This is a genomic window from Aeromonas fluvialis, assembly GCF_000819885.1.
In the GTDB taxonomy this organism is placed as follows: domain Bacteria; phylum Pseudomonadota; class Gammaproteobacteria; order Enterobacterales; family Aeromonadaceae; genus Aeromonas; species Aeromonas fluvialis.
Genome location: NZ_CDBO01000074.1, coordinates 57,333 through 114,533, shown reverse-complemented (window position 1 = coordinate 114,533; position 57,201 = coordinate 57,333). Strand labels below are relative to the sequence as shown.

Here is a 57,201-nt window from a genome sequence, read left to right as displayed (position 1 = left end):
CCGCACATGCTGCACATCCTGCGTATTCCACACATACCGCAGGTGGTTACGCAGCGCTTCTTGCCTGCTGTTGGCATCTGTTTCACCGCCTCTTCTTCACCGCGCTCGCCGTTGGCGTACACAAAGCGCTGTGCCTCCCTTGCTCCCACGACCACAGGGCGCAGCCTTTCTTTGTTTCACCGTGCCAACAGGGAGCCAGGACCGAGTTTGTGGCGGGGCGAGCGGGTGAGCGTGGGGGCCCGGTTTGCGGTGGCGAAGGGTGGGGGACCACCTCTGCGGCAGGTGCGGGGGGAGGGGTGGCACCATGGGATCCCCGCACCCCGGGTTTATCCCCGGAAAAATATCAAGACAGGGGGATAAGGGGGTTATCAAGGGACAAAAAACGGCTCTCCAGATATCAAGGTTTTATCAAGACGGTGTCGAAGTAAAACCTCATCCATCTGTTTTTAAAGAAATTTATATCAAAACAGCCAAGCGCTGAAAAAAGTTGGCTCATATTTTTATCCGTTAGCTGCTCCTTATGTTTTTCGGGGATGAGAGGCCTAGTCTGTGCCCATTCCTTGGCGGGACGTTCCGCCAAATGTGTATGTGACGACCCGACCTTTTATAGAACCGGAGATCTTATGTCCCTCGATACGAGCAAGAAGATTGGCCTTATCGCCTGTACAGGTGTGGTGGCCGGCAACATGATGGGGAGCGGTATTGCGCTGCTGCCTTCGGCACTGGCCACCATCGGCTCCATCTCTGTCTTTAGCTGGGCTATCTGTCTGGTAGGCGCCATGGGCCTCGCCTTCGTTTTCGCCCGCCTTGCGACCAAGAACCCGCAAGAGGGTGGCCCCATTGCTTACGCTGGCGAGATCTCTCCGGTGTTCGGTTTCCAGACCGGTGTGCTGTATTACCACGCCAACTGGATCGGTAACCTGGCCATCGCCATTACCGGCGTCTCCTACCTCTCGGTGTTCTTCCCCATTCTCAACAACCCGATCCCAGCCGCCGCAGCCACCATCGTAGCCGTCTGGATCTTCACCTTCGTCAACCTGCTTGGCGGTAGCTGGGTGAGCCGACTCTGTACTCTGGGTCTGGTGCTGATCCTGCTGCCGGTTGTCGGTACTGCGGTGATGGGCTGGGGTCATTTTGATGCCACCGTCTACAGCCAGAACTGGAACACCACCAGCGGCAGCGACCTGCATGCGGTCATCAGCGCCGTGCTGATCTGCCTCTGGTCCTTCGTCGGTGTTGAATCTGCCGCCGTCTCTTCCGGCATGGTGAAGAACCCCAAGCGCACCGTACCGCTCGCTACCATGCTGGGTACCGGTATCGCGGGGGTTATCTACATCCTCTCTACCCAGGTGATCAGCGGCATGTTCCCGGCCGGTGAAGTGGCCGCCTCCGGCGCCCCGTTTGCCATGGCCTCTTCCGCCATCTTCGGTAGCTGGTCTGCACCGTTCGTCTCTGCCTTCACCGCCCTGGCCTGCTTCACCTCGCTCGGTTCCTGGATGATGCTGGTGGGCGAGGCGGGCAAGCGTGCCGCCAACGACGGCAACTTCCCGAAAATCTACGGTGAAGTGGACAAGAACGGCGTAGCCAAGAAGGGCCTGATCCTCGGCTCCCTCAAGATGACTGCCCTGATGGTTGGCCTGACCGCCTTCACTTCCCAGTCCGCTCACGCAGCCGATCTCTTCAACGTGCTGACCACAGATGCGGTGCTGCTGACCATGCTGCCCTACTTCTACTCCAGCATTAACCTGATCCGCTTCGAGGGCATGACCTCCCGCAGCATCGGCGTCATGATTTTCTCCGGTGTCGCCTGTGTCTTCTGTCTGGTGGCCTTGATGGGGGCACAGGGCTCCAACCTCACCGCCACCTTCGTGGTGTCGCTCATCATCCTGATGTTCTACGCCAAAAAACAGGGTCTGCGTCAGCACGACGCCCTGCTGAGCGAACAGCCCAGCAACTGATTCCCCCTTTTATCTTCCGAGCGCTCTTCACTCACCATCCCTGATGGAGAGCGCCCCTTCATGTGTGGAGCATTACGATGAATATCATTGCCATCCTCAACCACCTGGGCGTTTTCTTTAAAGAAGAACCCATTCGCCAGCTGCAAGCCTCCCTCGAGCGCAAGGGTTTCGAGGTTGTTTATCCGGTCGACGTTGCCGACCTGCTGAAACTGATTGAGAAGAACCCCCGCGTCTGCGGCGCCATCTTCGACTGGGACAAATACTCCCTGGGCCTGTGCAAGGAGATCCACGATCGCAACGAGAAGCTGCCGATCTTCGCCTTTGCCAACGACCAGTCCACTCTGGACATTCACCTGACCGACCTGCGTCTGAACGTGCACTTCTTCGAGTACCGTCTCGGCATGGCCGACGACATCGCCCTCAAGATGGGCCAGGCCACCCGGGAGTATCAGGACGCCATCCTGCCGCCGTTTACCAAGGCGCTGTTCAAGTACGTGGAAGAGGGTAAATACACCTTCTGTACTCCGGGTCACATGGGCGGTACCGCCTTCCAGATGAGCCCGGCCGGCAGCATCTTCTATGACTTCTACGGCCCGAACGCGTTCAAGGCGGATGTCTCCATCTCCATGCCGGAGCTGGGCTCCCTGCTGGATCACTCAGGTCCGCACAAGGAGGCCGAAGAGTACATCGCCCGTACCTTCAACGCCGATCGCTCCTATATCGTTACCAACGGCACCTCCACTGCCAACAAGATCGTCGGCATGTTCTCCGCGCCGGCGGGCAGCACTGTGCTGGTTGACCGCAACTGCCACAAGTCGCTCACTCACCTGATGATGATGAACGACGTGACGCCGATCTACTTCCGTCCGACCCGCAACGCCTACGGCATTCTGGGCGGTATCCCGCAGAGCGAATTCAGCCGCGACACCATCGCTGCCAAGGTTACCGCAACACCGGGTGCCCAGGCACCCCGTTACGCCGTCGTCACCAACTCCACCTATGATGGCCTGCTCTACAACACCGGCTTCATCAAGGAGAGTCTGGATACCCCGTACATCCACTTCGACAGTGCCTGGGTGCCCTACACCAACTTCAGCCCGATCTACGAAGGCAAGTGCGGCATGAGTGGCGACGCCATGCCGGGCAAGGTGTTCTACGAAACCCAGTCCACCCACAAGCTGCTGGCGGCCTTCTCCCAGGCCTCGATGATCCACATCAAGGGTGACGTGGAGGAAGAGACCTTCAACGAAGCCTTCATGATGCACACATCCACCTCGCCGCAGTACGGCATCGTGGCCTCCACCGAGATCTCCGCCGCCATGATGCGGGGCAACACCGGCAAGCGTCTGATCAAGGACTCTATCGATCGCGCCATCTCCTTCCGCAAAGAGATCAAGCGTCTGCGTGATCAGAGCGAAGGCTGGTTCTTCGACGTCTGGCAGCCGGACAACATCGACACCGTCGAGTGCTGGAAGCTGGATCCGCAAGATGACTGGCACGGTTTCAACGGCATCGACGATGACCACATGTACCTCGACCCCATCAAGGTCACCCTGCTGACCCCGGGGATGGGACGTGACGGCCAGCTGCTGGAGAAGGGCATTCCGGCCTCACTGGTCTCCAAGTTCCTCGACGAGCGCGGCATCGTGGTGGAGAAGACCGGCCCTTACAACATGCTGTTCCTCTTCTCCATCGGGATCGATCAGTCCAAGGCGATGCAGTTGCTGCGGGCTCTGACCGAGTTCAAGCGCGGTTATGATTTGAACCTGACCATCAAGAGCATACTGCCGAGCCTCTATCGCGAAGACCCGGCCTTCTACGCAGGCATGCGCATTCAGGCGCTGGCCCAGAGCATCCATGAGCTGACCTGCAAATACCGTCTGCCGGAGCTGATGTTCAAGGCGTTCGACGTGCTGCCGGAGATGAAGATGACCCCGCACGCTGCATGGCAGCAAGAGCTGGCGGGCAATCTGGAAGAGGTGCCGTTGCGTGACATGGTTGACCGCATCAGCGCCAACATGATCCTGCCGTACCCGCCGGGAGTACCGCTGGTGTTGCCGGGCGAGATGGTGACCAAGGATTCTCTGCCGGTGCTCGAGTTCCTCGAGATGCTGTGCGAGATCGGTGCCCACTACCCGGGCTTCGAGACCGATATCCACGGCCTCTATCGTCAGGCGGATGGCAGCTACACCGTCAAGGTGCTGCGTTAATCGAAAATGATAACAACGGGCCGCAAGGCCCGTTCAAACTATTGCCCCCCTGATTTCAGAAAAACAGGGTTTTCTCATCAAACAAAATCAATGCGTTACTATGACAATTTTGGCTTTTTCAGCAATCTGAACGCCCTGATAATCAGGGCTTTTTATATTTCAGATTCCGGGTGTGGGCTTAGTCCTGCGGACTCCTGAGCGCCTTGATCACATCCTTTTTGGGCTCCAGCTCCTTGACCTGATGGAAGATCTCCAGCTCCCCCTGCGGGCTGACGGTGTAGGCATCGGCATCCTGATAGCTGCCGCTGCCGGCGCTCTCGATGATGACCACCAGCTCGGGATCCTTGTCACCATTCAAATCGACCAGCTTCAGATCCCGGATAACGCCGTTGCGGGCCATCACCTTGCCATCCAGAAACTCATCCAGTGGGAACTCGGCGTTTTGACCCGAGTAGAGTCGCACGTCATAGCTGCCGATGGAGGCTGGCTCACCGGCCCCCTGCGCTACCCTGATCACCTGCCCGGAGGGGAGGGTCAGTTGCTTGCTAAATCCCTCTTCGGCTTGTGCTTGTGCCGCCAGCGGCAGGGTCAGCAGCCCTGCCATCATCAATGCTCTGTTCATCTTGCAACCTCTTGCTGTCTCTTGATTGCGGGCCCCGCGGGAGACCGCCGTGATGCGGTTACCAGATCTTCACCCGCTTCTGGGGCGGCAGATAGAGCTTGTCCCCCGGTTGGATGTTGAACGCCTCGTAGAAGGCGGGAATGTTTGGCACCACGCCGTTGACCCGGTACTCGGGCGGCGAGTGGGGGTCGGAGCGCAGCAGCATCTGCATCAGCTCGGGGCGATACATCCCCTTCCATACCTGCGCCCAGCCGAGGAAGAAGCGCTGTTCGCCGGTAAAACCATCCAGCACCGGCGCCTCCTTGCCATCGAGTGACAGCTCGTAGGCCTTGTGGGCGATGGTGAGACCGCCGAGATCGCCGATGTTCTCCCCCAGGGTGAACTGACCGTTGACGAACTGGCCGTTGATGGGCTCGAAGCGGTTGTACTGGGCCACCAGCCGGCTGGTACGGAAGCGGAACTCCTTGAGATCCTGCGGCGTCCACCAGTCGCGCATCATGCCGTCGCCGTCGGATTTGGCCCCCTGATCATCAAAACCGTGGCCCATCTCGTGGCCAATGACCCCGCCGATGGCACCGTAGTTGACCGCATCATCCGCCGTCATGTCGAAGAAGGGGGGCTGCAAGATGGCCGCCGGGAAGACGATCTCGTTGTTGCTCGGGTTGTAGTAGGCGTTCACCGTCTGCGGCGACATATGCCACTCGTCCCGGTCGACCGGCTTGCCGAGGCGCGCCAGACTGTCTGCGTATTCAAAGGCTTGCGAGCGTTGCAGGTTGCCCACCAGATCATCCGGTTTGATGGTGATGGCGCTGTAATCCTGCCACTTGTCGGGGTAGCCGATCTTGGGGCGGAACTTGGCCAGCTTCTCGAGCGCCTGCGCCTTGGTCTCGGGCGACATCCAGTCGAGATCCTTGATGCTCTGGCCGTAGGCGGTGCGCAGGTTCTCCACCAGCTGCTCCATCCGCTCCTTGGCCGCTGGCGGGAAGTAGCGGGCCACATAGAGCTGACCGACCGCTTCACCCAGATGATCGTTCAGCACCCCGAGCGCCCGCTCCCAGCTGGCGCGCTGTTTGGGCGTGCCGCTCAATGTGGTGCCGTAGAAGGCGAAGTTGGCCCGATCGGTCTCACTGTCGAGATAGGAGGCGTAGTCGGTCAACAGTTGCCACTTGAGGTAGGCCTGCCAGTCGGCGATGGGGGTCTGGGCCATCACCTGATCCAGCGCGCTCAGATAGGTCGGCTGGCCGATGATGAGCTCTGGCTGGGCAGCAATGCCCGCGGCGTTCAGGTAGGCCTGCCAGTCGAGGTGGGGGGCGAGCCGTGCCAGTTCGCTGGCGGGGCGCTTGTTGTAGTTCTTGTCCCGATCCCGCAGGGTCACATTGTCCCACTGGATGGTGGCTAGCCGGGTTTCGAGGGCCAGAATGCGCTTGGCGTTGCCGCTCGGATCAGACTCCCCGAGGCGGCTCAGCATGGCGGCGATATGCTGCTGGTACTTCTGGCGCAGGGCCTGACTGTCGGGATCCTGCTTGAGGTAGTAGTCCCGATCCGGCAGCCCCAATCCCCCCTGATAGAGGTAGACCGCATAGCGGTCGGGGGACTTGGCATCGGCGTTGATCCAGATGCCGAACGGCGCGCCGCCGCCGATGCGGCCTGATTGGGCAAAGGCGCGGGCCAGCCCGGCCTGATCACCGATCCGGTCGATCTCGGCCAGCGCCGGTGCCAGCGGGGTGAGCCCCTTGGCGTCACGGCCGGCCTGATCCAGATAGCTGGCATAGAGATCGCGGATCTGCGGGGTCGGCGTGCCGGTGGCGGCCTCCTGCTTGGCCAGCCCCTCGACCAGCACCCGCACATCGGCGAGGGACTTGTCCCGCAGCATGTAGAAGGCGCCATCGGCGGGGCGATCATCGGGGATCTTGGCGGTGGCGAGCCACTTGCCATTGACGTAGCGGAAGAAGTCATCGCCGGGTTTGATGCTGGTATCCATATTGGCCAGCGTCAGCCCGGCGTGTTTGGGGGAGTCTTGCGGTGCCTGACTGCAGCCAGCCAGTAGGGCCAGTCCAATCAGGCCGGCCAGTAAGCTTTTGTTATTGTTCATCTTGTTTGATTCCAATTCGGGTTGTTTGCTTCCCTGCCCATCCTCCTTGCGCCAACCGGTGATGTGACCGCCATGCGGCCGGCCTGGTGGAGAGGGTGGGCGAGCCTCACTCTAGCAGCAGGGTTGCAGCTTGATAAGCCTGACTCTGCTAAGATCGGCCGGTCCGTTTTGGGGAAGCCTATGATTTCTCATCTTTATTCTCGCTTTTGTCTGACTATGCCAGCGCCGGAAGGTTCCACCGGTCTGCTGGTGGCCTTCAGTGGCGGCCTCGACTCCACCCTGCTGCTGGTGCTGGCGGCGCAGTATGCCCGCGAGCACGGTCTGCCGCTTCGTGCCCTGCACGTGCACCACGGCCTCAGCCCCCATGCCGATGAGTGGGTCGTTCACTGTGAAGCCGTGTGTCAGCAATTGGCGGTGGAGATGCTGGTCGAGCGGGTGGCCTTGGCCCGCGGCAATGGCGAGAGTCTGGAGGCGCAAGCCCGCACCGCCCGTTACCAGCGGCTGACCGCCCGGATGCGGGAGGGGGAGTGGCTGCTCACCGCCCACCATCAGGACGATCAGCTGGAGACCCTGCTGCTGGCCCTCAAGCGCGGCGCCGGTCTGCGTGGCCTGGCGGGGATCTTGCCAAGCCAGCCCTTTGCTGGCGGCCTGTTGCTGCGGCCGATGCTCGATATGAGTCGCGTCGAGTTGGCCGAGGCGGCAGCGAGCCTCCCCTTTGGCTGGGTGGAGGATGAGAGCAATCAGGATGTGAGCTATGACCGCAACTTTTTGCGCCAGACGCTTATCCCCCAGCTCAAGGCGCGCTGGCCCGCCATGGCCCAGACCGCTGCGCGCAGCATGGCCCTGTGCGCCGAGCAGGAGGCGCTGCTGGATGAGCTGGCCGAGAGTGACTGGCAACTGGCGGGCGAGGGGGAGGCACTCCATATCGGCCCGCTGCACGCCCTTTCACCCACCCGGCGCAACAACCTGCTGCGCTACTGGATCCGCCGTCAGGGGGGGGAGATGCCATCCCGCGAGCAGCTTGCCCGGTTGTGGCAGGAGGTAGCGCTGGCGCGCGGCGATGCCAATCCCCAGCTCAACTGGGGGCGCCAGTGCTGCCGCCGTTTTCAGGAGCGGCTCTATCTGGTGAGTCCTGACTTGCAACCCTGCCATCAGCTATTGCCGCTGATTGTGGGTGAGCCGCTGACCCTGCCGGACGGGTTGGGCGAGCTGGTGGTGCGCATGGCGGAGCACGGGGAGGGGCTGCTGCGTGCCCCCCGGCCGGACGAGCCGCTCTCGGTGCGTTTTCAGGTGGCGCCCGGGATCCCCCTCAAACCGGTGGGGCGAAGCGGTAGTCGGCGGATGAAGAAGCTGCTGCAGGAGTATGGTGTGCCTTCGTGGCAGCGGGGGCGAATCCCCATCCTCTACTATGGCGAGCAGGTGGCGGTGGTGGTGGGGCTCTTTGTCTGCGACGGTTTTATGGCACAGGGGGCCGGGCTGGTGTGCCACTGGCAGGCGGGCGGTGCAGCCCCGGTTCTGCCCGAGCTGGATCTTGCCTGAGGAGAGCTCGGTGTGAGGGGGGATTAGCCCCAAAAAAGAAGCTCCGGTCACATGGCGCGCATGTGCCGGAGCAAAGAAGAGTTCAGGACTATTCGGGAAGGCCGGCTTTGCCGGCTTTTTTGCGGGCGTAGAGGTGACTGTCGGCCGCCTCATAGAGGCTCGGCACATCGACCCCGGATTGCCAGCTGGCGGCACCAAGGCTGCATCCGACCGAGAAGGTGCTGAGCTCCTTGTGGGTCATCAACATATGCTGCAGTCGCAGCCAGACCGGGCGCCACGCCTCGGGTTCGGCCGGTTGCAGCAGCAGGGCAAATTCATCCCCTCCGAGCCGGAAGGCTTGATCCGTGCTGCGGATGCAGCCTTTGAGCAGCTGGGCGAAGCGGCTTAGCACCAGATCCCCCACCGGATGACCCCAGGTGTCATTGATCTGCTTGAAGCGATCGAGATCCATCAGCACCAGCACCAGACCATGGGGCTCGCGGCTGTGCTGCTCGATGGCGCGGCCGATGGCCTCATCAAAGTAGGAGCGGTTGCCAAGGCCGGTCAGGTGATCGAGCCTGACCAGCTGATCCAGTTTTTCCAGCCGAAGATAGAGGGGCAGCAGCAGGCAGAGTTGCTGATGGTATTGCATCAATACCCGTTGCTGGCTGCCACTGAGTGGATGCTCCAGCTGGTAGTGGAGCTGGCCGAGCAGTTGGCCGTGCTGGCCGCGCAGCTCGAACGGATAGCTGTGCAGGTTGAGGGTGGCCTGCGGCGGGTGCTGGATCAGCATATGGGGCTGGCCACAATCGAGGTAGAGGCTGTGGATCCTGACAATTCTTGCCGCACGATCGGCAAAAGTTGTCAGCAAACCGCCGAGATCGCTCTGCCCCAACAACTGCTCGAGCAAGGGGTTGCGTTCAACGCTGGGCAACGGCGTGAACCGCTCCATCTGGCGAACCCACTGCTCGATGCCATGGCTAAAGCCATTGAGTGACGACGTATTTTCCATGGTCTTCCACCTGTGTACCTGACAACTGCTCCCACTTATTTGCAATTGTCATGCCCAATATATCTTTTCTTCTCGCCAGTTCGACTGACTAGACTTAAGTTGATAAAAAGGAGAGGGAAATTTGTACACAGACCTGTTGATCCTGCTGTTCGCCGCCGTGCTGCTGGTGGCAACTTTCCGACGCCTCGGCTTGCCGGTGATCCTCGCCTACCTGATTGCCGGCGTGTTGCTCGGTCCCCACGGGCTGGCGGTGATCACCGGCCAGTCGATCATGCAGACCATTGCCGAGCTCGGCATCGTCTTTTTGATGTTCTCGCTGGGGCTGGAGTTCTCCCTCCCGAAATTGCTGGCGATGCGCCGACTGGTGCTGGGGGTGGGCGGCCTGCAGGTGCTGCTCACGTCACTGCTTTTCTTCGCCATCTGCTGGTGGTGGGGGTTGGGTCTGGCCCAGTCGCTGGTGGTGGCTGGCACCCTGGCTTTGTCGTCGACGGCTGTGGTGATCAAGCAGCTAGGCGAGCAGAAGCAGCTCCATACCCGCCGCGCCCAGCTGGGGGTGAGTGTGCTGTTGTTTCAGGATCTGGCGGTGGTACCCCTGCTGGTGATGATCCCGATCCTCGCCCAGCCGGAAGTACAGGGGAGTGCGCTGGCCGCCGAGATCGCCTGGGCCACCCTCAAGGGGCTGCTTGCCCTCTTTACCCTGTTGGCAGTGGGCAAGTGGCTGCTGCCGTTGCTGTTTCACGAGGTGGCGCGGGCCCGCTCCGATGAGCTGTTCGTGCTGAGTGCCCTGCTGGTGGCGCTATTGGCCGCGTTCATGACCCATTCGCTGGGGCTGTCGATGGCGCTGGGGGCATTTCTGGCGGGGATGATGCTTGGGGAGTCCCACTACCGTCATCAGCTGGAGGTGGATATCAAGCCCTTTCGCGACGTGCTGATGGGGCTCTTTTTTATCACCATCGGCATGACTATGGAGTGGGAGCTGGTGGCGCGGGCCTGGTGGCAGGTGCTGATCTGCGTGGTGCTATTGGTGCTGTGCAAATCCCTGCTGGTGCTGCTGGCCGGACGGCTGATGGGGGAGCGCAAGCGTGACAGCATGGCCGCCGGCATCATGCTAAGCCAGATCGGTGAATTTGGCTTCGTGCTGCTGGCGCTGGCACTGCACCACGGCCTGCTGGATCAGCAGTTGGTCTCCCTGCTCATTGGCATCGGTATCATCTCCATCGCCATGACCCCCTGGCTGGTGATCCAGGCCCACTCGCTGGCCCGCAGCCTCACCGATCCGGCGCTGCTGACCCGATCTGAGGTAGCCCAGTCGGGCCTGAGCAAGAACCAGCACGTCATCATCGCCGGGTTTGGCCGAGCGGGGCAGACCTGTGCCCGTTTCCTCAAGATCGAGGAGATCCCCTTTCTGGCCCTCGATCTCGACCCCGAGCGGGTGAGCGAGGCCAAGCAGGCGGGGGAGCAGGTGGCCTTTGGCGATGCCAGTCGGCGCGATATTCTGCTGGCCGCCGGGTTGTTGCGGGCGCGGCTGGTGATCATCACCTTCGACGATCGCAAGCGGGTGGAGGCGATGCTGGCACTGATCCGCGAACTGGCGGGGGAGCTCAAGGTGCTGGTGCGTACCCGTGATGACAGTTTTCTCGAGCAGTACAAGCGGGCAGGGGCCTTCGAGGTGATCCCGGAATCCCAGGAGGGGGCCCTGATGCTGGTCTCTCATCTGCTGGTCAATTGCGATATCCCCCTCGGCCGGGTGATCCGGCGGATGGAGCACGAGCGCAGCAGCCAGTATCGCTTCCTGCACGGCTTCTACTGGGGGGATCAGAGCGCCAGCAATCTGGAGGCGGATCAGCTGCTCGAGCGCCTCCATCCGCTTTTGTTGCACGATCAGGCGTGGGCGGTGGGACGCGAGGTGCGCGATCTCCCCCTCGCTGAGGTGCGGATCAAGGAGGTGCAGCGTGGGGAGCTGAGTCTGGAGCCCAGACCCGAACTGGTGCTGGCGGCCGGTGATCGGCTGATCCTGTTTGGTACCGTGGTGGCGATGGAGCAGGCGGAGCAGCGTCTGCTTGAGGGATATTGATTGCTGCTAGCCTTCCCCCTTCGGTGGCAAGTCGCTGCCGAGGAAGTTCAGAACGTACTCCCGCTCCCTGAGGGTGTCCTGGTAGCCCAGCTTGATCAACTGTTGGCAGTATCCTGGATAGAACATCAGGAAGCTGGCCAGACTGCTTGTCTCATCCCCTTTTACCCCTAGCACCCGCAACAGGCGACGCAGTTGCAGCGGCAGTTTGCGCAGGTAAGGAAGCGCCATCTCGTCAAGATCCTGACTTGGTTTCAGCACGCAGGTCTCCACCCGCTTCAGTTGCAGCCGGTTGAGCTCCCGTAGCGGGATAAGATCCAGAGTCTGATTGATGCGCCACAGCCGCTCCAGATCGGAGTTGAGGGTGTCGGTAAAGACGGTATCGAGCAGATGGCTGGCGATATTGGAGCTGGTGAGATGGCCGTGGTGATGGGTCGGCGCCGAGTGTGCTGGCGGATCGAGGGTGATCAGCATGATCCGCTCTGCCCCCAGATGGATGGCGGGGCTGAGCGGGCTTAACTGGTGGATGGATCCGTCGCCGTAGAACTTCTCGCCGATCCGGGTGGCCGGAAAGACAAAGGGGAGCGCCGAGGAGGCGAGCAGATGCTCCGATGTAAGCACGGTGCGTACCCCGCGCCGCCTGGCCCGCTCCCACGGATGGTGGTCGGTCCGCCCCTGAAAGAAGGTGGTGGAGAGACCGTCATCATAATCCGACGCCGTGATGGCCAGCGCCTCCAGACTGCCGTAGAGGATATTGTCATCGATGCGGTGATAGTCGATGAGCTGATCCAGCAGGCGGTGCAGCGGCGCGTTGTCAAAGAGGTGAAAGGCGTGGTTGGTATGGGGATTGATCAGCCCCGCCGACCCCTCGTACATCAGCCGCCACAGCAGCCGACCGGGGTGAAAATCGAAGATATGGTGAGTCTCGAAACGGCGCCAGACCCACTCCAGCTTGCGCACCCCCAGATGAAAGCAGGAGGCGTAGCAGGCCAGCGCGGTGACATTGATGGCCCCCGCCGAGGTGCCGCACAGAATGGGAAAAGGGATGCCGAGATTGCGCGGGTAGAGCTCCGCAATCGCCTTGAGAGCACCGACCTGATAGGCGGCGCGAGCACCGCCACCGGTGAGCAACAACGCTGTATTGGGTCTGGCCATATGCTGGCGCCTTATTGTTGGCCCGAGAGGGGCGTTCCCACTGACAAGTTAACTATAAGGCGCTGTATCAAATATAAAAACGGGCGCGCGCCCGTTTTTTTAATCGCCCCCTGTCAAAGGGGGCGGTGAGGATTTGCCGGCCGCGCCAGCTGATCGAAGGCGGCTAATACCGGCGCGCTGGCGAGGATGCGACCGTGGCCCAGACCCCGGGTGCTCACCAGCCGGGTATGGCCATCCTGACTGGCCCGCAGGGAGTTGTCGTGGGGGGCAAATCTGTCCTCCTCGTCGTGGACGATCATCGCTGCGCCGCTGCGACTGGCGAGTCGGCCCAGCGGATCGACCGTGCTCAAGGGGTATTGGTACTCCTGCTCAATCTCCTTGACTACCGCATCGAACAACCGGATGGAGTAACCGGAGCGAGCCACCATGCCGTAGAGCTGGGGCACATAGTCGAGCACCGGCGCAATCAACAGCAGCGGCAGGGTATCGATACCCGGTTGACGGCTGGAGAGGGTAACAGCACCGCCCATGCTGTGGGCGATCACGCCGTGCAGCGGGCCCACTTCGCTGGCCAGCCTGGTCGCCAACTCGTCGAAGGCGCGCACGAAGCGGGGCAGATGGCCGGTATGGCCTGCGCTCTGGCCGTGGGCCGGATGATCGTAGGCAATCGCAGTGAACCCCTGTGCGGCGATATGACTCATCAGCGGATAAAACTGGCTGGCGCTGCCGGACCAGCCGTGCATCAGCAGCCACAGTGGTCCCTGACCGAGCTGATAGCTCATCACTGCCCCTTCGCTGGTATGGACTGCCTGCTTCACCAGACCGGCTGGCTCGGCGCCATCCCGTTGGTTGCGCTGGGGTGTGAGCAGCAACTTGCTGGCGGTGCGCTTGGCATGGCTGGGGGCGAAGCTGTGGTGCAACCGGGTGCCGATCCCCAGCAGCCATTTGCTCGGGCTGAAGCGGCGGGTGTTGAAGTAGATCTTGCTGCTCATGGTCATCCTGTGGTTTTTATGTGCGAACGGTCGTGCTTTTTTGTTGGTTTTTAAAAAGTCGTGTTGAACGGATGCCAAAACATCAGCGCCAGCTGCTCAGTAGATCGTTCACTTCGGGCCAGAAGTGGCGGGCCGGATCCTGACACAGTTCGAGGTCGTTGAACACCTGATCAGCCAGATAGAGGCCATAGAGACGATACACGGCGCGCCAGGGATCTATTTCCTGTCGCCACTCGCCTGCGGCCTGACCCTGCACCACTTGACGGGCCAGATAGTCGAGCCAGAAGCGCACCAGTTGACGGGCGGCTTGCTGCACCGGGCTCTTTTGCTCATGGCCATCCTGCTCCGAGGTCCAGGCGTTGAGGAACATGCAGCGACCCGCGAAGCAGTGGTTCCACGCCTGCCAGGCGCGAAGCAGGGCGATCAGCTTGTCGTGCTGGCTCTGGTGCTCCTGCTGACGTACCGGCTGGATCACCCGCAGCCGGAACACCTCGGCGGCGTACTCCAGCACGGCGATCTGCAGATTGTCGCGGGATTGAAAGTGGGCAAACAGGCCGCTTTTCGACATCTCGCAGGCGCTGGCCAGCGAGCCGATGGTCAGGCTCTCCAGCCCTTGCTGGCTCGCCTGCTCAAAAGCAGTCTGCAAAATGTTTTCCCGGGTCAGGCGCCCCTTGCTCATCCTTCTCTCCTCGTTAGCGCTGGCAGCATAAAGTACGATCGTGCTAATTGTCGAGCAACAAATAGCCAGCATGGCTGGCTATGTCGTCTCGCACGTGTCGCTATGCGCGGGGGTCAGTTCTCCTTGATATCGAGCTGTTGCAGGGCGATAACCGCCTGAGTGCGGTTTTTGACCCCCAGTTTTCTGAAGATGGCGGTGATATGGGCCTTGATGGTGGCCTCGGAGACGTTGAGCTCCCAGGCGATCTGTTTGTTGAGGCTGCCATCGCGCAGCATGATCAGCACCTTGTACTGCTGGGGGGTGAGGCTGGCCAGCTTGCTGGCGAAATCGGGGCCATCTTCCGATTCGGGATGGAGCGAGATGCCTTCCGGCACCCAGTTATCCCCCCCGATCACCGTATTGAGGGCGTTGACCAGCTCCTTCATCGGTACCGACTTGGGAATGAAGCCGAGCGCCCCGAGCCGGAGCACCTGCTGGATGATGGCGGGATCTTCCGAGGCGGAGACCACCACGATGGGCAGGTCGGGATACTGGCCACGCAGGTGGGCCAATCCTTCAAACCCGTTGGCCCCCGGCATCTTGAGATCGAGCAGCAACAGGTCAACGTCGGGGTGCTCGCCAAGCAGATGGGTCAGGCTGTCGATGGAGTCTGCTTCCAGCAGTTGGGCGTCGTCGATGGCCATGTGCACCGCTTGATAGAGGGCGCCCCGAAACAGGGGGTGGTCATCTGCGATGACGATGGTAAATTGGCTGTCCATATTTCGGTTAATGGCTCACATTGTTGCTAACTGATTGTTTTGAAAAATCAAACTAGCATCGCTCACAAAGAGGGTCAAACCCGCCGGTGCGCAAATGTGAAGCGACCATCGGATGTTTTGCCATCAAGGGCAGACAGGGCGGTCGCAGGCAACTCATGCAGGAGGCAACAGATGGGTTCCTTGGTATTGGCGGTGGGCACCGGCTCCACCTGGGCGATGCGGGCGACACGGATGATCGCGGTGAGCGGGCTAACATGGCAAGTGGCAGCGCGCCAGTCACAGTGAACCTTGGCAGATAGATAAACGAGAGAGGGGAGCCAGTGGCTCCCCTCTCTGTTGCTGGTCAATGTGGCTTGAGGGTTACTTCTGCCGACCGGCAAAGACCACGACCACCTTGTCATCACCCTTCTCCCGCACGAAGGCATAGGGTGCATCCGCAAGTTTCTGGTGGCTGCCTGCCGCAATGGCCGGATGGGCGGCGCGGAACTGGCCGAGCCGCTGCCAATGCTTGACCAGTTCGGCCTTCTCGCCGCCAGCCAGCTCTTGCCAGTTCATGTCGGAGCGCACGCTTTGATCGAACACGCCACCATCCTTGGCCAGGCCACGGCCGGACTCGTCACCGTAGTAAAGCTGGATGCCGCCCGGCAGCAGCATAAAGCTGTTGGCCACCCTGCGTTGCAGCGGCACATCCTGATAGTCGCCGAAGAACAGTTTGGTGTCGTGGGAGCTGATGTAGCTCAGCACGTTGAACTCGGGATCCTGATTGATGCGGCTGGCGTAGCTGGCATAGGTGGGCTCGGCGCTGGCCATGCACTGGGCCTGGGGCAGGGCGAACTCGCGCTGATAGTCAAAGTTGATCAGCGAGTCAAAACCGTGCTGATACCAGGAATCCTTGACGACCCCATGATCCCACACCTCGCCCACCATGTAGAAGGGCAGATCGTCGAGCGCCTTGTCCGGGTTGGCGGCCTTCCACTCCTTAAGCGCAGTGGTGCCCGCCTGTTTGAGCTTGGCCCACACCTCGGGCTCCAGATGCTTGACGGTGTCGGCCCGAAAACCGTCGATGCCAAAGCGGCGCACCCAGTCGGTGTGCCAGGCGATAAGATAGTCGCTCACGGTGGCGTCGGGCAGCGCCTTGGCTTTGGTATCTTTTTTCGCGGCCAGCAACGGCGGCAGCCCTACCGGCTTGGACGACTCGGTGAGAAAGTCCGGCAGCCCCGCCACCGAGCCGGTCACATCGTCGGTGCCGGGCTGCGGGTAGCCGGGTAGACCGGCGCGCACCCAGTCGCCGCTCCACCACTTGTTCCACGCTGGCGACTGATAGTCGATGAACTGGTTGTAGCCATGCCAGTTGAGGCCACCGCTCGGGCGCCACTGGTTCCAGACGGCCGGCAGCTTGCCGCTGTTCTGGGTCAGCTCGGTGAGCCCGAGATCTTGCAAGTCGGCGAGGGTGGCGTAACCGGCGTGGTTCATCACCACGTCGAGGATGATCCGCATACCGCGCTTGTGGGCCTCGTCCACCAGGGTCTTCAGGCTCTCTTCATCGCCGTAGTTGGGGTCAATCTTGGTGAAGTCGAGCGCCCAGTAGCCGTGATAGGCGTAGAAGGGGAAGTTGCCCTGCTCGCCACCCCCGATAAAGCCATGTACCTGCTCCACCATGGGGGTGATCCAGATGGCGTTCATGCCGAGGCTCTTGATGTAGTCGAGCTTCTCGGTCAGCCCCTTGAAATCGCCGCCGTGCCAGGTGGCCACCTCGTCCTGACCATCCTTCTGGCGGCCGAAGCTGTGGTCGTTGGCGGGGTCGCCGTTGTTAAAGCGATCGGTAAGCAGGAAATAGACGCTCGCCTGATCCCAGCTGAACGGTGCTGGCTTGGCTGCCTTGACCGGTTCGAGCAGCAGCAGGCCGCCGCTCTCTTTGCTCGGGGTCAGGGTCAGCTTGCCCTGTTTGATCACCGCCTCCTGTTTCGAGTAGGCATCCCGCAGTCGGGTGCCGTCGGGCCAAACCCCTTTCAGGGATACCGTCACCGGGCCGCCATCCCAGCTGATGCAGGGCTCTTGTGGTGGCTGGCGCTTGAACTCGCTCTTCTTGGTCGCCCGCAGCACCTTGAGGCTGGGGGTATCCGGGTTGAAGGTGAACTGATACTCCCCAGCCAGCATCACCCGCAGGGTAAAGCTCTGATCCTTGCTGCATTTGTCCATGGGCTGGGCGGTGCCGAAGGGAAGTGGCTTACTCTCGCTCGGGCCAAAGCTGGCGCCGCAACTGTTGCCTGCGTCGCTGATGCGGATCTGGTGGCTCCCCTTGGCAAGGGGGTGAGTCAGCTCCACCGTGCCCTTGTCCAACGCGATCGGGGTCGCTACCGGTTGACCATCCACATAGAGGCGAACCTCGGGGGCGGCCATCGCCTGTTGGGTGAACAGCGGGGCGGCCAGCAGGGCAAGCCAGAGGGGGGATAAAAGGGGTGCACGACGCATAAGCCATTCCTTGAGCAGGGCAGTTCGGACAAGGGTCCATTCTAGGAGCAGCACAGGGAGCCTTGGATCGGCAAAATGCCGATTTGTGACATCAGTTCAAATGGTTACGTTTTCAAGCCGAGAAAAGTGTGATGGCGGACGAATGGTGGGCATCGAGAATAAAAATGCCGGTCAGGTGACCGGCATTTGGCATGGCAGGTATGGTCGTCACATCAGACGGTGAAGAACTTGAAGTTGACGAAGGCCACCGCGATAAAGGAGGCCACCATGCCGCTGATGCAGAGCACAGCCGGGCGGATAGCGGGCCAGCGATGGGTCAGCAGAATGATCGCCAGCAGGGTCGGGTAGAGCCCGAACATGTAGCGTGGCATGGCGTTGAGGCCGGTCATCAGCGGAATGGTGCAGCAGATGAACATCAGGGTCGCTTCGGCCCAGCGCTTCTGGCTGAACAAATAGCCGTTCAGGCACCAGCCGAAGATCACCATGATGGAGAGGTAAGCCTTGCGGCCCCCCAGCTCGAAGCCACTCAGCCACCAGTCCAGCGGGCTGTCCATGTAGCGACCCCAGGCCACCTGAATGTGCTTGAAGGCGAAGGCATCGCCGGTCAGGTGATAGAGATAGACCATGTAGGCAAACAGGCCAAACGGGATCAACCAGAGGGTGAACACCACCTTGAAGGCGCGCTCGGTGAAGCGGAAGAACTCCCGCCAGCCGTAAGCCTGCAGCGCCAGGATCAGCACCGGGAACACCATCATCACCCCCAGGTTGCGGGTGCCCGAGATGCAGACTCCCAGCAGGGCGACCATCAGCCATTGCTCCCGGTAGGCAAACAGGAACATGCCCAGCATCAGCGCCATGAACATCGACTCGGTATAGCCGGAGACGAAGTAGGCGGAGAAGGGGGAGAAGGCGAGCAGCCAGACGCCGAAGCGGGCGGTCTCGTCACCCAGTTTGAGTTGGCGCAGCACCAGCAGCATCAGCGGCAGGCTGATGAAGAAGGCGATGTTGGCCACCAGCATCAGGCCGATCAGGCTCTCGACATTAAGCAGGCTGGAGAGAGAGCCCGCCAGCATGGGATAGAGCGGCATAAAGGCCCAGTTGGCCGCATTGCCCTTGCTCAGCCAGCGTGGATAGAGGTCATAGCCGTTCTCTATGATGCGCTGGAACCAGACGCAGTCGAACTGACAATAGGCCTGCAGCGGGCCGATGTCGGGGGAGCCGTAGAGCTGGACGCCGAAGTAGCCCATGCCATACAGCGCCACCCGGCTCAGCACGAAGGCGGCGATGATCATCAGCCAGTCACGGCCGCTGATGCGCAGTGACGGGCGATAGGGGAGTGTAGCCCCGGTTGGCGGGGCAGTATTGGTCATATCATTCATCAGGCAAAAACCCAGACGCGAGAGAGAACGTAAGTGAGGACAGTAACGGTCAGGGTGGCGATGACCACCGGTAGCAGACCGGAGAGCCCCGCAAACAGCAGGCCGCTCAGGATCAGGTTACGCACCGCCAGCGAGAAGAGGGCGACCAGCAGAAATTTGCTGGCGGCTCCCTGTTTCTGGAAGGTGATGTAGCGGTGACCAAAGAAGGAGAACCAGAACGCGATGGCAAAGGCTAGCGTGGTGACCAGATGCTCCGAGATGGTGGGCCAGGTATGAAACAGTGCGATGGAGGTGCCAAGGTCGACGAGGGTGGCCCCCCCGCCGACAAAACCGAAACGTACCAGCCGCCAGAATTCCTCGCGGGAGATCATTGAGGCGCTTGCTCCTGTTGCTCTTGCTCTTGCGGATTGCGTTCAGCGTTCAGCGGTGTGGCTGCATCCTGCTTGGCATATTGGCCATAGACCCCTTCAATGAGGTAGACTGGGCGCTGTTTCACTTCCACGAACATGCGGCCTATGTACTCGCCGATGATGCCGAGCGACAGCAGCTGGATACCGCCGAGGAACAGCACCACCGACATCAGAGAGGCGTAACCGGGCACGTCGATACCGAAGAAGACCACCTGGGTGACGATCTTGAGGATGTAGAGGAAGGAGACGAAGGAGACGCCGACGCCGACGTAGCTCCAGACCCGCAGCGGCCAGCTGGAGAAGCTCAACAAGCCGTCGAGGGCGAAGTTCCACAGCTTCCAGTAGTTGAACTTGGTTTCACCTGCGTGACGGGCCGGGCGCTCGTAGGGAACGCCAACGGCGCGGAAACCGGCCCAGGCAAACAGCCCCTTCATGAAGCGGTTGCGCTCCGGCAGCAGCTTGATCGCCTCGACCACGCGACGGTCGATCAGGCGGAAGTCACCGGCGTTCTCCGGCAGCTTGGTGCTGGTGGAGAGCGCGTTGAAGAAGCGGTAGAAGCCACCGGCAGTCAGGCGCTTCATCGGGGTATCGGCGCTGCGATCGACGCGGATGCCGTAGACGGTGTCGTAGTCACCGGTCTGCCACAGTTTGACGAACTCCAGGATCAGGGCGGGTGGGTCTTGCAGATCCACGTCCATCGGCACGATGGCATCCCCTTTGGCCTGATGCAGACCGGCGGTCAGGGCGGCTTCTTTACCGAAGTTGCGTGCCAGGTTGACCAAGGTCACGCGCGGGTCACGGGCGATGGCCTGCTCGACCACTTCACGGGTGCGGTCACGGCTACCGTCGTTGACGAATACAATTTCAAGCTGGTCTTTGAGCGGGGCCAGTTCATTGTCTATCGCGCTGATGAAGGCATCGATGCTCTCTTCCTCGTTATAAACGGGAACGACCAGAGAGAGTCGAAAATCTGGATGCGACATAAGAACGTCCTTATTGGCTGGTTATTTTTATAAAACGGTATTGGGGACACGTATCACTGGGCAACGGTCAAACGCACCGACTGGACATTGATGGGGGTGGGTGCCGAGAGCGCCAGAAAATTGGGGCGCTTGGGGTCTGCGGTGAGCGAGTCACCGGGCAGACTGAGCCGGATCTCGTTGATGCCCGCTTTGGCCAGTTTGACTGTCGTCGTCAAGTCGTGACCCAGCGCCACTTGCAACAGGGCACCGGCTTGCGGGCTGTTGATGCGGGCGTGTACGGTGAGCTGATCCGGATTGGCTGCCTGTTTGGGCAGCACAAAGTAGAGTCCCCCCTTGCCAGTTAGCTGGGTCCCTTCGTCACTCGGCTTCTTGGCCCAACCTTCGCTGGAGAGGAAACGGCTCGGTTTGGTCAGATTGAGCTCGTTGCCCGGCTGATAGGTCATGCTGGAGTTGTGTTCCCAGAAACGGGTTTTCCCCTCCAGATAATAGAGGCGATAGGCCAGGCTCACGTTGGGGTGAGCAGCCAGATAGAGGGTGTAAAGATAAAAACCGCTTAACACCAGAATGGCAGTCAAAAAACCGAACTTTTTGTACGTCATATCACTCTCTATGCCTGGCAGAATGGGTAGGCCGATGCCGCGCATATGCTAATCCAATTGCAAAAAAAGCATAGTGGATCACAAAAAAATATTTGGTCACAAATCAACCCATGCTCTCCTGTTCCAAACAAGGCTTTTTTCTGGTCAAGGTTGGTGGAGGGCAAGTCGCCAGTGGTAAGGGCGATCCGGCAGGCCATTTGGTAGATTAAAGATACTTTGCTGCGTCATTTTCTAGCGGATGCGATAGTCACCAGGCTTCTATCGCCATTTTGCCGGGGGCGATTTATGATGACTCACCTATTCGTCAAGGATGACATATGAAGTGGATCTCTTGCTGTTTGCTGCTTGGATTATGGGCGCCAATGGCATTCGCCAAGGCCCTGTGTCCCGAGCCCATTCAGGTCGGTTACGATAACTGGCCCCCCTACCATTATTACGAAGCCGACTCACCGCAACAGGTGCGCGGTTATGCTGTCGAGGTGCTGACAGCCGTGCTCACTTCTATGCACTGCAAGGTCAACTATGTGGAGCTGCCCTGGAAGCGGGTACTGCACGAGATGGAGTATGGCGAGATAGACATGGCGATGGAGGCGAACATCAACGATGAGCGCGCTCGTTATGCCTGGTTTTCCGACTCCTACAACCCGGGGCGCACCTTGCTGTGGATCCGCAAGGGCAGCCACTATCCCGAGCAGGATCTGGCGAGCTGGCTGGCCAGTGGCTACTCCCTCGGCGTTACCAAAGAGTACTTTTATGGGGATGAGGTGATGTCGCTGCTCGGCCGCTATGCCAAGCAGGTGAGTGCGGTGAGCGACAAGCAGAATTTCGATAAGCTGGCCCGCGGGCGCATCGACGGTTTCCTCGGTGACATGCTGGCCACTCCCAGTGCCCTCGCCAAAGAGGGGATAAGAGGGGCGTTCTCCTATCACCCCATGGTGGTTTACGAATCGCCGAGCTTCTTTATGCTGAGCAAACGCAGCTTTTCGCCCGCGTTCTTGCAGCAATTCAATCAGGCGTTAGCTCGGTTCAAGGGAACAGATGCGTATGACTATATCTGGCAACGTTATGCTCTTGGGCGCTAGCAAAGTATTGGCCGTTCACGCATCATGAGCGACCTGATGGTGGTGTTTGACTGCGTGCATCAATCGTTTTGAGGTATCCATGGGGATGAAGTATTGGCTGGCCCTTGCCAATCTGGTGTGGCTGGGGTGTTTGCCCGCTGGCGCGGTACATGCGACCGAAGTACAAGTCGTGGTGGCGGCCAGTGAAACCGGACACGACTGGTATCAGGGCAGTCAGGCCGAACAGGCCCGGATCGAGTTGGAGCAACAGCTGCGAGAGGCTGTGCTTGCCCAGTTGCATCCTGATTTTTTCACGTTATGGAAGCGCTTGCAGGATACGCCGGCAGCGCAGCGCAGCGCTATCTATGACGAAGCTTTTACCAAGCTGGCCCGTTTTCAGCATGCCTGGCGGGGGATGGATCTGGTTTCACGCGAGCAGATGAAGACCCTCAAGCTCGATTTGAACCGCCCTGTGGTGACCAATCCCAGCGATGATGATCTGCTCACCCAGGTGAAATTCCTACGTCCTCAGGTGGCGGAATATGAGGCGGTGCGGGCCAAAGTGCACAAGCTGCTGGCGATGCCGATGGCCAGCAAGTGGCCGACCCTCGATATGCCGACCCTGCGTGCCGGAGAGAGCTCCGCCGAGCTCGGCCAGATCCGAGCCATGCTCAACGAGCTGGGCGACAGCGCCCCGCGCCATGGTGACCTGATTTACGATGACGATACCGAGCAGGCCATCAAACAGTTCCAGCGTCGCCACGGCCTGACCGCCGATGGCATCATAGGTCGGCAAACTCGCTCCTGGCTCAATACCGGGCCGCAAGTGCGCGCCAGCCTGCTGCTGCGCAACCTGTGGCGTCGTGATTTGGTGGATCAGCTGAGCAAGCCCCGCTACGTGCTGGTCAATATTCCCGACTATCGCCTGAGCGTGGTGGAATCCGGCAACGAGGTATTCACCAGCCGGGTCATCGTTGGCCAGGAGCAACGGGCGACCCCGATCCTGGCCAGCGAAATCCGTTCCATCGTGCTCAACCCGGCTTGGCATGTGCCACGCTCGATCCTGAGCAAGGATATTCTGCCCAAGCTTGGGCGCGATCCCGCCTACCTGGACCGCGAGCAGTTCGAGGTGATCGACGGCGAAGGCAACCCGGTGCAGTTCAGCGAAGATGGCTGGCACCATGCGCTGGCGGCCGGCTTCCCCTACCGACTGCGGCAAAAGCCGGGGGATCACAACGCCTTGGGGCGCTACAAGTTCTATCTGCCCAACAACGATGCCATTTATCTGCACTCCACTCCGCGCAAGGCGCTGTTCGAGCTGGGAGCACGCGCCTTCAGTTCGGGCTGCATCCGGGTCGAGCATGCAGACGATCTGGCCGAACTGTTGCTCGCGGACTCCCGTTATCAGCCGGACAAGGTAGCCAATATCCTCAAGGAGAGTCAGACCAAATGGTTGCCGCTGACCACGCCGATCCCGGTCTTTACCGTCTACTGGAGCAGCTGGCTCGACGAAAATGGTCGCCAGCAACTGCGTAATGACATCTACGGATTTGATCGGGTCAGTTTTCAGAGCCGTCTGCTGTGATCCCTGCCACAGAGTGACAAGCCCGGCCTGTGCCGGGCTTTTCTATGGACGATTGAGGTTTGACATAGCCCCCTGCCGGAGGGTAGTTTCAGGCGCCTGTATCAAATTTACTTAGTAATCGTATTTAACTTTTTCGCTTGAATCTGCGATGGACGAACCCCTTATGCTGGAACAAGAGATAAGTCGACGTCGCCTGTTGTTGGGAGCCGGTTGCCTGCTGGGCAGCTCGCTGATCACCTTCCCAGCACTGGCCAGCCGCAGTACCACCGGGCGTGAACTTAGTTTCTTCAATCTCAATACTGGCGAGCGGGTACGTGCCAGTTATTGGGAGAACGGCCACTATCTGAGCGATGGACTGGCCGAACTCAACCACATCTTCCGCGATTATCGCCGCAATGAAGTGTTCAATATCGACAAGAAGCTGTTTGATCAGCTGTTCCTGTTGCAGCACAAGCTGGGCCGACGCAGCGAGATCCAGCTGATTTCCGGCTATCGCGCCCCGGCGACCAATCGCCAGAAGCGTCATAAGAGCCGCGGTGTGGCCAAGCACAGCTATCACACCCTGGGGCAGGCGGTGGATGTGCGGATCCCCGGCGTACAGCTGGCCCATCTGCGCAAGGCGGCGCTCCAGCTCAAGGTGGGTGGGGTTGGTTACTATCCCCACGATAACTTCGTTCACCTCGATACCGGCCCAGTGCGCAGTTGGTAAAGGGGTTGGCAAACTGCCAAGCTCTTCCCACCAGAGAGGAGATAGCGATGAAAAAGATAGCGATTGGCGCTCTTGTCGCCCTGTTATTGACCGGTTGCAGCAAGCTCAACCGCGAAAATTACGACCAGTTAAAGATGGGGATGAGTTACGCCGAAGCCAGCGCCATTCTGGGCAAGGCGGAGCGCTGTGATGATGCGTTGGGCACCACCAGCTGCCTCTGGGGCGGGGAAGGGAAGAACATCAAGATCCACTTTATCGCCGACAAGGCGACCTTCTTCAGTTCGGAAGGGATTAACTGAGTCACAGGGCCTGTGACACCGCACATTCATGAAAAAAGCGCCACTCGGGCGCTTTTTTGTTGCTCGCAATCCATGCCACCTTGCCAGAAACTGGCGTACTCAGTGAGTCGCGTACTGGTAGTTGAAGGTGGGCAGCCCCCATTTGAAGCGCACGGCCAGCAGTCGCAGCACGAAGCCGATCCCGATCGCGCCGAAGGCTGCCCAGTTGGCTGGCAGTCCCTGATCCAGCGTCAGACAGTAGAGGGCCGCGGTGATCAGCGAAACGGCGGCATAGAGCTCGCGGCGAAATACCAAGGGAATGCGCTGGCAGAGCAGGTCTCGCAGCACACCGCCAAATACCCCGGTCACCACCGCCATGATGCAGGCAATACCAGCGCCGTGACCCATCTCCAGCGCCCGGGCGGCGCCGAAAATTGAGAACACCACCAGCCCCAGCGCATCGAGCGCCAGAAACAGCTTGCCGAGATAGCGCATCAGCGGTGCCGAGATCACCCCGGCCATCGCGGCGGCGGCCACCAACAGCACATATTCCGGATGCTCAATCCAGAGCAGCGGATAGTGACCCAGCAGCACATCGCGAATGGTGCCGCCCCCGATGGCCGTCGCCGAGGCGATGATTACCACACCAAACAGATCCATCCGTCGCCGACCCGCAGCCAGTGCGCCAGTCATCCCTTCGGCTACCAAGCCGACCAAGAAGAGTGCATGTAACATGAGTTATCCTAGGGTACGAGAAAGGCCAGTATCCTATCAATTAGGACTATATGGGACAATGAAACCCACCTACACATTAATTTAATTCATACAAAAAAGTTAAAAGGCACCGTTTCGGGTGCCTTTTTCTCATCGTTGTTCAAGGGTTAGCGGCCGCCCAATTGCTCCTGCCGGTAGTGATCGACCCACATGGCGGTGGCACCACAGATGGCCACCGGCATCACAAACAGGTTCACCACTGGAATGGCGGAGAAGAGGGTGACCAGTGCGCCAAAACTCAGGCACTTGCCACGGCGTTGCTTCAAGGCATCTCGCATGGTGATGAAGTCGATCTTGTGGTTGTCGAACGGATAGTCGACATACTGGATCGCCATCATCCAGGCACTGAACAGAAACCAGAGCACCGGCGCCAGGGTCTGGCCCACCACCGGGATCAGGAACAGGATCAGACAGCCGATGGCCTTGGGCAGGTAGTACTTCAGCTTGGTCCATTCGCGGCCGAAGGTGCGTGGCACATCCTTGACGATATCAAGCATGCCGCTGTCATTGGCGGGCTGGCCGGTGAGGATCTGCTCCACCTTCTCCGCCAGCAGGCCGTTGAAGGGGGCGGCTACCCAGTTGGCCACCGAGCTGAAGATAAAGGAGAAGACCACCAGTATGGTGATGAGGGCGATGGGCCACAGCAGGTAGTCCAGCCAGCCCAACCAGGCGGGGATCTGTTGATGGAGCCAGGCGAACAGACCGTCCAGTTGCAGTAGCAGGGCATAGAAGGCCCCGGCAAACAGCACGAAGTTCACCAGCAGGGGGATCAGCACGAAGGTACGGATGCCCGGTTGGCGAATAAGAGAGAACCCGCGCAGGAAATAGTCTGCGCCGCTTATTGAATCTTTGACCATATGGGGTGATTGGCTCATGTGAGCTCCATCTATGCATGGGAGAACAGCCAGCATATTACAAACAAGCTTTTGATTTGGTAAAGTCGCCTGCCCGCCTCCTCTCTATTTCTTTACCGACAAAGGCCGCCATGCGTCTGAAATTGATCAAACTCGCCGGCTTCAAGTCGTTTGTCGAGCCGACCCGCATCGAACTGTCGGCAGACATGACCGCTGTGGTGGGCCCCAATGGCTGTGGCAAATCCAACGTCATCGACGCGGTGCGCTGGGTGTTGGGGGAGAGCTCGGCCCGCCATCTGCGCGGTGAGAACATGACCGATGTCATCTTCAACGGCTCCATCAACCGCTCGGCTCACGGCCGCGCCTCGGTCGAGCTGGTATTCGACAACCCCCACAATCGGGTACCCGGTGAGTTCGGCCGCTTTACCGAGATCTCGGTGCGCCGCGAAGTGCTGCGCGATGGCTCCAACCACTATCAAATCAACGGTCAGAAGTGCCGTCGCAAGGATGTGACCGATCTCTTCCTCGGCACCGGTCTTGGCCCCCGCAGCTACGCCATCATCGAGCAGGGCACCGTCAGTCGACTGGTGGAGTCGCGTCCAGCCGATCTCAAGCTCTTTATGGAAGAGGCCGCCGGGGTCTCACGATACAAGGAGCGGCGCCGGGAGACCGAGCAGCGGATTCGCCACACCCAGGAGAACCTGGAGCGCCTCGGCGATATTCGCGGCGAGCTGGGCTCGCGCCTTGAACACCTCAAAGCCCAGGCAGAGACCGCCGAGCGCTACAAACAGCTCAAGAGTCGTTCGCGCGCCGCCCGCGCCGAGCTGATTGGCTCCGAGTTGTGGGCGCTGGAGACGCGCCTTGGCGAGGCCAAAACCGAGTTGGCGCAGGCCGAGCAGGCGCTGGCGGCGCTCGATGCCAAGCGCACCGCCGATGAGGGGCGCCACGTCACCCTGTCTGTAGCAAGGCAAGAGGCACAGGCCGAGCAAGCGAATCGCCAGCAGCAGATTTTTCTCGGCGGGCAGGCCATCGCCCGCCTCGAACAGCAGCAACTGCACCAGAGTGAACTGGGGCGCGACTGGCAGGCCCGGGCACAGGCGCTGGGCGAGCGGATCGCCACCCGCAAGGGGCAGCTTGCCAGCCAGCAGGAGCAGTTGACCGAAGGGGTATTGCGCGCGGAGCAAGAAGAGGCCCGGCTGGAGCAGTGTGAGCAGTTGCTTAGCGAGCAGCAGGAGGCCTGCCAGCAGGCCAGCGAGGGGCTGGAGCAGGCCCGTCAGCGTCAACAGCAGTGGCAACAACAGTTGGCCCAGTTGCAGGGCGAGCTCAACCAGACCCGCACCCGCTTGGGTGGCCTGCAAGAGCTGCAGGCCAAGACCCGGCTGGCCCGTCTCAAGCTGGAAGATGAGCGTTCCGGCCCCCTCGGTGCCGAGGCCGACGATCTGCAACCGGCCCTCGATGCCTTGAGTGGCGAGCTTGAGCTGACGCGATCTGCCACCGGCGAGCTGACCGAACAGCTGGCGCTGGCGGTCGACGCCCATGAGCAACTCAAACAGCGTCATGGCCAGCAGTTGGGGCAGCAACGGGAGCTGGAGGCGCGGCTGGCGACACTGGATCAGATCCTCGGCGAGCAGATGGAGGGGGTGACCCTGGCGGATCGACTGCAGGTTGCCCCCGAGTGGGCACAGGCGCTCGATAAAGTGCTGGGTCGCTGGCTCACCGCAACGCCGGCGGACGAGTGCAATCTGGCGCAAGAGGGGCTCTGGATTGGCCCGGCGCAACCTGCGGTTGCCGGTACGCTGGCGGCGCAACTGGACGGCGAGCACATTCCCGCCTTCCTCAACGCCATCTGGCTGGTGGAGAGCCGGGAGGCCGCATTGGTCCGCCAGCCAAGCCTTGCGGCCGGTGAGTCGGTACTGACTCCTGCTGGCGACTGGCTGGGGCCAAACTGGGCAGATCTGGGGCAGGGCGCGGCGCTCGGCACCATGGCGCTGCTGGGTGAGCGTGAGCGGTTGCACACCGAGCTGGAGAAGGTTGCCGCGGGGCTGGCACAGCTGAGTGAGCAACTTGTTGCTGCCGATGCCCGGCGCGCCCAGCTTGCCAGTGCGCAGGAGTTGTCGCAGCGAACCTTGCGCGAGCAGGAGCAGAAATGGCAACAACTGCGCGAAGCCTGGAGCCTGCAACAGGGTCAGCGGCAGGAGCGCTTGCTGCGGCTTGGTCAGCTCGGCGAAGAGCTGATCAGGCTCGATCAGGAGCAGGCCGAAGAGGCAGAGCGACTGGCCAGCGCCCGTGAACAACTGGAACTCGATGAGGCACGCCTTGCCGAGTTGCAGGAGCAAGGGGAGCCGCTGACGCAAGGGTTGCAGGTCGCTCAGGAGCAGCTGACCCGCTGCGAGCGGGCGGTCGACGAAGCCCGTGTGCGCCGCGAGCAGCAACAAGCGACCTGCCAGCGTTTGCAACTGGAGTTGGGCAATCTGCGCCAACTCATTACCCTTGGTGAAGAGGAGCTGGCGAGGCTCGGTCTGGAGCTGGCCGGGCTGAAAGGGCCGGATAGCGAGGTGGTGCCCGATCTGGCGCCGCTGCTGGCCGAGCAGCGCACTCTGGAGGCGCAGCAGCTCGCCTGCCATCAACGGCTGACCGGGTTGGAGCGCCAGCTCGGCGAGCTGGAGCAGGCCAGAAGCGTCGATCACAAACAACTGGTGACCCTGCAGGAGACGCTGGCGACCCTGCGCCTTGAGCGCGAACGCAACCTCACCCGGCGTCAGGGGCTGCACGAACAGTTTGAAGAGCTGGGGGTGCGACTGGTAGATCTCGATCAGGCGGTGCTGATCGCCGCCGATCGCGGCAAGCTGCGTCAGGAGATCCAGACCCTGGAGGCACAAGTGGAGGCGCTTGGCGCCATCAACCTGGCGGCGCTGGAGGAGTATGAAGAGGCGAAAAGCCGGTCAACCTATCTCGAAAATCAGTGTCAGGATCTCGAGCAAGCGCTGGAAACCCTGAGCCAAGCCATTAAAAGAATTGATAAAGAGACACAAATACGGTTCCGGGACACTTTCGATAAGGTCAACGAAGATTTAAAATCCCTGTTTCCAAAAGTGTTCGGTGGGGGTAGTGCCTGGCTTGAGTTGACCTCCGATGATCTTTTGGAGGCCGGAGTGAGCATCATGGCAAGACCTCCGGGTAAGAAGAATGCTACCATTGCCCTGCTTTCCGGGGGGGAGAAGGCGTTAACCGCGCTTGCGCTGGTTTTTGCCATCTTCAGACTCAACCCAGCACCTTTTTGTCTGCTGGATGAGGTGGATGCACCGCTCGATGAAGTGAACGTCGGTCGCTTCTGTTCTCTTGTCAAAGAGATGTCGAGCACAGTACAGTTCGTTTACATCAGTCATAATAAGGTCTCCATGGAGATGGCTGAGCAGCTGGTTGGCGTCACGATGCAAGAGCCCGGGGTTTCGCGCATTGTGTCGGTCGATATCGGTGAAGCCGTCGCTTTGGCTGAGCAAAACTAGAAAGAGAAGCAGCTAATGCAGGAATTGCGTTACATCTTGGTTGCCCTGGGCGGTATTGCTATTGCGGCATTGCTCATTCACGGGTTGTGGAGCAACAAAAAGAATCGTCAGGCACCGATCAAAGAGAAACCCCTTGGCCGGATGGAATCTAAATCGCGTAACCGCGATGATGATGACGCCTTCGATAGCGACGGTATTGGTCAAGTGCGCGTGGTCAGCAGTGGCCGCCGTGCCGAACCCAAGCTGCGCAGTGAAGAGGGCCTTCAGCCGGAGTTTGGTCGCCGCGCCGTCGTGCCCGCCTTTGATGATGAAGATGACGAGGATGAGCTGCCGCCGCCCGCCGTGCGCAAGCCTGCTGCCCGTCCGGTTCCGCCGCCTCCTGCCGATGAAGAAGAGGAGCTGGACTTCGAAGAGCCGCTGCCTGACGTCATTGCGCAAGAGCCTGCCGCCTCGGTGCGCAAACCGGCGCAAGTCAATCGCCGTACCCCGGTCTACCGCTCCCGTCCCCAGCGCGAGCCTGTCATGCCGGTGCAGGATGATGAGCCGCTGGTCGAGCCTGCCTATGCCACTGCACCCACCTTTGGTGTGCGAAATGAGCCTATGCGAGCCACCGAACCGGAAGTGAAGGTCCAGCAGCCAAGCCGTGTGGAACCTGAGCCTGTTTACGAGAAGCCCGTCTACGAGGCTCCCGTTGCAGAACCTCGCTCCGCTCCCCAGCCGGTAGAAAAAATCTGGCAGGATGTCTATGTCATCAACCTGATGGGCCGTCCGGGTCATGATTTGCAAGGTGCAACCCTGCTCTCATCCCTGATGGCGCTGGGCTTCAAGTTTGGCGAGATGGATATTTTCCACCGTCACGAAGATCCCAACGGCAAGGGTGAAGTGCTCTTTTCCATGATCAACATGGTCAAGCCGGGTACTTTCAATCCGTACCGTATGGAGCAGTTCACCACGCCGGGTGTCTCCCTGTTCATGCAGTTGCCGCTGCGCAGCAACGCTGCGTTTGCGTTCGAGAATATGCTGCAGGCCGCCGACCAGCTCGCCAGCGATCTCGATGCCATGCTGACAGATATGGATCGCAGCCCGCTGAGCGACGAGACCATTGCCCGTTACCGTCACGAGCTGGCTACCTACGAGGCCAGTCGCGACTAATACGCCATGCGGGTCGAGTGAATAAAAAGTGCGGTACCCTGGTACCGCATTTTTGTTTCTACTCCGGCCGGATGTTCAATCACACTTCGAGACTTTTTCATGAGCGCCACTATCTCCCGCCACCGTCAACTGTGTGAGCTGCTGACCGAATACGGTCATCAGTACTACGGGTTGAAAAAACCGACAGTGCCGGATGCCGAATATGACCGATTGAAGGAGGAGTTGCTTGCCCTTGAATTGGCTCATCCTGAGCTCCGCCATAGCCAGCTCAGTGAACTGCTTACGGAGTACGGTCATCAGTACTATGTGCTGGATAACCCCACGGTGCCGGATGCCGAATACGATCGCCTGATGCGCGAGCTGATCGCGCTGGAAGCCGAGCACCCCGAGCTGAAAACCCCGACGTCCCCCAGTGTGCGGGTCGGCGGCCAGCCGCTGACGGCGTTCAATCAGGTGCGCCACGAGCTCCCCATGCTCAGTCTGGACAACGTCTTTAGCAGCGAAGAGCTGCAGGCGTTCGAACAGCGGATGAGCGATCGCCTCAAGCGCGAGGTGCGTTTCACCTTCTGTTGCGAGCCAAAGCTCGATGGTCTGGCGGTGAGCCTGCTCTATATGGATGGTCAGCTGGTGCAGGCGGCCACCCGGGGTGATGGCGCCACCGGTGAGGAGATCACCGAGAACGTGCGCACCATCAAGGCCATACCGCTCGTCCTGCGCGGCACAGGCTGGCCTGCCCGGCTGGAGGTGCGTGGTGAGGTTTTTATGCCCAAGGCCGGTTTTGAGGCGATGAATGCCAAGGCGCTGGCCGCCGGTGAGAAGGTATTCGTCAACCCGCGCAACGCCGCCGCTGGCAGCCTGCGTCAGCTCGATTCACGCATCACTGCCAGCCGTCCCCTGAGCTTTTACGCCTATGGTGTGGGCGTGGGGGGCGAGCAACTGGGCGACTCCCACTTCGGTCGTCTCAACCAGCTCAAAGCGTGGGGGCTGCCGCTCAGTCCCGAGGTGAAGCTCAAAGAGGGAGCCACCGGTTGCCAGGCCTTTCACGACGACATCCTGTCTCGCCGTGGCGAGCTCCCTTATGAGATCGACGGCGTGGTCTATAAGGTGGATGCCATCGCCCTGCAAGAGGAGCTGGGTTTTGTGGCCAGAGCACCGCGTTGGGCGACCGCTCACAAGTTCCCGGCGCAGGAGGAGATGACGGAGCTTGAGAACGTCGAGTTTCAGGTTGGCCGTACCGGCGCAGTGACCCCGGTTGCCAAGCTTAAACCGGTGTTTGTCAGCGGCGTTACCGTCTCCAATGCCACCTTGCACAATGCCGACGAGATTGAACGCCTTGGCGTAATGATTGGCGATACGGTGATCGTGCGGCGGGCGGGGGATGTGATCCCGCAGATCGTCGCCGTGGTGGAGGCGCAGCGTCCAAGGGATGCCCGTGCGATCGGCTTCCCGACCGAGTGCCCGGTGTGCGGCTCTGCGGTCGAGCGACTGGAAGGGGAGGCGGTGGCCCGTTGCTCCGGCGGCCTGTTCTGCGAGGCGCAGCGCAAGGAGGCGATCAAGCACTTCGCCGCCCGTCGCGCCATGGATGTGGATGGCCTTGGCGACAAGATTGTCGAGCAGCTGGTAGACAAGGGGCTGGTGAAGACCCCGGCCGATCTGTTCAGCCTCAACGCCATTCAGCTGGCCGGTCTTGAGCGGATGGGGCAAAAATCGGCTCTCAATCTGGTGGCCGCCATCGATGCGGCCCGCAGCACTACCCTGCCGCGCTTCCTGTTTGCCTTGGGGATCCGAGAAGTCGGGGAGGCGACCGCCCTCAATCTTGCCAACCACTTCCTCACCCTGGATGCCCTGCGCGCCGCCTCGGTGGAGCAACTGCTCGAGGTGGCTGACGTGGGCGAGGTGGTGGCCAAGCATGTCTACTACTTCTTGCGTCAGCCGCACAACGTGGAGGTGCTGGAAGCCTTGCTGGCTGCCGGTATCCACTGGCCGGCCATCGAGAAGAAGGAAGCAAGCGTTCAACCCTTTGCCGGCAAGACCTTCGTGCTGACCGGTACGCTGACCACCTTGTCGCGCAACGATGCCAAAGCGGCGCTGCAGGCGCTGGGGGCCAAGGTAGCGGGTTCTGTATCTGCCAAGACAGATGTACTGGTGGCGGGGGAAGCGGCCGGTTCCAAGCTGGCCAAGGCACAGGAGCTGGGCATCACCATCTGGAGTGAAGAGGAGTTGCAGCTGGTGCTGCAAGGCCAGGGTTGAGTTCGTCTCTCTGATAAAAAAACCGGCATTCGTGCCGGTTTTTTTTATTCCCCCGCAATCACCATTTTTTGGGTTCATCGCGCTTTTCCGGGGAAGGCAGCCTTGATTTTCAGGAAGAAGTAGTCCGAGTCCCTGAAGCCATAGGCCATCCGCTTGATCACCTTGATGTGGTTGTTCACCCCTTCCAGCAGGCTGGTATGCATATGGAAGCGAGCACTGGCGAGGATCCCTCTGGCGTAGCGTTTGAGGTTGCGGGCAAAACGTTGCAGCGGGGCCAGTTCACTGTCCCGCGCATGCCGTAACCAACTCCTCCAGCGTCGCCAGCCTTCACGCACGCTCGGGGCATACCAGATCTCTTTCAGGGCGTCCTTGAGCACGTAAACCGTGGCCAGTGGTTGATTGGCGGCCAGTAGCTCCTGCAACTGCACCACCTGCCCAGCGTTGAGATTATCCCGGTTACGCAGGAGCAGCCAACGACTCTGCTTCATCACCTTGCGGGCGGGTTTGTCATGGCCCAGTGCGTTAGCCTGAGCGACCCGAATGCGGTCAATCACGTCGCGACCATAACGGGCCACGACATGGAACAGGTCGTACACCACCTCGGCCTGAGGGCCGTGCTGCTTCACCTCCAGATCGAAGGCGGTGTTCATGTCCATCGCCACCGCCTCGATCTGCTTGCACCGCTCGCCGAGTTGCTCGAAGAAAGGCCGTGGCCTTACGGCTGTTGCCCTTTCCCACTCACAGTACGCGAGTGCGCTCGGCATCCATGATGACGGTGGCATCGCCGGTATCGTCACGAAGCGGGGTATAGCGCTGAGTCGTTATCGTGCCACCAAGTTGATGAAGGAGCTTGGATTGGTGAGTTGTCAGCAACCCCGCCATAGCTACAAAAAAAACCGGCATCACATGGATGCCGGTTTTTGTTTGACGATAAGAGGTGCGTCTTAGCGCAGGATCATCTCGTCACGGCCCGGGCCGACGGAAACCATCGGAACCGGTACGCCGAGCAGCTCTTCGATGCGCAGCACGTACTGCTGGGCGGCGCGCGGCAGCTCTTCGAAGTTGCGGCAGCCGCTGATGTCTTCGCTCCAGCTTTCCATCTGCTCGTAAACCGGCTTCAGGGCAGCGGTTTGCGGCCAAATCGGGTTCTCGGTGTGGGCACCTTCGTAAGCCACGCAGATCTTCAGATCCGGCAGGCCGGTCAGGCAGTCCAGCTTGGTCAGGGCCACTTCGGTAGCGGCTTGCAGCTCGACACCGTTCTTGGTGGCGACAGCGTCGAAGTAACCGACATCACGGGGACGGCCGGTGGTGGCACCGAACTCGTTGGTGATCTTGCGGAACTCGTCCTGGTTCTCCATGGCGGTCAGCAGGGTGCCGGTACCGACAGAGGAGCTGAATGCCTTGGCCACGGCGATGACACGCTCCGGACGCAGTGCCGGCAGGCCGCCACCGATACCGGCGTAGGCGCCAGAAACGTGGGAGGAGGTCACCCAGGGGTATTCGCCGTAAATGAGGTCACGGCCAGCGCCCAGCTGCGCTTCGAACAGCAGGGTCTTGCCTTCTGCCTGCAGCGCTTTGAGCGGCATGCTGACGTTGCACACGGCGTCGATCCAGGGTGCAGAGACTTCCAGCAGCCAGTCGGCCATTTCCTGGGCAGTCTGGGTGAATTCGAAGGAGGGGTAGATAGCCTTCATCTGCGGCAGTTTCCAGTCCAGCATGAACTGGATCCGATCGACCAGTACGTCCGGCTGTTTCAGCCAGCCGACCAGGATCGCTTTCTTCATCACGCGATCGCCGTAGGCAGGGGCGATGCCCTGACGGGTGGAGCCATAGGCGCCGTCACCCAGACGTTGCTCTTCCAGGGTATCTTCCAGTGCGTGCAGCGGCAGGCACAGGGTCGCGCGGTCAGAGATGGCCAGCTTCGGAGTCACGCCGGAGGCTTTGACTTCGTCGAGCTCGACGGTCAGTTTCTCGGGGCTGATCACCATGCCCGGGCCGAGCACAACCAGGCAATCCGGGTTGAATACGCCACTCGGAACCTGGTGCAGCTTGAAGGTGCCAAGGTCGTTGACCACGGTGTGGCCAGCGTTGTTGCCGCCCTGGAAGCGAATGCTGGCGCCAGCTTGACCTGCCAGATAATCCACGATGCGGCCTTTGCCTTCATCACCCCAGTTAGCACCTACGACTACGATAGACGACATGACTCTTTCTCCTAAGACGTTAGGCGTCAATCCTATGAGCCTGATGCGGATTAGAAAAATTAATTATCTTTATAATTCTGATAAGAGAACCATATAATCATGGCCAATTAAGCGGCAAGTCGCCCGATTTTGCCGGGCAAGCCCCGCACATCGCGGGTTGAGGGACTCTTATGCTGGACATTCACTGGCTGCAAACCTTTGTCACCCTGGCCCGATTGCAACATTTTGGCCAGACCGCCACCGAGCTGCACATGACCCAGCCCAATGTGAGCCTGCATATCAAGCGGCTGGAGCAGGCGACCCGGGTGCGGTTGATTGAGCGCAGCCCGTTTCGCCTGACTCAGGCGGGGGAGCGGCTGCTGCAAAGTGCCGAGCGCACCATCGCCGAACTGCAGCTCTGCCAGTCCGACCTCAATGCCCTCAACCAGCTCAGTCAGGGGACGCTGGCCATCGCCGCCAGCGACATCATCTCCCGCCTGCTGCTGATCCAGCCGTTCCAGCGCTTCAAGCGGGAGTTCCCCGGCATCGACCTAACCCTGTTCAACACCACGTCGGATCAGGCTGCCGAACTGGTCAAGGCGGGTAAGGCGGATCTGGGTTTTGTCATGGCGCAAAAGCGCAGCGAGCCGCTCTTCTATACCGAGCTGCAACAGGTGACTTGGTGCGCGCTGGGTCATGGCCTCGCCCGCTGGCAGGTGCGAGCAGTGGCGGGAGAGAGCGACCCCCTCGACGAGCCGACCCTGATCCTGCTCGGTCACGACACCCGCACCCGAGCGCTGATCGACCCTTCCCTGCCGTTGCTGGCCTTGCCCCCCTGTCGCATCATGGAGGTGGGCAGCGTCGATGCCCAGCTGGATTGGGCCGAGGCGGGCTTTGGTGTCGCCATCGTGCCGGACTTCTCCCTGCATCCGCGCCTCAACCTCACCGCGCCGGTCACCAGCCTCGGCGACTTTCCCGGTACCAGTCTGGGCTACGTGGTGCGCCAGAATCAGGTGTTGTCGCGGGCCATCAAGCAGTTGCTGCACTGGGTGGAGGAGGAGATCCAGAAGCCCAACCCCTATCTGACCCGGGTGATGGAGCCGTAGCGGGGCGGCAAGGTGAGCAGGCCTATCGGGGTGACTAAGCCGCCATCAATTGCGCCACTATCGAGCGCATATCAATAATCAGGGCAGCCGAGGCTGCCCTGATGCGTTTGTGGGAGCTGACCACTCAGGGTTGCAGCGGTGTGGCTGCGCTGGTGGCAGGGGCGGGAGGCGTGTCGGTTTTATCCTGCTGCGGGGTTTCGCCAGTCACCGCGCTGCTGGCAGGCTAGATTGCCTGCTCTTGCGGCGCAGTTGCCGCAGAGGCGCTTTGCGGCAGCTCGGGGGCGACCTTGGGCGCATTTTCGGGTAAGGGGGTGGTCTCTGTGGCGTCTATCGCCACCGGGTCACGGCTGGTCGAGGTCGCGTCGGAGGGGGCCTCAGGGGGCGTTGTCGTCCCGTTGGCGGTACTCACCTGCTCTGCCGTTGGTGCCGTATCTGAGGTCGATGGCTCAGGTGTTAATTGCTCGGGGGTCAGAGGCAAGGGCGCTGGCGGCAGATCCGACATCCCCGCATGGAGGGGCAGCTCGGTCTGCGCCTGCAGACGACCCACGGTGATCTTGCTCAAGGCAGGATGCAGCCGACTGAACTGTTTGGCCCTGGTCAGCAGGGTATCGCGCACGGTACGGACGATGGGATCCGGCAGGCTGGCCAGCGCCACCAGTTCGGCACTCATCCCGATATTGTTGATGGAGGCCGTCTGCCCCGGATAGAGGTTGGCGGCGATGTGACTGCGCTGGTAGTAGGGGTGTAGCTTGAGCAGCTTGTCGATCTGATCCCCTTCGATGGGGATCAGGCGCACCTTGCAACGGCTGATCAGATCGCCGACTGCCTGATTGGGGTGACCGGCCACCACAAACGCGGCATCCAGCGAGCCATCGCACAGCCCTTCCAGCGGTTCGCTGTTCGATTTGAGTTGATAGGCAGCAAACTGCCCGGCTTGCCATCCCATGGCCGCCATCAGGGCCAGACTTGTGATCTGCTCACCGGCGCCGCTGTCGCCCGGATAGACCCGTTTCCCCTCGATATCCGCCAGGGTAGTGATACCGCTATCGGGGGCGGCCAGCAGGGTCAGCGACTCCTGATAGAGGCGAAACAGACTGCGTAGTTCATTGTTGGCTCCCTGCCCGCTGAAGGGGCCGGTGCCTTGCAGGGCGTGGTGCAACACATCGGACTGCACCAGTGCCAGCTGTACGTCCCCCTTGCCGAGCGCCTTGAGATTGGCCATCGAGCCACGGGTACTCTGCACGGTGCAACTGTCCCCGTGCAGGGCATGGTCGGTATTGAGTATCCGGCAGATGGCGCCACCGGTCGGGTAGTAGACCCCGTTGAGCGGGCCCGTTCCGATAGTCAGCGCCTGACTGCCGAGAGGGGTCAGTGCAGAGAGTGCACAGAGGGGGAGCAGAAGGTGACGCAAGATCCGTAAAGACATAGTTGACTGAGTTGACCGCTGGCTGATGACACAGGGAAAAAGGGATGGGCGCACCCATCCCGCTACCGGTTGATTACGATTTGCTGTGGCCGAGGATGGCCCGCTCCATCCGCGCCAGCGCCTCGATCAGTCGTGCCCTGGTACAGCCGAAGTTGAGCCGCACGAACTGGCCGTCGCCAAACTGGGCACCGGGCGATAGTCCGACCCCGGCCTGCTCGAAGAAGGCGACGGGATCGGCAAGGCCAAGGGTGCTCACATCGATCCAGGCCAGATACGTCGCCTGATGGTTGGCCAGCTTGACGCCGGGCCAGCGTGCCACCGCCTGCTGGATCAGGGCCAGATTGGCCGCCAGATAGTCGAGTTGCTCGGTCAGCCACTGTTCGCCACCCTCATAGGCCGCTTCGGCGGCGACAAAGCCCAGCAGGTTGACGTCGGCGCTGATGCCGCGCATCGCCTGCTGCAGCCTGAAGCGCAGACGGGCGTTGGGGATGATGGCGAAGGAGCAGCAGAGACCGGCGATATTGAAGGTCTTGCTCGGGGCCATCATCACCGCGCAGCGCTCGGCAGCTTCTTCACTGATGGTGCCGTAGGGAATATGGCGGGCGTTCTTATCCAGCAGCAGATCACAGTGGATTTCATCGGAGCAGATCACAAGGTGGTGGCGGGCGGCGATGGCATCGATGGCCAGCAGCTCGTCACGGGTGAAGATGGTGCCGCCCGGGTTGTGCGGGTTGCAGAGCAGCAGCAGATCTGCGGCGGGGGCCTGACGCTCCAGCTCTGCCAGATCCAGCACCCAGCGACCGGCTTCTTCAATCATCGGCACGGTGAGCAGGGGACGATCATTGAAGCCCGGCGCCTGCAGGAAGGGGTAATAGACCGGCTTGGGAGTGATGATACCGCGGCCATGCTGGCTCCACGCCTTGCAGGCGAGGTTGAGCCCCGGTACCACGCCGGGCAGGAACACCAGCCATTCGGGCTCGATGGTCCAGCCATAGCGGGTCGCCATCCGTTCGATAATGAGTTCAATCAGGCGCGGCGAGGGACGTGAATAGCCGAAAATGCCGTGGGCAACCCGTTGGGTCAACGCCTCAATCACGGACGGGGGGGAGACAAAGTCGGTATCGGCAACCCACATGGGCAGCACATCCTGACCCTTGTACTTGTCCCATTTCAGGCTCATGGTGCCACTGCGGTCTACTTCCTGATCAAAATCAAACATGCGAACTCCTTGTGCTGGCAGGATGGGCTTTCACTCTACGGGGTCGCGGCCTCCCTCGCAAGGCGCACACCCGCTTATGTCATCCTTGAGCCTGCTCTTGATAGTGACATAAGATAAGCGCCGAATTTTCATACGGCTGCCGCCCGTTAGCCCGTATCGTCCTTCCAATCAGTGGTAACCCTATGAGCTTGTCGATAGCGGCGGTCAAACGCCCGGACCCCGTCTCTCTTTCATTTTTTGCCGTGACCTTTATGACCGGCGTCGCGGTGGCACTGCAGGTGCCTACCTTAAGTCTGTTTCTGGCCGAAGAGGTGCAGGTGCGCCCCTTTCTGGTCGGGCTCTTCTATACCATCAATGCGGTGGTGGGCATTCTGGTCAGCCAGTGGCTGGGTCATCGCTCCGACAACAAGGGGGATCGCAAGCGACTGATCCTGCGCTGCTGCTTTGCCGGGGTAGCGCTCTCCGTGCTGTTTGCCTGGAACCGCAACTACTGGCTGTTGGCGAGTCTGGGGGTGATGCTGGCTGCGCTGGCGGCCACGGCCAGTCCCCAGTTGTTTGCGCTGGCGCGGGAGTATTCCGACAGCCGCAACCGGCGGGCGGACATGTTCAGCTCGGTGATGCGGGCTCAATTTTCGCTGGCCTGGGTCATAGGCCCGCCCATCGCCTTCGCGCTGGCCATCGGCTACGGTTTCGAGCTGATGTACCTGGCTTCGGCACTGGCCTACCTGCTCTGCGCCCTGGTGGTGTGGCGCTGGCTGCCCTCTCTGCCTTTGCCCAAGATGGCTGAAGAGACCGAGCGGGTCAGCAGCTGGCGGGATCCAGCGGTGCGGGCGCTCTTTATCGCCTCCACCCTGATGTGGACCTGCAACAGCATGTACCTCATCAATATGCCGCTCTACATCACTCGTGAACTGGGGATGGATGAGAAGCTTGCCGGTATCCTGATGGGCACGGCGGCGGCGCTGGAGATCCCCTTCATGCTGCTGGCGGGTTATTACACGGCGCGCTTTGGCAAGCGCCCCATGATGTTGCTGGCGGTGCTGGCTGGCGCGGCTTTTTACACAGGTCTGGTGACCCTCACCGACCAATACGCCCTGATCGCCTTGCAGCTGTTCAACGCCATCTTCATCGGTATCGTGGCGGGGATCGGCATGTCTTACTTTCAGGATCTGATGCCGGGGCGGGCCGGGGTGGCGACCACCCTGTTTGCCAACAGTATCCGCACCGGCTCCATCATGGCAGGGGCCATCGCCGGTGTGGTGGCGGAGGTGTGGAGTTTCCACGGGGTCTTTATGGTGGCGCTGGGATTGGCACTGGTGGCACTGGCCGCCAGCTGGCGGGTGCCCAACGTCTGACGGGGGATCTGGCTGTTATTTATCGTGCCGGGGCTGGGCGTGCGGGAGCGGTGCTGATCCGCCCTGATATTCGTTGCGCAGGCAGCGCAGCAGCAGCTCGGTCGCGGGGCCGAGGGATTCGGGGGAGAGGGTCAGCAGGTAGGTATAGAGGTGGCGCTCGTTGCCGCTTTCCAGATCCAGCTGTATGAGTGAACCTTCCGCCAGCTCCCGCTCTACCAGATGGCGGGGCAGCCAGGCATAGCCGAGGCCGAGGCGCAGCATGGCGAGCACTTCGTGGTAGTGGGTCGCCTTCCAGCCGGTGTCATCCGCATCGTTCCAGTCCACCGAGCGGTGAATGGGGGGATGGAGGCTGATCTGGTTGTGGCCGGCCAGCATATCGCTGCGGATTGCCCCCTTCTCCTGTGCCAGCGGATGGTTGGCGGCGCAGAGGGGCAGCAGGCACACCTCGTCCAGCAACAGGCCGGTGCGATCGCCGGGAAGGTGCTGGGAGAGCATCAGATCCCCCGGTTGCAGGGCGCTGAAGTGGCAGTGAATGCGTTCGTGCAGGTTGACCCGGCAACCCCGGCTGCGGGGATAGAAGCTGGCCAGCGCCCGATAGAGGCGATCCCTTGGCTGCAACGCCGAAACATAGAGGTTGATCTGCGGCTCCCACTGCCGCTCCAGGTTGTTGGCCAGATTCTCCAGCTCCTCCACCTGCTGGCTCAACTGACGAGCCCGCTTGAGGAAGATCTCGCCCGCCGGGGTCAGCACCGCCTTGCGGCCGCGCACCTCCAGCAAGGGCACGCCCAAACTCTGCTGCAGCTTCGCAACCGCATGGTTGAGGGAGGACTGGCTCTTGTTCAGCGCCTCGGCCGCCTGGGCGTAGCCGCCGCAGTCAACCACCGCCTGAAAGATCCGCCATTGCTCAAACGTGCTCTTGGGACGAAACATAGTTCAACCTGATTGGAGATAGGATGGTCAGGGGTTCGAACAGGGAGCCTTTGCTCCCTATTCAATTTAACCCCTGCCGCACAACACTCTGGGTATTTTATTGATTTATTTGGGCTGGGCCGCCTGTTTATTTTGGCTGAGCCACAAAGGTCTGGCCGGTTTTGCCGCGGCTGTCCGATCCCATCAGGTAAAGGTAGAGCGGCATCAGATCGGCCGGGGTCTTGAGGTTCATGGGATCTTCTGCCGGGAAGGCGCTGGCGCGCATCTTGGTGCGGGTGCCGCCCGGATTGAGGGTATTGACCCGCACACCGGTGTTCTCCAGCTCGTCGGCCAGCACTTCCATCATCCCCTCGATGGCGAATTTGGAGATGGCATAGGTGCCCCAGTAGGCCCGCCCTTTGCGTCCCACGCTGGAGGAGGTGTAGATGATGGAGGCATCGCCCTGCACCTTGGCGGTCTGGCGCAGGAGCGGTAGCAGCGCCTGGGTCAGCAGGAATTCCGATTTGACGTTGACCTGCATCACCTCGTCCCACTCCTTCTCCTGAATGTGTTCAAACGGAGAGAGAGTGCCGAGCAAACCGGCGTTGAACAGCACGCCATCGAGGCGGCCAAACTGCTGGGCGAAGGTGTCGGCCATGCCGCGGTAGTGGGCGGCGGTGGCCCCTTTCAGATCCACCGGCACGATGGCGGGCAGCGGATAACCGGCGGCGTCAATCTGGTCATACACGGCTTCGAGTTTGGCGCTGGTGCGGCCGAGCAGGATCACGGTGGCACCGTGGGCGGCGTAGGTGAGGGCGGCTTCGCGGCCGATCCCGTCGCCGGCACCGGTGACCAGAATGACTTTATCCTTGAGCAGATCGCGGGGTGCCTGATAATCGAGCATGACAACTCCTGTTAACAAATTCCGGCCATAAGTGCATGGCAATCGGCGCCAAGTGTACTGATCCGCGCGCCTGTTTGACCAGCCAGCGGCAATAAAAATGTGAAGAAAATAGAGAGGTTGTGATGCTCGGGTTGGTTTTTTCGGGCACTGGCTGCGATTTTTTGCGCGCATCCGCCAAACTCCCTAGAATGTGACGAAAACCGATCCATTCTGGAGTCCATCGTGACATTTCTGACCGAATATGGCCTGTTTCTGGCCAAGACAGTGACCTTCCTGCTGGCCATCGGCGCCATCATTCTGATGATCGTCAGCACTCGCCAGCCGAAAGCGCGCAAGGGGGAGCTGGTGGTGACCGACCTCTCGAGCGAGCTGGAGCAGGGGCAGTTTGCGCTCAAGAGCGCGCTTGCCAGCAAGGCCGAGCGCAAGGTGATGGACAAGCAGCAGAAAGAGGAGCAGAAAAAGCGCGCCAAGGCGGGGGATGAGCGCAGTCGCCTGTTTGTGCTCGACTTCAACGGCAGTATGGATGCCAAAGAGGTGGCCTCCCTGCGCGAAGAGGTGAGCGCGGTGATTGGCGTCGCCCAGCCCGGCGACGAGGTGTTGCTGCGCCTTGAATCCGGTGGTGGCGTGGTGCATGGCTATGGCTTGGCCGCCTCCCAGTTGCAGCGGCTGCGGGACAAGGACATCACGCTGACCGTGGCTATCGACAAGGTGGCGGCGAGTGGCGGTTACATGATGGCCTGTGTGGCGGACAAGATCCTGGCCGCCCCCTTTGCCATCGTTGGCTCCATCGGGGTGATCGCCCAGCTGCCGAACTTCAACAAGTTGCTGAAAAAGCATGACATTGAATTCGAGATGCACACCGCCGGGCAGTACAAGCGCACCATCACCATGTTCGGCGAGAACGACGATCTGGGGCGCGAGAAGTTTCGCGAGGAGCTGGCGGCGATCCACGAGCGCTTCAAGGCCTTTGTGGCCGAACACCGCCCGCAACTCGATATCGATCAGGTCACGACCGGTGAGCACTGGCTGGCGAGTCAGGCCAAGGGGCTGGGATTGGTGGATGCCCTCTGCACCAGCGATGACTACCTGCTGGCGCAAGCCAGCCACCACAAGGTGATCGGCATCAGCTATCGCAAGCCAAAAAGCCTGACCCAGAAGCTGGGGCAGCAGGGCGCTCAGGCGCTCGAAGCCGGACTGGGGCGTCTGTGGCAGCAGAGTCCCTGGCGCTAAGCCCGCACCTTCGGCGTTAGCCAGAGGGGAATCCCGTGATAAAAAGGCCAGCCGATGCCCACCGGCTGGCCTTTTTGCATCCGGTTGCACCTTGCTGGCGAGCGAGCGTTGTTTCTATTGAAGCCCTCTGTTACCACTGAATGCTTTCCCCCGTTTATGACAGCATCTTGTGTTAAGAGCTGCGGAGGCATGGAGCATAGCGATGTCATGGAGCACCCTCAGGCAATTTCCCCTGCTGGTCTGGATCGTTATTCTGGGCACCTTTATGGTGCGTACCAGTTTTTTCATGGTCTGGCCTTTCCTCTCTATCCTGCTGTATCGGGAGTATGACCTCTCTGCTTCCGGTATCGGGATGTTGCTCGGAGGAGCCGCTGTGCTCTCCTGCCTTATCGGCTTCTACGTGGGGTGGCTCTCCGACAAGATTGGTCGCCGCGCCATATTGCTGCTGGGCTGCGCCGTGTCGTGCGGAGCTTATCTGCTGCTTGGCTTTGGCCACTCCCTCTGGCTAATCGCACTGGGGGTATTTGGCTCCGGTCTCTCCTATGCCTTTATCGATACCCCGGGCAAGGCGCTGATGGGGGATCTGCTGCCCGAGAAAACGCAGCGAGAGCTGGCTCAGCACCTGCGCTACTTCCTGCTCAATGTGGGGGCGGGGGTGGGTGAGCCTGCGGTTGCAGTTCTCCATTCTGCTGATGGCTGCGGCCCAGGTGCTGTTCGCCCTGTCGAGCCCGGCATTGCATTGGCCCTGGTTGATGGCGGTGTTCTTACTCAGTGTCGGGGAGGCGGTGCTCTTTCCGCTCTTTAACGTGCTGATCGATGAGATGGCGCCGCCTCATCTCAAGGGCAGTTACTTCGGGGCCAGTGCTCTTGCCGGTCTTGGCTGGGCGCTGGCTCCGTTAGTGGGGGGATGGTTGTTGCAGGTATGGGGCGGGCCTGCGCTGTTTGCCGTGATGGTGGGGATCTGTGTGCTGGTGTTCGCCCTTTACGGGGCTGGCAACCGGGAGGTCAGGAGTCCGGCCTGCCCGGTGAAGTAACTCAGAAGGTCAGCACCTTGTCGGCAGCCAGGGTCCATTGGGCCAGCATCGGCAGGGTGCCGACCTCAATCCCCTCGATCAGCGGCAGGATTGTTATGCCCCGGGCATCGGTGCAGCTCTTGCACAGGCGAATGACTGCACCCTGAGCCAGCAGGATCTCCAGCATCTGGCGCAGGTTGTACCCTTCGGCTGGTGCCTGACCGGCCAGCGCCGCGCTCACCGCATCGGACATCAGGAACAGCTTCAGGCTGGCGCCACCCTGCTCGTTCAGGGCGATAGCGAGACGCAGGGCGTTGAACAGGGATTCGCTACCATAGGGAGCGCCATTGGCAATCACCACAATCTGTTGATTCATAAGAAACTCCTGATCCTAAAAAGCGCCATTGTAGAACCAACAGGGTGACGATTGCGTGATGTTGCACAACTTCTGTCGCACCTTGTTCCCGCTTGCTTGACCCTGCCGCCGATCGAGGTTTTTATGGTCAGCTCGCAAACCAGATCGGATGAATCGAGATGTGGAAAGTATTGGGAGCCGGCTTGCTGCTGTTGGCGGGTCAGGCCTTTGGCAGTGAAGCGGTCGGTTGCCAGGCCCGTCTGCAGACAGTCAACAACCAGCTGGTGTCTGCCAAAGCACACCACAATGCCGGACAGGAGCAAGCCGCGCACAATATCAAGGCCAACAAGCAGAGCAAATTGGAGCAGGTACAGACCGACTTGCTGGCGGCGTAGCGGGAGCTGGATGAATTGCACCGGTTGGTAAACAAAAAATAGCCATCATGGAGATGAGGGCGGGATCAAAAAAGGCCGGGATTTCCCGGCCTTGTTGCATTTACTGTCGGTGCATCCGTACAAACTTCTCCATCAGCTGATCTTCGGTTTCCACATGAGCGGGATCCCAGATGATGCAGTCGATAGGGCAGACGCTGATGCAGGTTGGCTTCTCATAGTGACCAACGCACTCGGTGCAGCGACTGGGGTCGATCTCGTAAATCTCCTCACCCAGGCTGATGGCCTGGTTGGGACACTCGGGATCGCACATGTCACAGTTGATGCACTTGTCGGTGATGAGCAGGGACATCTCAGGCCGCCGAGTGAGGCTGACGGGTATCCTGACGCTCGCCAAGGTTGCGCAGCAGGATGCCGTAGTCAACGTCCACTTCCTTCGGCACCGGCACATAGACCACGTGGCCATTGCCCGGCGCGGTATCGATAAGCTCCCCTTTGCGGTTCTGCATCTGCTCCAGATTGAAGCTGAGGTTGCCCTGCGGGGTCATCAGCTCCAGGCTGTTGCCCACCAGAAACTTGTTCTTCACTTCCACTTCGACCATGTCGCCGTTACGACCGGTGATCTCGCCGACGAACTGCTGGGTGTCGGAGACGGAATAGCCATAGTCGTAGTTCTGGTACTCGCTGTGGTTGTGACGGCGCAGGAAGCCCTCGGTGTAGCCGCGGTGGGCCAGATTTTCGAGGGTGCCCATCAGGCTGCGATCGAACGGGCGGCCTGCCACCGCATCGTCGATGGCTTTGCGATAGACCTGTGCGGTGCGGGCGCAGTAGTAGAAGGACTTGGTGCGGCCTTCGATTTTCAGCGAGTGAACGCCCATTTTGGTCAATCGCTCGACGTGCTCGACCGCCCGCAAGTCCTTGGAGTTCATGATGTAGGTGCCGTGCTCGTCCTCGAACGCGCTCATGTACTCGCCCGGGCGGTTGGACTCTTCCAGCAGCACCAGCGCATCGCTCGGTTTGCCAAGGCCTAGCGTGTTGTCCGGACGCACTGCGATGGGCTCCTGACGGTGGACGATCTGGCCCACGTCATCTTCTTTACCTTCGTGCACCTTGTATTCCCAGCGGCAGGAGTTGGTGCAGGTGCCCTGGTTGGGGTCACGCTTGTTGATGTAGCCGGAGAGCAGGCAGCGGCCGGAGTAGGCCATGCACAGGGCGCCGTGAACGAACACTTCCAGCTCCATCTCCGGCACCTGCATGCGGATCTCTTCGATCTCGTCCAGCGACAGCTCACGGGAGAGAATGGCGCGGGTCAGGCCCATCTGATGCCAGAACTTCACCGTGGCCCAGTTGACCGCGTTGGCCTGCACCGAGAGGTGAATGGGCATATCCGGAAAGGCTTCACGCATCATCATGATAAGACCGGGGTCGGACATGATCAGCGCATCCGGCTTCATCTCCACCACAGGGCGCATGTCGCGGATAAAGGTCTTGAGCTTGGAGTTGTGGGGCTGGATGTTGGCCACCACGTAGAACTGCTTGCCGAGGGCATGAGCCTCGTTGATGCCGAGCTGCAGGTTTTCGTGATCGAATTCATTGTTGCGCACCCGCAGGCTGTAGCGGGGCTGACCGGCATAGACGGCATCGGCGCCATAGGCGTAGGCGTAACGCATGTTCTTGAGGGAACCTGCAGGGGAGAGCAATTCTGGTTTAAACATGGCGGACTCTTATATCTGATTGCAAATCAGGACGATGCCACCTGATGGCATCGTAGTGGTTGAGCTGCGGTGCAAGATGACCCTCCGAGAGGAGTCTCAATACAGCGCGACCCGATGACAGCATATCCGGGGCTATCTACAGAAGATGCGGCGGATATTCGGGGTGCGAGATTGTACTCGCCCCCACGTCATCATGCAATTTGGCAGGACATTGTTGGCTGCGCGAGCCGATAGGATGCCGATATGAAACAGCCGCTCAGGCCCAACGGAGGAGGGGGGCCGATATTCAATTATCCAGTGCGAGTTGAAAATCGGGGAACTGTTCGCTCATAAAATTGCGGGGGCTGTGGCCATTGCCTGCGGTGGCCAGCCATTCCCAATCCAGTTTTGGCGAGCCCGCTTTGAAGCGTTGATAGGCAACGCCCTTGTGAACCGTCAGAAAAAGGGTCGTGGGGAGCCCCAGCTTGTTGCTGTAGCGCACCATCAGTTCGCCCTGATAGTCCTTGCTGATTCTGACTTTGAGCGCCTGCAGTGTCAGACCGGTGGCGTGACCATGCTCGTCCCAGACTTCAAACATGATGTGAACACTCTGATGTCAATGATGCCACGATGAGCAAGATGGGATGCAATTGCAACTGTCAGATCTGACAAGGCCAAAAAAGTGTGTGGGGGATAGCAGAAAGCGAAAACCCGGCGCGAGGCCGGGTTTTCTTGAATGATGGTGGAGGGAGAAGGATTCGAACCTTCGAAGGCAGAGCCGTCAGATTTACAGTCTGATCCCTTTGGCCGCTCGGGAACCCCTCCACAGGGGTAAAGCAAATTGTATTCAGCCATTGCAATCAGGGAAATGGTGGAGGGAGAAGGATTCGAACCTTCGAAGGCAGAGCCGTCAGATTTACAGTCTGATCCCTTTGGCCGCTCGGGAACCCCTCCACGGGGTATTTCCTGATTGTCACTACTTTTGCACTTGAATGGTGGAGGGAGAAGGATTCGAACCTTCGAAGGCAGAGCCGTCAGATTTACAGTCTGATCCCTTTGGCCGCTCGGGAACCCCTCCCCAAGTGCGAGGCGCATACTATCAGATCCAGAGGCTTTGTGAACCCCTTGATGAGGCATCTGGCAGTAAAAAATGACTGTTCGTCGATTTTTTGATACACCAAGCTCAAAATTCAAGCTTATCAGCAAGTTGTGTGCTGCTTTTCTGCACAAAGCAGCATCCGTGCAAGCTGGCGATCGCGCTGAAGGCAAGGCCGATAGCAGAAGACCGCCAGTGTCGGCGGTCTTCCCGGGCATCACATCTAGCGCTGGAACGGGTAGACCGAACCCAGTTTCAGGATCTGGGTCAGCTCGTCCAGCGCGCTGCGAGACTCCTGCACCAAGGTCGGATCCCGCAGGTCATCGAGGGTCAGGCGATCACGGTAGTGGCGATCCACCCAGCCATCGAGGCGGGCAAACTGGCTGTCGTTGATGAGGCAGGCCGGATTGACCGCGGCGAGTTCCTGATCGTTCATGGCAACCCGCAGTCGCAGGCAGGCCGGGCCGCCACCATTGCGCATGCTCTGTTTCACGTCCATGTAGTGCACCGCCTTGATCGGGGTGTCCTGCGTCAGCAGCTTGTCAAGATAGGCCGACACCGCCGGATTGTCGCGGCTCTCGGTGGGGGCGATGATGGCCATCTCACCGCTCTGCAGGGTGAGGATCTGGGTGTTGAACAGGTAGGATTTCACCGCATCCAGCACGGATACCTCGGCGGTCGGCACTTCGATAAAGTGCAGGTCTCCGTCACCAAACTTGCCGCGGATTTCTGTCAGCACCGCTTCGGTGTTGAGGAACGCTTGCTGGTGGAAGAAGAGCACGTTCTGGTTGCCCACCGCGATCACGTCGTTATGGAACACCCCCTGATCGATCACCTCCGGGTTTTGCTGGATAAACACCACGCTCTCCTCACCAAGGCCATGCAGGCGGGCGATGGCCTGGCTTGCCTCCAGAGTCTGGCGGGCCGGGTAGCGCTTCGGCGCCGGGCGGGAGTAATCAAAGGCGCTGCGGCCATAGACAAACAGCTCGACCCCCGCCTCGCCATAGGCGCGGCAGAGGCGGGTATGGTTGGCCGCCCCCTCGTCGCCGAAGTGGTCATTCTCCGGCAGATGGAGGTGGTGGCTGAAGTGGCGATCGTTGTTGAATACGGCGCGCAGGATACGGCCTGTGACGTCGGGCTCCAGAGAGCGGTGAAACTTGTTGGTCAGGTTGGCGGGGGTGAAGTGAATACGGCCATCCTGGGTATCGGCACTGGGAGAGACGGTGGCGGCGTTGGCCGTCCACATGCTGGAGGCGGAATAGCAGGCAGCCAGCACGGCAGGCGCCTGTTTGGCGGCCTGCTCCAGCACCCGGGCATCGTTGCCGCTAAAGCCTAGGCGGCGCAGGGTGGCGAGATCGGGACGCTCTTGTGGTGCCAGCACCCCCTGGGTCATGCCTAGCTCGGTCAGCGCCTTCATCTTGCGCAGCCCCTGTTTGGCGGCCTCTTTCGGATTGGAAGCCTCCTGGGCATTGCTCTGGGAGGCAACGTTGCCGTAGGAGAGGCCGGCATAGTTATGAGTCGGGCCGACCAGACCGTCGAAATTGACCTCGAAGTGCTTCATTGAGTACATCCTTTCGATTTTTATGATGGGTAGCGGTTCCTTCCGCGCACAATGCGTCGGGGTTGGGCCATTATAAAGAGATTCTATGTTTTTGTAACAAGCCGGTAACCAGTAGACGTTTTTATGTCGTTTCCGATATAAAAAAAGGGGCGGTATGGCAGAAAAATGAAAAAGCGGTTGCGTCCGGCCTGTTGCCTTCGCATTAATAAATAAAGAAGCAATAAAAGAAGCGGTGTGGTGCGGGCTGGTCAGGGGGATTTGTTCACAAGATTGCTTTTTCGCGCCAAATCTCTTATACAGCCCCACAAAACCGCACACCAACCCCGTCGGGTGCAATGAGGATAATAGTTACAGCATGGGCAAATCACTGGTCATAGTGGAGTCTCCGGCCAAGGCCAAGACGATCAACAAATATCTGGGCAAGGACTACGTGGTGAAATCCAGCGTGGGTCATGTTCGCGATCTGCCCACCAGCGGCAGCGCCAGCACCGAGCCCAAGAAACCTGTCATTCGCGGCATCAAGTTGAGCGAATCCGAGAAGGCTGCCAAGGATCGCAAGGCCCTGTTTGCCCGGATGGGAATCAATCCGACCGCGGGCTGGCAGGCTAACTACCAGATTTTGCCCGGCAAGGAGAAGGTGGTCAGCGAGTTGCAAAGTCTGGCCGAGAAAGCCGACACCATCTATCTCGCAACCGACTTGGATAGAGAAGGGGAAGCGATCGCCTGGCACCTGCGCGAGATCATCGGCGGCGACGACAGCCGCTACAAGCGCGTGGTGTTCAACGAGATCACCAAGAGCGCCATCAAGGAGGCGTTCGCCCAGCCGTCCGAACTCAATATTGACCGCGTCAACGCCCAGCAGGCCCGTCGTTTCCTCGACCGCGTGGTGGGTTACATGGTCTCTCCGCTGTTGTGGAAGAAGCTGGCCCGCGGTCTATCCGCCGGTCGGGTGCAGTCCGTTGCGGTGCGTCTCATCGTCGATAAAGAGCGCGAAATCAAGGCGTTCGTCCCGGTCGAATTCTGGGATCTCAATGCCGACCTGCTGACCGCCGACAAGAGCGATCTGCGGATGGAAGTGGTCAGCCGCAACGGGGCCGACTTCAAGCCGGTGACCCAGGCAGAGACCTTTGCCGCTGTCGCAGCCCTGGAAGGGGTCGACTACAAGGTGGTGAACCGGGAAGACAAGCCGACCGGTTCCAAGCCCTCTGCACCGTTCATTACCTCCACCCTGCAGCAGGCGGCCTCTACCCGTCTGAGCTTCGGGGTCAAGAAGACCATGATGATGGCCCAGCGTCTCTATGAAGCGGGTTACATCACCTATATGCGTACCGACTCCACTAACCTCAGCAAAGAGGCGGTTGAGGCGGTGCGTGAATATATCGGCGAGCAGTATGGCGCGGCCTATCTGCCAGCCGAGCCAAATCTGTATGGCGCCAAGGCCAATGCCCAGGAGGCCCACGAGGCGATCCGCCCCTCCAGCGTGCAGGTGACTGCCGAGATGCTGGAAGGGATGGAGCCGGATGCCATGCGTCTGTACGATCTCATCTGGCGTCAGTTCGTTGCCTGCCAGATGACCCCGGCTCAGTACGACTCCTCCACCCTGACCGTCAAGGCGGGTGAGTTCGAGCTCAAGGCCCGTGGCCGTACCCTGCGCTTCGCCGGTTGGACCAAGGCGCTGCCGCCGATGGGTCGCAAGGGTGAAGATAGCCAGCTGCCTGCGGTGACCGTGGGCGAGGTGCTGAAACTGGTCAAACTGGATCCGCGCCAGCACTTCACCAAGCCGCCCGCGCGCTTCACCGAAGCTGCGCTGGTGCGCGAGCTGGAAAAACGCGGCATCGGCCGTCCGTCTACCTACGCCTCCATCATCTCCACCATCGTCGACCGTGGTTATGTGCGGGTCGAGAGCCGCCGTTTCTTCGCCGAGAAAATGGGCGAAATCGTCACCGACCGGCTGGTGGAGAACTTCGTTGAGCTGATGAACTACGAGTTCACCGCCAAGATGGAAGACAAGCTCGATGGCATCGCCGCAGGGACCATGGAGTGGAAGAAGGTGCTGGACAGCTTCTACGCCGAATTTACCCAGGAGCTGGAGCAGGCCGACAAGGCGCCGGAAGAGGGGGGAATGCGTGCCAACCAGATGGTGCAGACCGACATCGACTGCCCGGATTGCGGCCGCAAGATGGGTATCCGCACTGCCTCCACCGGCGTGTTCCTCGGCTGCTCCGGCTATGCCTTGCCGCCGAAAGAGCGCTGCAAGAAGACCATCAACCTGGTCTCTGCCGACGAGTTTGTCTCCGCCACTGACGGCGAAGAGGCGGAAACCGAAGCGCTGCGCGCCAAGCACCGCTGCGGTGTCTGTGGCACAGCGATGGATGCCTACATCATCGATGACAGCCGCAAGCTGCACGTCTGTGGTCGCAACCCGGACTGCGATGGCTACGAAATCGAGAAGGGCCAGTTCAAGCTCAAGGGCTACGAAGGGCCGAGCATCGAGTGCGACCGTTGCGGAGCCGAGATGCAGCTCAAGAACGGCCGTTTTGGCAAGTACATGGGTTGCACCAATGAGACTTGCAAGAACACCCGCAAGATCCTGAAAAACGGCGACATCGCACCGCCGAAAGAGGATCCGGTGCCGCTGCCGGAGCTCAAGTGCACCCAGTCCGATGCTCACTTCGTGCTCCGTGACGGGGCTGCCGGTCTGTTCCTGGCTGCCAGCAACTTTCCCAAATCCCGCGAGACCCGCGCGCCGCTGGTGGAGGAGCTCAAGCGCTTCAAGGATCGCATCTCCGCCAAGCACAAGTATCTGGCCGGTGCTCCGCTCACCGATCCGGATGGCAACCCCGCCATTGTGCGCTTCAGTCGCAAGACCAAGGAGCAGTACGTGATGAGCGAGGTCAATGGCAAGGCGACCGGTTGGACAGCCCACTACGACAACGGTACCTGGCAAGAGAGCCAGCCCAAGCCGAAGAAAGCATAATGATAAGAGGCCCCGTCAAGGGGCCTCTTCGCTTATGGATAGCGGTATACTGAGACAGCTGCAAGGAGTGCAGCTGTCGTCAATCGCGAAGTAAACAAGGAGGTTGAGATGGAGATTAACGAGATCCGGCCGGGCATGAGCTGCATGACCCGGGAAGGGGCGGCCTATGTGCTGGAGGTTGACCGGCAGAGCCTGCTGGTGCTGCTGCAGCGCGCGGACGAGACCATACCGGTGCAGGTGCGCAGCGACGAGATCCTGGCGCCGCTGGAGTGATTCGGCAGTGACCCCCTCAAAACGGCAGTAGAAAGAGCAGCTCGGCGAGATCGGGCTGCCATTGCCACTCCTTCATTCTGACCCGCCCCCCGATCACCACGACGCCTTCCTGCTGCAGACGTCCCGTCTGTTCGGCAAAGCCTGGCGATCCTTTGGGTAACGAGAGGGTGCCCGCTGCGCCCAGTACCCGATGCCACGGCAGCACCTTGTCGGTTTCCCGCAGCACCTTGCCTACCAGTCTTGCCCGTCCGGGCAGCCCGGCCAGATCGGCTACCTGGCCATAACTGACCACCTTGCCTGCCGGGATCAGGGCGATGATCGCTTCGATACGGGCAGTTTTGTTCAGTGGCGCAGGACTTGATTCAATGCTCATAGATCCGATTCGTCACAAACAACAGAAGCGCCATTGTGGCGCTTCTGTCATGGGGCTGGCAATGATTCAGCCGAAGGTCTGGCTAAGCCCCTTCAGTTGCTTGGCCCGTTCCAGCAGAGCCTGACTGGAGTGATCGACATCCTGCATCTTCTGGCTGTTGGCGTGGGAGTATGCGGATATCTGGTGGATACTGCGGCTGATCTCCTCCACTACCGCTTGTTGTTGCTCTGCAGCGGTGGCGATCTGGGTGGAGTGTTCGGTGACCAGCTCTATCTCTGCCAGCACGGTATGGAGGCTGCTGGCGCCCTGGCGGGTCATCTCGGCACATGCGCGGGTCTGTTGCAGGTTCTCCTGCATCATCCCCTTCCAGCGTCCCAGAGTGTGCTGGATCTGCTTGATGCTGCCCTGGATCTGCTCGGTCGCCTTGTGGGTGCGGGTCGATAGAGTACGCACCTCGTCTGCGACCACCGCAAAACCACGGCCCTGCTCCCCGGCGCGAGCGGCCTCGATGGCGGCGTTGAGGGCCAGCAGGTTAGTCTGCTCGGCGATGCCCTGGATCTCGCCCATGACACTGCCAATCCGTTCGGATTCGCTGGCGAGCTCTACCGCCGAGTTGAACGCCAGCTCTGCCTGTTTGGCGAGCTGTTCGATCTGTTGCTCGGTCTGGTTCAACTGTTGATTGGTTTGTTCACAACGGTTGCGAGCTTCGTTGACCTGACCGTTGGAGTCCTGAATGTTGAGGGCGATCTCGTGAGCTGTATTGGCCATTTGAGTCATAGCCATAGCCATCTGCTGGGTCTGGGCATCTTGCTCGTTGATATCGAGACAGGCCTGATGAGAGGCCTGTTTCAAATTGATGGCCAGGGTTTGCAGAGGTGCAGTGGCATCGTTGATCCGCCCCAAAACGGTTCGGATGCGGGCCTGCAGCATCTTGATATGAAAATCGGCAATGGCGCCGGGGTTGTCACCGGAGTAGACCAGCCGGGTCAGACTGTCATATTCGCGGCCCAGCTGCTGCAGATAGTGGGGCAGGGCAAAGAGCTCGCGCCAGTAGGCTCCGCCAATAAGCAACAGGGGCAGCAGCATCAGCAGGACGGTCATGGCCCCTTGGCTGGCGAAGGTCCAGCCCATCAGGCCGAGCAGCAGCAGGGTAATGGCCGGGGTGCGTACTCTGGCAAGAGAGGGGAGGTTGCTGCTGTTGCCGCGCTCGACTTTGAGCAGGGCTTGGTAGGTCTGAGCGGCGATGCGCTTGAATTGGGGATCGGGCTTGCAGCGTACCGACTGGTAGCCGCTGATCCTGCTGCCTTCGTAGATGGGGGTCACATAGGCATCTACCCAGTAGTAACGGCCATCCTTGCAGCGGTTCTTCACCATACCGCGCCAGGGTTTGCCCTCCTTGAGGTGGGCCCAGAGATCGGCGAAGGCGGCCTTGGGCATGTCGGGGTGGCGTACCAGATTGTGGTTGTGTCCCACCAGTTCATCAACCGGGTAGCCTGCGATGTCGCAGAAGGCCGGGTTGGCGTAGGTGATCACCCCGCGCAGGTCAGTGGTGGAGACCAGTTGTACGTCGGCAGGAAACTCCACTTCGCTATCCAGGGTATGGACGTCTCTGCGGGCCATAGGAATACGCTCCGATGTTCTTGTTGATAATGTTGTCGTTGTTATTGTGGCAGATCTGGAGGTGGCCGCAGGCTCGCGCCAGCAGGAGGCGGACCTGCTTCATTGGGGGCTGTATTTTGCCAATAATGGCGGATGAATGGTAGTGGTGGTTAATGCTTTGTTGGTTAGTCGTAAAAAGGCGACCAGCCGGCCGCCAAAGTAGAGACAACACTACCTCTGCGGCATCCGGTAGCGCACTTTTAACTGATCGAGGATCTGCAGCTGACCGGGCAGGCGGGCGGCGAAGTGATCCCAGCCCTTGTGGGCGGGATGACTCCAGGCCACCTCGGCCGTGGCCAGCATGCGCGGGAACAACATGTAGTCGAGACGGTCACGGGAAGTGACCAATTCTGACCACAAGGGGCTCAGTACCCCGAGGATGTTATCGTTGGCATGGAAATCGGCTGGGGCAGGGTCACACGAGTAGATCTGCTCCAGATTGAGGGTCCCCGCCCAGTAGAGGCCGGGTTCATGAATATCGGCGCTCCAGGCGAGATCGAGATAGAGGCACTGGGCGGGCGCCATCACCACCGGATAACCGGCTGCGGCGGCGTCCAGCCCCGCCTGGAAGTTGGTCCAGGCACAGATGGCGGCGTTGCGGCTCACCTTGTCGCCGTGCAGGATCTCCTCCCAGCCGATCATCTGTTTGCCTCTGGCGGCCAGATAGCGCTGGCAGTGGCGCAGCAGATGGCCCTGCAGCTCGCAGCAGTCGGCGTAGCCCTGCTCGGCCATCAGCTGCTGGCAGGCGGGGCTGTCGGTCCAGACACCGGTCGGCACCTCGTCACCCCCCATGTGGATCTGCGGGCCGGGGAAGAGTTCGCACACCTCGTCCAGCACCGCCTCCAGGAAGCGGTAGGTGCCGGGCAGGGCGGGGTTGAGCACGTTGTCATCGAAATGCTGGACCGAGCGGTAACGGGATTGATCCTCCGGTTCGACCAGCAGCTCGGGTAGCGCCTTGATGGCGGCATGACAGTGGCCCGGAATGTCGATCTCGGGAATGACGGTGATGCCGAGCTCACTGGCATAGCTCACCAGCTCCTTCACCTCGCTCTGGGTGTAGTAGCCGCCATAGGGTTCGGCACCGCCGCTCAGCTGGGGGTCGATCGCCAGATTATGGCCGCGCCAGGCACCCACGTCTGTCAATGCCGGGAAGGCCTTGATCTCGAGTCGCCACCCCTCGTCATCGGTCAGGTGCCAGTGGAAGCGGTTGAACTTGTAGAGGCTCATCAGCTTGAGCAGGCGCTTGATGGTGGCCGGGGTGTGGAAGTGGCGGGCGCAGTCGAGAAAAATGCCGCGAAAGCCAAAGCGCGGGACATCCTCCAGCGTGACGCAGGGCAGGCTCTCCCCATGTTGCAGATACCACTGGGCCAGCGTGACCAGCCCATGACGCCAGCCCGCTTCGTCGGCGGCGGCAATCACCACCTCCTGCGGCGTGATGGTGAGTTGGTAGGCTTCGGGTGCCAGTTTGGCCTCGGTCAGCCGGATTTCTGCGTCGTGATCCTGCTCCAGTGCCAGCGACGTCAGCTCGTTGAAGTGGGCCAGCAGCTTCGGCACATCACGGGGGGCGCTGACATGAGCCCGCTCGGCCAGCCGGAAGTTCCCCTCCAGCAGTACCAGATGGGCCGGTTGCGGCACTATACCGGGCAGGGGCTCGACATCCGGCAGGTCGGGGCGGGTTACCGGCGGGTTCTCCAGCCCGAGATCCTGCGCCGCCAGCGTCACCGGCAGCAGCTGGGCACCCGTGGTCGCCTCCGGCAGGCTGAGAAAGAAGCCCTGCGGCATGTCGGAGAGCTTCTTGATGGGCGTCTGGCGGCAGCAAAAGCACAGCTCGCAGCTGTCAGCGTTCGGGACAATCACCTTGTAGCTGCCGCTCTGGCGCTCCAGCTCGCCCCCTTGCAAGGAGTCGGGGTCGATATGGCGAGCCAGACAGAAGTGCAGCTTCCACCGGGTATCCGGCATGCGGGATAGGGTGAAGGTGAACCAGACATCCTCGCCGTCACGTCGGGCGACCTGGGTGTGGATCAGGGGTGTAGACATGGAAAATCCTCTGATTGGGCAAACAGGATGGCGCCATCGAGCGCATCTGCCTGGGGGGGATCAGGTTGAGCTGGCCGAGACGGGTGCTGGCGATGGCGGCCAGCACATTGGCGTGGGCATGGGGGATGCCCAGCTCCAGATTGGAGCCAGCGGCGTGCCCCTCTCCGAGCAGCTTGCCCGCCCGATCCCGAATGCGGGCGCGGGTGTGGGTGCCCCCGCCATCGACGCCGACCCAGTACTCAATCATGGTGACCTCCCTGCTCATTTCGATCACTCAGGGCGCTCTGCCAGCTGATGGCCAGGGCAAACCAGGCGGAATGTATGGAGGATCCACTGCTCTCCCCACTGCCAATGATGCTTGAG

Annotated in this window: 44 protein-coding genes, 3 tRNA genes and 5 pseudogenes (1 of these 52 cut by a window edge); 19 read left to right on the top strand and 33 right to left on the bottom strand. The window is 60.6% G+C overall.

What is annotated here, in order from left to right:
• Nucleotides 1–623 precede the first annotated feature (623 nt).
• Nucleotides 624–1,958 (top strand): cadaverine/lysine antiporter, encoded by a 1,335-nt coding sequence (gene cadB / locus BN1125_RS17210; protein ID WP_042013782.1) that lies wholly within the window; start codon nucleotides 624–626, stop codon nucleotides 1,956–1,958.
• 77 nt (nucleotides 1,959–2,035) lie between these two features.
• Nucleotides 2,036–4,168 (top strand): lysine decarboxylase CadA, encoded by a 2,133-nt coding sequence (locus BN1125_RS17205; protein WP_042013780.1) that lies wholly within the window; start codon nucleotides 2,036–2,038, stop codon nucleotides 4,166–4,168.
• A 178-nt stretch (nucleotides 4,169–4,346) separates the two neighbouring features.
• Here the strand turns inward: BN1125_RS17205 and BN1125_RS17200 are convergent, their stop codons facing one another.
• Together BN1125_RS17200 and BN1125_RS17195 are read right to left on the bottom strand one after the other, a co-directional pair.
• Complete coding sequence (locus BN1125_RS17200) at nucleotides 4,347–4,790, bottom strand: PliI family lysozyme inhibitor of I-type lysozyme (RefSeq protein WP_042013778.1); 444 nt, start codon at nucleotides 4,788–4,790, stop codon at nucleotides 4,347–4,349.
• Nucleotides 4,791–4,848: 58 nt separating this feature from the next.
• Nucleotides 4,849–6,882, bottom strand: coding sequence for a M13 family metallopeptidase (locus tag BN1125_RS17195; protein ID WP_042013870.1), 2,034 nt, complete (start codon nucleotides 6,880–6,882; stop codon nucleotides 4,849–4,851).
• 180 nt (nucleotides 6,883–7,062) lie between these two features.
• Between BN1125_RS17195 and tilS the strand changes: the two genes are divergently transcribed.
• The gene (tilS, locus tag BN1125_RS17190) at nucleotides 7,063–8,421 is read left to right on the top strand and encodes a tRNA lysidine(34) synthetase TilS (RefSeq protein ID WP_042013776.1); all 1,359 of its coding nucleotides are present in this window, start codon (nucleotides 7,063–7,065) and stop codon (nucleotides 8,419–8,421) included.
• An 88-nt stretch (nucleotides 8,422–8,509) separates the two neighbouring features.
• Here the strand turns inward: tilS and BN1125_RS17185 are convergent, their stop codons facing one another.
• A complete protein-coding gene (locus BN1125_RS17185; RefSeq protein ID WP_042013774.1) occupies nucleotides 8,510–9,412 on the bottom strand; it encodes a GGDEF domain-containing protein in 903 nt (300 codons plus the stop codon).
• 121 nt (nucleotides 9,413–9,533) lie between these two features.
• Here BN1125_RS17185 and BN1125_RS17180 point away from each other — a divergent pair, with 121 nt between their 5' ends.
• Nucleotides 9,534–11,486: a monovalent cation:proton antiporter family protein gene (locus BN1125_RS17180; protein ID WP_042013773.1), complete on the top strand. Its 1,953-nt coding sequence runs from the start codon at nucleotides 9,534–9,536 to the stop codon at nucleotides 11,484–11,486.
• A gap of 6 nt (nucleotides 11,487–11,492) precedes the next feature.
• Here BN1125_RS17180 and BN1125_RS17175 read toward each other — a convergent pair whose 3' ends face one another.
• From BN1125_RS17175 to BN1125_RS17160, 4 genes are all read right to left on the bottom strand, one after another.
• Complete coding sequence (locus BN1125_RS17175) at nucleotides 11,493–12,638, bottom strand: patatin-like phospholipase family protein (protein ID WP_042013772.1); 1,146 nt, start codon at nucleotides 12,636–12,638, stop codon at nucleotides 11,493–11,495.
• A gap of 113 nt (nucleotides 12,639–12,751) precedes the next feature.
• Nucleotides 12,752–13,630, bottom strand: coding sequence for an alpha/beta hydrolase (locus tag BN1125_RS17170; protein WP_042013770.1), 879 nt, complete (start codon nucleotides 13,628–13,630; stop codon nucleotides 12,752–12,754).
• A gap of 82 nt (nucleotides 13,631–13,712) precedes the next feature.
• Nucleotides 13,713–14,309 (bottom strand): TetR/AcrR family transcriptional regulator, encoded by a 597-nt coding sequence (locus tag BN1125_RS17165; protein WP_042013769.1) that lies wholly within the window; start codon nucleotides 14,307–14,309, stop codon nucleotides 13,713–13,715.
• Nucleotides 14,310–14,422: 113 nt separating this feature from the next.
• On the bottom strand, nucleotides 14,423–15,067 hold the full coding sequence (locus BN1125_RS17160; RefSeq protein WP_042013767.1) for a response regulator transcription factor: 645 nt from the start codon (nucleotides 15,065–15,067) through the stop codon (nucleotides 14,423–14,425).
• Nucleotides 15,068–15,238: 171 nt separating this feature from the next.
• Between BN1125_RS17160 and BN1125_RS19795 the strand changes: the two are divergent.
• Nucleotides 15,239–15,328: pseudogene (locus tag BN1125_RS19795) on the top strand (glutathione S-transferase); the annotation flags it as partial.
• A gap of 99 nt (nucleotides 15,329–15,427) precedes the next feature.
• Here BN1125_RS19795 and BN1125_RS17155 read toward each other — a convergent pair.
• The 5 genes from BN1125_RS17155 to BN1125_RS17135 form a co-directional block, all read right to left on the bottom strand.
• Nucleotides 15,428–17,539, bottom strand: coding sequence for an alpha-amylase (locus BN1125_RS17155; protein ID WP_042013764.1), 2,112 nt, complete (start codon nucleotides 17,537–17,539; stop codon nucleotides 15,428–15,430).
• 212 nt (nucleotides 17,540–17,751) lie between these two features.
• A complete protein-coding gene (locus BN1125_RS17150; protein WP_042013761.1) occupies nucleotides 17,752–18,918 on the bottom strand; it encodes a membrane protein in 1,167 nt (388 codons plus the stop codon).
• Nucleotides 18,918–19,289, bottom strand: coding sequence for a GtrA family protein (locus BN1125_RS17145; protein ID WP_005338463.1), 372 nt, complete (start codon nucleotides 19,287–19,289; stop codon nucleotides 18,918–18,920). Before BN1125_RS17145 ends, BN1125_RS17150 begins: the two co-directional genes overlap by 1 nt.
• On the bottom strand, nucleotides 19,286–20,311 hold the full coding sequence (locus BN1125_RS17140; RefSeq protein ID WP_042013760.1) for a glycosyltransferase family 2 protein: 1,026 nt from the start codon (nucleotides 20,309–20,311) through the stop codon (nucleotides 19,286–19,288). Before BN1125_RS17140 ends, BN1125_RS17145 begins: the two co-directional genes overlap by 4 nt.
• Nucleotides 20,312–20,364: 53 nt before the next feature.
• Complete coding sequence (locus BN1125_RS17135; protein WP_042013759.1) at nucleotides 20,365–20,910, bottom strand: hypothetical protein; 546 nt, start codon at nucleotides 20,908–20,910, stop codon at nucleotides 20,365–20,367.
• A gap of 317 nt (nucleotides 20,911–21,227) precedes the next feature.
• Between BN1125_RS17135 and BN1125_RS17130 the strand changes: the two genes are divergently transcribed.
• The 4 genes from BN1125_RS17130 (at nucleotide 21,228) to BN1125_RS17115 (ending at nucleotide 24,564) form a co-directional block, all read left to right on the top strand.
• The gene (locus BN1125_RS17130; protein WP_042013758.1) at nucleotides 21,228–21,992 is read left to right on the top strand and encodes a substrate-binding periplasmic protein; all 765 of its coding nucleotides are present in this window, start codon (nucleotides 21,228–21,230) and stop codon (nucleotides 21,990–21,992) included.
• Nucleotides 21,993–22,071: 79 nt separating this feature from the next.
• The gene (locus BN1125_RS17125; RefSeq protein ID WP_042013756.1) at nucleotides 22,072–23,556 is read left to right on the top strand and encodes a L,D-transpeptidase family protein; all 1,485 of its coding nucleotides are present in this window, start codon (nucleotides 22,072–22,074) and stop codon (nucleotides 23,554–23,556) included.
• A gap of 163 nt (nucleotides 23,557–23,719) precedes the next feature.
• Nucleotides 23,720–24,265 (top strand): peptidoglycan L,D-endopeptidase MepK, encoded by a 546-nt coding sequence (gene mepK / locus BN1125_RS17120; protein WP_042013869.1) that lies wholly within the window; start codon nucleotides 23,720–23,722, stop codon nucleotides 24,263–24,265.
• Between the two features lie 47 nt (nucleotides 24,266–24,312).
• Entirely contained in the window at nucleotides 24,313–24,564 is a 252-nt protein-coding gene (locus BN1125_RS17115) for a hypothetical protein (RefSeq protein ID WP_042013754.1), read from the top strand.
• A 99-nt stretch (nucleotides 24,565–24,663) separates the two neighbouring features.
• On the opposite strand, the gene BN1125_RS17110 is transcribed toward BN1125_RS17115, so the two are convergent.
• Both BN1125_RS17110 and cysZ read right to left on the bottom strand, forming a co-directional pair.
• Nucleotides 24,664–25,278, bottom strand: coding sequence for a trimeric intracellular cation channel family protein (locus tag BN1125_RS17110; protein WP_042013753.1), 615 nt, complete (start codon nucleotides 25,276–25,278; stop codon nucleotides 24,664–24,666).
• 146 nt (nucleotides 25,279–25,424) lie between these two features.
• Nucleotides 25,425–26,192: a sulfate transporter CysZ gene (gene cysZ, locus BN1125_RS17105; protein ID WP_042013751.1), complete on the bottom strand. Its 768-nt coding sequence runs from the start codon at nucleotides 26,190–26,192 to the stop codon at nucleotides 25,425–25,427.
• A 110-nt stretch (nucleotides 26,193–26,302) separates the two neighbouring features.
• Between cysZ and BN1125_RS17100 the strand changes: the two genes are divergently transcribed.
• The 3 genes from BN1125_RS17100 (at nucleotide 26,303) to ligA (ending at nucleotide 33,079) form a co-directional block, all read left to right on the top strand.
• Nucleotides 26,303–29,677 carry an AAA family ATPase gene (locus BN1125_RS17100; RefSeq protein ID WP_042013750.1) on the top strand — a complete coding sequence of 1,125 codons (3,375 nt, stop codon included), beginning with the start codon at nucleotides 26,303–26,305 and terminating at the stop codon, nucleotides 29,675–29,677.
• Between the two features lie 15 nt (nucleotides 29,678–29,692).
• A complete protein-coding gene (gene zipA / locus BN1125_RS17095) occupies nucleotides 29,693–30,829 on the top strand; it encodes a cell division protein ZipA (protein WP_042013749.1) in 1,137 nt (378 codons plus the stop codon).
• 99 nt (nucleotides 30,830–30,928) lie between these two features.
• On the top strand, nucleotides 30,929–33,079 hold the full coding sequence (gene ligA / locus BN1125_RS17090; protein ID WP_084202336.1) for an NAD-dependent DNA ligase LigA: 2,151 nt from the start codon (nucleotides 30,929–30,931) through the stop codon (nucleotides 33,077–33,079).
• 74 nt (nucleotides 33,080–33,153) lie between these two features.
• Here ligA and BN1125_RS17085 read toward each other — a convergent pair.
• Nucleotides 33,154–33,859: pseudogene (locus BN1125_RS17085) on the bottom strand (ISL3 family transposase); the annotation flags it as partial.
• Nucleotides 33,860–34,023: 164 nt separating this feature from the next.
• On the bottom strand, nucleotides 34,024–35,280 hold the full coding sequence (locus BN1125_RS17075; protein WP_042013748.1) for an adenylosuccinate synthetase: 1,257 nt from the start codon (nucleotides 35,278–35,280) through the stop codon (nucleotides 34,024–34,026).
• A gap of 170 nt (nucleotides 35,281–35,450) precedes the next feature.
• On the opposite strand from BN1125_RS17075, the gene BN1125_RS17070 reads away from it, so the two are divergent.
• Nucleotides 35,451–36,365 (top strand): LysR family transcriptional regulator, encoded by a 915-nt coding sequence (locus tag BN1125_RS17070; RefSeq protein WP_042013747.1) that lies wholly within the window; start codon nucleotides 35,451–35,453, stop codon nucleotides 36,363–36,365.
• 124 nt (nucleotides 36,366–36,489) lie between these two features.
• Here the strand turns inward: BN1125_RS17070 and BN1125_RS17065 are convergent.
• A pseudogene (locus tag BN1125_RS17065) lies at nucleotides 36,490–37,791 on the bottom strand (TAXI family TRAP transporter solute-binding subunit).
• 73 nt (nucleotides 37,792–37,864) lie between these two features.
• Nucleotides 37,865–39,010, bottom strand: coding sequence for a MalY/PatB family protein (locus tag BN1125_RS17060; protein ID WP_042013745.1), 1,146 nt, complete (start codon nucleotides 39,008–39,010; stop codon nucleotides 37,865–37,867).
• A gap of 182 nt (nucleotides 39,011–39,192) precedes the next feature.
• Here BN1125_RS17060 and BN1125_RS17055 point away from each other — a divergent pair, with 182 nt between their 5' ends.
• On the top strand, nucleotides 39,193–40,365 hold the full coding sequence (locus BN1125_RS17055; RefSeq protein ID WP_042013744.1) for an MFS transporter: 1,173 nt from the start codon (nucleotides 39,193–39,195) through the stop codon (nucleotides 40,363–40,365).
• Between the two features lie 15 nt (nucleotides 40,366–40,380).
• Here BN1125_RS17055 and BN1125_RS17050 read toward each other — a convergent pair whose 3' ends face one another.
• Nucleotides 40,381–41,295 carry a LysR family transcriptional regulator gene (locus BN1125_RS17050; protein WP_042013742.1) on the bottom strand — a complete coding sequence of 305 codons (915 nt, stop codon included), beginning with the start codon at nucleotides 41,293–41,295 and terminating at the stop codon, nucleotides 40,381–40,383.
• 127 nt (nucleotides 41,296–41,422) lie between these two features.
• On the bottom strand, nucleotides 41,423–42,178 hold the full coding sequence (locus tag BN1125_RS17045; protein ID WP_042013739.1) for a YciK family oxidoreductase: 756 nt from the start codon (nucleotides 42,176–42,178) through the stop codon (nucleotides 41,423–41,425).
• Between the two features lie 222 nt (nucleotides 42,179–42,400).
• On the opposite strand from BN1125_RS17045, the gene sohB reads away from it, so the two are divergent.
• Both sohB and BN1125_RS17035 read left to right on the top strand, forming a co-directional pair.
• Complete coding sequence (gene sohB, locus BN1125_RS17040) at nucleotides 42,401–43,408, top strand: protease SohB (RefSeq protein WP_042013738.1); 1,008 nt, start codon at nucleotides 42,401–42,403, stop codon at nucleotides 43,406–43,408.
• A gap of 202 nt (nucleotides 43,409–43,610) precedes the next feature.
• A pseudogene (locus tag BN1125_RS17035) lies at nucleotides 43,611–44,442 on the top strand (MFS transporter).
• A 1-nt stretch (nucleotide 44,443) separates the two neighbouring features.
• On the opposite strand, the gene BN1125_RS17030 reads toward BN1125_RS17035, so the two are convergent.
• Nucleotides 44,444–44,797, bottom strand: a complete 354-nt coding sequence (locus tag BN1125_RS17030) for a DsrE/DsrF/TusD sulfur relay family protein (protein WP_042013737.1) — start codon at nucleotides 44,795–44,797, stop codon at nucleotides 44,444–44,446.
• Between the two features lie 158 nt (nucleotides 44,798–44,955).
• Here BN1125_RS17030 and BN1125_RS17025 point away from each other — a divergent pair, with 158 nt between their 5' ends.
• A complete protein-coding gene (locus tag BN1125_RS17025; RefSeq protein WP_042013736.1) occupies nucleotides 44,956–45,171 on the top strand; it encodes a hypothetical protein in 216 nt (71 codons plus the stop codon).
• A gap of 100 nt (nucleotides 45,172–45,271) precedes the next feature.
• On the opposite strand, the gene BN1125_RS17020 is transcribed toward BN1125_RS17025, so the two are convergent.
• The 7 genes from BN1125_RS17020 to astB form a co-directional block, all read right to left on the bottom strand.
• The gene (locus BN1125_RS17020; protein ID WP_017787727.1) at nucleotides 45,272–45,520 is read right to left on the bottom strand and encodes a YfhL family 4Fe-4S dicluster ferredoxin; all 249 of its coding nucleotides are present in this window, start codon (nucleotides 45,518–45,520) and stop codon (nucleotides 45,272–45,274) included.
• Between the two features lies 1 nt (nucleotide 45,521).
• Complete coding sequence (gene trhP / locus BN1125_RS17015) at nucleotides 45,522–46,883, bottom strand: prephenate-dependent tRNA uridine(34) hydroxylase TrhP (RefSeq protein ID WP_042013734.1); 1,362 nt, start codon at nucleotides 46,881–46,883, stop codon at nucleotides 45,522–45,524.
• Nucleotides 46,884–47,169: 286 nt separating this feature from the next.
• Nucleotides 47,170–47,460: a hypothetical protein gene (locus BN1125_RS17010; RefSeq protein WP_042013733.1), complete on the bottom strand. Its 291-nt coding sequence runs from the start codon at nucleotides 47,458–47,460 to the stop codon at nucleotides 47,170–47,172.
• A 142-nt stretch (nucleotides 47,461–47,602) separates the two neighbouring features.
• A tRNA-Tyr gene (locus tag BN1125_RS17005) sits at nucleotides 47,603–47,687 on the bottom strand.
• 44 nt (nucleotides 47,688–47,731) lie between these two features.
• A tRNA-Tyr gene (locus tag BN1125_RS17000) sits at nucleotides 47,732–47,816 on the bottom strand.
• Nucleotides 47,817–47,855: 39 nt separating this feature from the next.
• A tRNA-Tyr gene (locus BN1125_RS16995) sits at nucleotides 47,856–47,940 on the bottom strand.
• A 241-nt stretch (nucleotides 47,941–48,181) separates the two neighbouring features.
• Nucleotides 48,182–49,519, bottom strand: coding sequence for an N-succinylarginine dihydrolase (gene astB, locus BN1125_RS16990; RefSeq protein ID WP_042013732.1), 1,338 nt, complete (start codon nucleotides 49,517–49,519; stop codon nucleotides 48,182–48,184).
• Between the two features lie 355 nt (nucleotides 49,520–49,874).
• Between astB and topA the strand changes: the two genes are divergently transcribed.
• The gene (topA, locus tag BN1125_RS16985; protein ID WP_042013731.1) at nucleotides 49,875–52,496 is read left to right on the top strand and encodes a type I DNA topoisomerase; all 2,622 of its coding nucleotides are present in this window, start codon (nucleotides 49,875–49,877) and stop codon (nucleotides 52,494–52,496) included.
• Nucleotides 52,497–52,604: 108 nt separating this feature from the next.
• Complete coding sequence (locus BN1125_RS19300; protein ID WP_005334891.1) at nucleotides 52,605–52,769, top strand: hypothetical protein; 165 nt, start codon at nucleotides 52,605–52,607, stop codon at nucleotides 52,767–52,769.
• 16 nt (nucleotides 52,770–52,785) lie between these two features.
• Here the strand turns inward: BN1125_RS19300 and BN1125_RS16980 are convergent, their stop codons facing one another.
• The 5 genes and pseudogenes from BN1125_RS16980 to BN1125_RS19185 form a co-directional block, all read right to left on the bottom strand.
• Nucleotides 52,786–53,142, bottom strand: coding sequence for an MGMT family protein (locus BN1125_RS16980; RefSeq protein WP_042013730.1), 357 nt, complete (start codon nucleotides 53,140–53,142; stop codon nucleotides 52,786–52,788).
• Nucleotides 53,143–53,208: 66 nt separating this feature from the next.
• Complete coding sequence (locus BN1125_RS16975) at nucleotides 53,209–54,762, bottom strand: methyl-accepting chemotaxis protein (protein ID WP_042013729.1); 1,554 nt, start codon at nucleotides 54,760–54,762, stop codon at nucleotides 53,209–53,211.
• Nucleotides 54,763–54,972: 210 nt separating this feature from the next.
• Entirely contained in the window at nucleotides 54,973–56,838 is a 1,866-nt protein-coding gene (locus BN1125_RS16970) for a beta-N-acetylhexosaminidase (RefSeq protein ID WP_042013728.1), read from the bottom strand.
• 76 nt (nucleotides 56,839–56,914) lie between these two features.
• Nucleotides 56,915–57,085, bottom strand: a pseudogene (locus BN1125_RS18745) (BadF/BadG/BcrA/BcrD ATPase family protein); the annotation flags it as partial.
• Nucleotides 57,078–57,201 carry the 3' portion of a hypothetical protein gene (locus BN1125_RS19185; protein ID WP_156993500.1) on the bottom strand. It continues 14 nt past the right edge of the window, so 124 of the gene's 138 nt are visible here — the last part of the coding sequence; its start codon lies off the right edge, out of view; it ends in the stop codon at nucleotides 57,078–57,080. The pseudogene BN1125_RS18745 and the gene BN1125_RS19185, both read right to left, overlap by 8 nt.

Bases quoted from the DNA above. Each gene is read 5' to 3' on its own strand.
- cadB (WP_042013782.1), top strand. From the start codon at position 624: ATGTCCCTCGATACGAGCAAGAAGATTGGCCTTATCGCCTGTACAGGT.
- BN1125_RS17205 (WP_042013780.1), top strand. From the start codon at position 2,036: ATGAATATCATTGCCATCCTCAACCACCTGGGCGTTTTCTTTAAAGAA.
- BN1125_RS17200 (WP_042013778.1), bottom strand. From the start codon at position 4,790: ATGAACAGAGCATTGATGATGGCAGGGCTGCTGACCCTGCCGCTGGCG.
- BN1125_RS17195 (WP_042013870.1), bottom strand. From the start codon at position 6,882: ATGAACAATAACAAAAGCTTACTGGCCGGCCTGATTGGACTGGCCCTA.
- tilS (WP_042013776.1), top strand. From the start codon at position 7,063: ATGATTTCTCATCTTTATTCTCGCTTTTGTCTGACTATGCCAGCGCCG.
- BN1125_RS17185 (WP_042013774.1), bottom strand. From the start codon at position 9,412: ATGGAAAATACGTCGTCACTCAATGGCTTTAGCCATGGCATCGAGCAG.
- BN1125_RS17175 (WP_042013772.1), bottom strand. From the start codon at position 12,638: ATGGCCAGACCCAATACAGCGTTGTTGCTCACCGGTGGCGGTGCTCGC.
- BN1125_RS17170 (WP_042013770.1), bottom strand. From the start codon at position 13,630: ATGAGCAGCAAGATCTACTTCAACACCCGCCGCTTCAGCCCGAGCAAA.
- BN1125_RS17165 (WP_042013769.1), bottom strand. From the start codon at position 14,309: ATGAGCAAGGGGCGCCTGACCCGGGAAAACATTTTGCAGACTGCTTTT.
- BN1125_RS17160 (WP_042013767.1), bottom strand. From the start codon at position 15,067: ATGGACAGCCAATTTACCATCGTCATCGCAGATGACCACCCCCTGTTT.
- BN1125_RS17155 (WP_042013764.1), bottom strand. From the start codon at position 17,539: ATGCGTCGTGCACCCCTTTTATCCCCCCTCTGGCTTGCCCTGCTGGCC.
- BN1125_RS17150 (WP_042013761.1), bottom strand. From the start codon at position 18,918: ATGAATGATATGACCAATACTGCCCCGCCAACCGGGGCTACACTCCCC.
- BN1125_RS17145 (WP_005338463.1), bottom strand. From the start codon at position 19,289: ATGATCTCCCGCGAGGAATTCTGGCGGCTGGTACGTTTCGGTTTTGTC.
- BN1125_RS17140 (WP_042013760.1), bottom strand. From the start codon at position 20,311: ATGTCGCATCCAGATTTTCGACTCTCTCTGGTCGTTCCCGTTTATAAC.
- BN1125_RS17135 (WP_042013759.1), bottom strand. From the start codon at position 20,910: ATGACGTACAAAAAGTTCGGTTTTTTGACTGCCATTCTGGTGTTAAGC.
- BN1125_RS17130 (WP_042013758.1), top strand. From the start codon at position 21,228: ATGAAGTGGATCTCTTGCTGTTTGCTGCTTGGATTATGGGCGCCAATG.
- BN1125_RS17125 (WP_042013756.1), top strand. From the start codon at position 22,072: ATGGGGATGAAGTATTGGCTGGCCCTTGCCAATCTGGTGTGGCTGGGG.
- mepK (WP_042013869.1), top strand. From the start codon at position 23,720: ATGCTGGAACAAGAGATAAGTCGACGTCGCCTGTTGTTGGGAGCCGGT.
- BN1125_RS17115 (WP_042013754.1), top strand. From the start codon at position 24,313: ATGAAAAAGATAGCGATTGGCGCTCTTGTCGCCCTGTTATTGACCGGT.
- BN1125_RS17110 (WP_042013753.1), bottom strand. From the start codon at position 25,278: ATGTTACATGCACTCTTCTTGGTCGGCTTGGTAGCCGAAGGGATGACT.
- cysZ (WP_042013751.1), bottom strand. From the start codon at position 26,192: ATGAGCCAATCACCCCATATGGTCAAAGATTCAATAAGCGGCGCAGAC.
- BN1125_RS17100 (WP_042013750.1), top strand. From the start codon at position 26,303: ATGCGTCTGAAATTGATCAAACTCGCCGGCTTCAAGTCGTTTGTCGAG.
- zipA (WP_042013749.1), top strand. From the start codon at position 29,693: ATGCAGGAATTGCGTTACATCTTGGTTGCCCTGGGCGGTATTGCTATT.
- ligA (WP_084202336.1), top strand. From the start codon at position 30,929: ATGAGCGCCACTATCTCCCGCCACCGTCAACTGTGTGAGCTGCTGACC.
- BN1125_RS17075 (WP_042013748.1), bottom strand. From the start codon at position 35,280: ATGTCGTCTATCGTAGTCGTAGGTGCTAACTGGGGTGATGAAGGCAAA.
- BN1125_RS17070 (WP_042013747.1), top strand. From the start codon at position 35,451: ATGCTGGACATTCACTGGCTGCAAACCTTTGTCACCCTGGCCCGATTG.
- BN1125_RS17060 (WP_042013745.1), bottom strand. From the start codon at position 39,010: ATGTTTGATTTTGATCAGGAAGTAGACCGCAGTGGCACCATGAGCCTG.
- BN1125_RS17055 (WP_042013744.1), top strand. From the start codon at position 39,193: ATGAGCTTGTCGATAGCGGCGGTCAAACGCCCGGACCCCGTCTCTCTT.
- BN1125_RS17050 (WP_042013742.1), bottom strand. From the start codon at position 41,295: ATGTTTCGTCCCAAGAGCACGTTTGAGCAATGGCGGATCTTTCAGGCG.
- BN1125_RS17045 (WP_042013739.1), bottom strand. From the start codon at position 42,178: ATGCTCGATTATCAGGCACCCCGCGATCTGCTCAAGGATAAAGTCATT.
- BN1125_RS17030 (WP_042013737.1), bottom strand. From the start codon at position 44,797: ATGAATCAACAGATTGTGGTGATTGCCAATGGCGCTCCCTATGGTAGC.
- BN1125_RS17025 (WP_042013736.1), top strand. From the start codon at position 44,956: ATGTGGAAAGTATTGGGAGCCGGCTTGCTGCTGTTGGCGGGTCAGGCC.
- BN1125_RS17020 (WP_017787727.1), bottom strand. From the start codon at position 45,520: ATGTCCCTGCTCATCACCGACAAGTGCATCAACTGTGACATGTGCGAT.
- trhP (WP_042013734.1), bottom strand. From the start codon at position 46,883: ATGTTTAAACCAGAATTGCTCTCCCCTGCAGGTTCCCTCAAGAACATG.
- BN1125_RS17010 (WP_042013733.1), bottom strand. From the start codon at position 47,460: ATGTTTGAAGTCTGGGACGAGCATGGTCACGCCACCGGTCTGACACTG.
- astB (WP_042013732.1), bottom strand. From the start codon at position 49,519: ATGAAGCACTTCGAGGTCAATTTCGACGGTCTGGTCGGCCCGACTCAT.
- topA (WP_042013731.1), top strand. From the start codon at position 49,875: ATGGGCAAATCACTGGTCATAGTGGAGTCTCCGGCCAAGGCCAAGACG.
- BN1125_RS19300 (WP_005334891.1), top strand. From the start codon at position 52,605: ATGGAGATTAACGAGATCCGGCCGGGCATGAGCTGCATGACCCGGGAA.
- BN1125_RS16980 (WP_042013730.1), bottom strand. From the start codon at position 53,142: ATGAGCATTGAATCAAGTCCTGCGCCACTGAACAAAACTGCCCGTATC.
- BN1125_RS16975 (WP_042013729.1), bottom strand. From the start codon at position 54,762: ATGGCCCGCAGAGACGTCCATACCCTGGATAGCGAAGTGGAGTTTCCT.
- BN1125_RS16970 (WP_042013728.1), bottom strand. From the start codon at position 56,838: ATGTCTACACCCCTGATCCACACCCAGGTCGCCCGACGTGACGGCGAG.